51 protein-coding genes (2 of these 51 cut by a window edge) are annotated in these 57,671 nt (G+C 40.0%); 41 read left to right on the top strand and 10 right to left on the bottom strand.

Annotation, left to right across the window (positions count from 1 at the left end):
* The 5 genes from QNI15_RS24845 to QNI15_RS24825 all read right to left on the bottom strand — a co-directional run.
* Window positions 1–357 carry the start of an alpha/beta hydrolase gene (locus tag QNI15_RS24845; protein WP_314034252.1) on the bottom strand. 381 nt of this gene lie to the left of the window's left edge, so 357 of the gene's 738 nt are visible here — the first part of the coding sequence; its start codon is at window positions 355–357; its stop codon lies off the left edge, out of view.
* A gap of 1 nt (window position 358) precedes the next feature.
* Entirely contained in the window at window positions 359–1,192 is an 834-nt protein-coding gene (gene ygiD / locus QNI15_RS24840) for a 4,5-DOPA-extradiol-dioxygenase (protein ID WP_313995163.1), read from the bottom strand.
* Window positions 1,193–1,274: 82 nt separating this feature from the next.
* Complete coding sequence (locus QNI15_RS24835; RefSeq protein WP_313994406.1) at window positions 1,275–1,937, bottom strand: NADPH-dependent F420 reductase; 663 nt, start codon at window positions 1,935–1,937, stop codon at window positions 1,275–1,277.
* An 85-nt stretch (window positions 1,938–2,022) separates the two neighbouring features.
* Entirely contained in the window at window positions 2,023–2,619 is a 597-nt protein-coding gene (locus QNI15_RS24830; protein ID WP_314034250.1) for a Crp/Fnr family transcriptional regulator, read from the bottom strand.
* Between the two features lie 64 nt (window positions 2,620–2,683).
* Entirely contained in the window at window positions 2,684–3,256 is a 573-nt protein-coding gene (locus tag QNI15_RS24825; RefSeq protein ID WP_313994411.1) for a Crp/Fnr family transcriptional regulator, read from the bottom strand.
* A 176-nt stretch (window positions 3,257–3,432) separates the two neighbouring features.
* Here QNI15_RS24825 and QNI15_RS24820 point away from each other — a divergent pair, with 176 nt between their 5' ends.
* The 5 genes from QNI15_RS24820 to QNI15_RS24800 all read left to right on the top strand — a co-directional run bounded on the left by QNI15_RS24820 (window position 3,433) and on the right by QNI15_RS24800 (window position 8,598).
* Window positions 3,433–4,095 (top strand): NADPH-dependent F420 reductase, encoded by a 663-nt coding sequence (locus QNI15_RS24820; RefSeq protein ID WP_314034248.1) that lies wholly within the window; start codon window positions 3,433–3,435, stop codon window positions 4,093–4,095.
* Window positions 4,096–4,628: 533 nt separating this feature from the next.
* Complete coding sequence (locus tag QNI15_RS24815; protein WP_313994417.1) at window positions 4,629–5,366, top strand: helix-turn-helix domain-containing protein; 738 nt, start codon at window positions 4,629–4,631, stop codon at window positions 5,364–5,366.
* Window positions 5,367–5,416: 50 nt separating this feature from the next.
* On the top strand, window positions 5,417–6,361 hold the full coding sequence (locus QNI15_RS24810) for an NADP-dependent oxidoreductase (protein ID WP_313994420.1): 945 nt from the start codon (window positions 5,417–5,419) through the stop codon (window positions 6,359–6,361).
* Window positions 6,362–6,624: 263 nt separating this feature from the next.
* Complete coding sequence (locus tag QNI15_RS24805) at window positions 6,625–7,512, top strand: SDR family oxidoreductase (protein ID WP_313994423.1); 888 nt, start codon at window positions 6,625–6,627, stop codon at window positions 7,510–7,512.
* A 3-nt stretch (window positions 7,513–7,515) separates the two neighbouring features.
* The gene (locus QNI15_RS24800) at window positions 7,516–8,598 is read left to right on the top strand and encodes an alkene reductase (RefSeq protein WP_313994426.1); all 1,083 of its coding nucleotides are present in this window, start codon (window positions 7,516–7,518) and stop codon (window positions 8,596–8,598) included.
* 382 nt (window positions 8,599–8,980) lie between these two features.
* Here QNI15_RS24800 and QNI15_RS24795 read toward each other — a convergent pair whose 3' ends face one another.
* The 4 genes from QNI15_RS24795 to QNI15_RS24780 all read right to left on the bottom strand — a co-directional run bounded on the left by QNI15_RS24795 (window position 8,981) and on the right by QNI15_RS24780 (window position 13,030).
* Complete coding sequence (locus QNI15_RS24795) at window positions 8,981–10,093, bottom strand: Gfo/Idh/MocA family oxidoreductase (protein WP_313994429.1); 1,113 nt, start codon at window positions 10,091–10,093, stop codon at window positions 8,981–8,983.
* An 85-nt stretch (window positions 10,094–10,178) separates the two neighbouring features.
* The gene (locus QNI15_RS24790) at window positions 10,179–10,991 is read right to left on the bottom strand and encodes a helix-turn-helix domain-containing protein (RefSeq protein WP_313994432.1); all 813 of its coding nucleotides are present in this window, start codon (window positions 10,989–10,991) and stop codon (window positions 10,179–10,181) included.
* Between the two features lie 59 nt (window positions 10,992–11,050).
* The gene (locus QNI15_RS24785; RefSeq protein WP_314034246.1) at window positions 11,051–12,022 is read right to left on the bottom strand and encodes an aldo/keto reductase; all 972 of its coding nucleotides are present in this window, start codon (window positions 12,020–12,022) and stop codon (window positions 11,051–11,053) included.
* 408 nt (window positions 12,023–12,430) lie between these two features.
* On the bottom strand, window positions 12,431–13,030 hold the full coding sequence (locus tag QNI15_RS24780; RefSeq protein ID WP_314034244.1) for a DUF6624 domain-containing protein: 600 nt from the start codon (window positions 13,028–13,030) through the stop codon (window positions 12,431–12,433).
* Window positions 13,031–13,328: 298 nt separating this feature from the next.
* Between QNI15_RS24780 and QNI15_RS24775 the strand changes: the two genes are divergently transcribed.
* The 34 genes from QNI15_RS24775 to QNI15_RS24610 all read left to right on the top strand — a co-directional run bounded on the left by QNI15_RS24775 (window position 13,329) and on the right by QNI15_RS24610 (window position 56,292).
* A complete protein-coding gene (locus QNI15_RS24775; RefSeq protein ID WP_314034242.1) occupies window positions 13,329–13,874 on the top strand; it encodes a hypothetical protein in 546 nt (181 codons plus the stop codon).
* 568 nt (window positions 13,875–14,442) lie between these two features.
* Window positions 14,443–16,260 (top strand): hypothetical protein, encoded by a 1,818-nt coding sequence (locus QNI15_RS24770; RefSeq protein ID WP_314034240.1) that lies wholly within the window; start codon window positions 14,443–14,445, stop codon window positions 16,258–16,260.
* Window positions 16,261–16,649: 389 nt separating this feature from the next.
* A complete protein-coding gene (locus QNI15_RS24765; RefSeq protein ID WP_314034238.1) occupies window positions 16,650–17,174 on the top strand; it encodes a hypothetical protein in 525 nt (174 codons plus the stop codon).
* Between the two features lie 183 nt (window positions 17,175–17,357).
* Entirely contained in the window at window positions 17,358–17,822 is a 465-nt protein-coding gene (locus tag QNI15_RS24760) for a hypothetical protein (protein WP_314034236.1), read from the top strand.
* A gap of 202 nt (window positions 17,823–18,024) precedes the next feature.
* Window positions 18,025–19,353, top strand: a complete 1,329-nt coding sequence (locus QNI15_RS24755; RefSeq protein WP_313994458.1) for a hypothetical protein — start codon at window positions 18,025–18,027, stop codon at window positions 19,351–19,353.
* A gap of 29 nt (window positions 19,354–19,382) precedes the next feature.
* Window positions 19,383–19,781 (top strand): DUF3806 domain-containing protein, encoded by a 399-nt coding sequence (locus QNI15_RS24750; protein WP_313994461.1) that lies wholly within the window; start codon window positions 19,383–19,385, stop codon window positions 19,779–19,781.
* A gap of 404 nt (window positions 19,782–20,185) precedes the next feature.
* Window positions 20,186–21,067 (top strand): hypothetical protein, encoded by an 882-nt coding sequence (locus QNI15_RS24745; protein ID WP_313994464.1) that lies wholly within the window; start codon window positions 20,186–20,188, stop codon window positions 21,065–21,067.
* Window positions 21,012–21,332, top strand: a complete 321-nt coding sequence (locus QNI15_RS24740) for a hypothetical protein (protein WP_314034234.1) — start codon at window positions 21,012–21,014, stop codon at window positions 21,330–21,332. The genes QNI15_RS24745 and QNI15_RS24740 overlap by 56 nt, the downstream gene beginning before the upstream one ends.
* An 18-nt stretch (window positions 21,333–21,350) precedes the next feature.
* Window positions 21,351–21,698 carry a hypothetical protein gene (locus tag QNI15_RS24735; protein WP_313994470.1) on the top strand — a complete coding sequence of 116 codons (348 nt, stop codon included), beginning with the start codon at window positions 21,351–21,353 and terminating at the stop codon, window positions 21,696–21,698.
* Window positions 21,699–21,778: 80 nt separating this feature from the next.
* The gene (locus tag QNI15_RS24730; RefSeq protein WP_313994472.1) at window positions 21,779–22,780 is read left to right on the top strand and encodes a hypothetical protein; all 1,002 of its coding nucleotides are present in this window, start codon (window positions 21,779–21,781) and stop codon (window positions 22,778–22,780) included.
* A 46-nt stretch (window positions 22,781–22,826) separates the two neighbouring features.
* Window positions 22,827–23,285, top strand: a complete 459-nt coding sequence (locus QNI15_RS24725; RefSeq protein WP_313994474.1) for a hypothetical protein — start codon at window positions 22,827–22,829, stop codon at window positions 23,283–23,285.
* Between the two features lie 42 nt (window positions 23,286–23,327).
* Window positions 23,328–23,945, top strand: coding sequence for a hypothetical protein (locus QNI15_RS24720; protein WP_313994478.1), 618 nt, complete (start codon window positions 23,328–23,330; stop codon window positions 23,943–23,945).
* A gap of 134 nt (window positions 23,946–24,079) precedes the next feature.
* Window positions 24,080–26,500: a hypothetical protein gene (locus QNI15_RS24715; RefSeq protein ID WP_314034232.1), complete on the top strand. Its 2,421-nt coding sequence runs from the start codon at window positions 24,080–24,082 to the stop codon at window positions 26,498–26,500.
* A gap of 59 nt (window positions 26,501–26,559) precedes the next feature.
* On the top strand, window positions 26,560–27,135 hold the full coding sequence (locus tag QNI15_RS24710) for a hypothetical protein (protein ID WP_314034230.1): 576 nt from the start codon (window positions 26,560–26,562) through the stop codon (window positions 27,133–27,135).
* Window positions 27,136–27,701: 566 nt separating this feature from the next.
* A complete protein-coding gene (locus QNI15_RS24705) occupies window positions 27,702–28,871 on the top strand; it encodes a leucine-rich repeat domain-containing protein (RefSeq protein ID WP_314034228.1) in 1,170 nt (389 codons plus the stop codon).
* A 7-nt stretch (window positions 28,872–28,878) separates the two neighbouring features.
* Complete coding sequence (locus QNI15_RS24700) at window positions 28,879–29,403, top strand: hypothetical protein (RefSeq protein ID WP_314034226.1); 525 nt, start codon at window positions 28,879–28,881, stop codon at window positions 29,401–29,403.
* A 21-nt stretch (window positions 29,404–29,424) separates the two neighbouring features.
* Window positions 29,425–30,102 (top strand): hypothetical protein, encoded by a 678-nt coding sequence (locus tag QNI15_RS24695; RefSeq protein WP_313994491.1) that lies wholly within the window; start codon window positions 29,425–29,427, stop codon window positions 30,100–30,102.
* Window positions 30,103–30,228: 126 nt separating this feature from the next.
* Window positions 30,229–30,834 (top strand): HEAT repeat domain-containing protein, encoded by a 606-nt coding sequence (locus tag QNI15_RS24690; protein ID WP_313994494.1) that lies wholly within the window; start codon window positions 30,229–30,231, stop codon window positions 30,832–30,834.
* A gap of 42 nt (window positions 30,835–30,876) precedes the next feature.
* Entirely contained in the window at window positions 30,877–31,464 is a 588-nt protein-coding gene (locus QNI15_RS24685) for a hypothetical protein (protein WP_313994497.1), read from the top strand.
* 755 nt (window positions 31,465–32,219) lie between these two features.
* A complete protein-coding gene (locus tag QNI15_RS24680; RefSeq protein ID WP_314034224.1) occupies window positions 32,220–33,281 on the top strand; it encodes a hypothetical protein in 1,062 nt (353 codons plus the stop codon).
* 54 nt (window positions 33,282–33,335) lie between these two features.
* The gene (locus QNI15_RS24675; RefSeq protein WP_314034222.1) at window positions 33,336–34,403 is read left to right on the top strand and encodes a hypothetical protein; all 1,068 of its coding nucleotides are present in this window, start codon (window positions 33,336–33,338) and stop codon (window positions 34,401–34,403) included.
* A gap of 489 nt (window positions 34,404–34,892) precedes the next feature.
* Window positions 34,893–36,992, top strand: coding sequence for a leucine-rich repeat domain-containing protein (locus QNI15_RS24670; protein ID WP_314034220.1), 2,100 nt, complete (start codon window positions 34,893–34,895; stop codon window positions 36,990–36,992).
* Between the two features lie 27 nt (window positions 36,993–37,019).
* A complete protein-coding gene (locus tag QNI15_RS24665; protein WP_314034218.1) occupies window positions 37,020–37,739 on the top strand; it encodes a hypothetical protein in 720 nt (239 codons plus the stop codon).
* 46 nt (window positions 37,740–37,785) lie between these two features.
* On the top strand, window positions 37,786–38,547 hold the full coding sequence (locus QNI15_RS24660; protein ID WP_314034216.1) for a hypothetical protein: 762 nt from the start codon (window positions 37,786–37,788) through the stop codon (window positions 38,545–38,547).
* A 59-nt stretch (window positions 38,548–38,606) separates the two neighbouring features.
* Window positions 38,607–39,668, top strand: coding sequence for a hypothetical protein (locus QNI15_RS24655; RefSeq protein ID WP_314034214.1), 1,062 nt, complete (start codon window positions 38,607–38,609; stop codon window positions 39,666–39,668).
* Window positions 39,669–39,720: 52 nt separating this feature from the next.
* A complete protein-coding gene (locus QNI15_RS24650; protein ID WP_314034211.1) occupies window positions 39,721–40,968 on the top strand; it encodes a tetratricopeptide repeat protein in 1,248 nt (415 codons plus the stop codon).
* An 8-nt stretch (window positions 40,969–40,976) separates the two neighbouring features.
* Window positions 40,977–41,681: an SMI1/KNR4 family protein gene (locus QNI15_RS24645; protein ID WP_314034209.1), complete on the top strand. Its 705-nt coding sequence runs from the start codon at window positions 40,977–40,979 to the stop codon at window positions 41,679–41,681.
* Window positions 41,682–41,836: 155 nt separating this feature from the next.
* Window positions 41,837–44,110, top strand: a complete 2,274-nt coding sequence (locus QNI15_RS24640; RefSeq protein ID WP_314034207.1) for a leucine-rich repeat domain-containing protein — start codon at window positions 41,837–41,839, stop codon at window positions 44,108–44,110.
* 88 nt (window positions 44,111–44,198) lie between these two features.
* Entirely contained in the window at window positions 44,199–46,472 is a 2,274-nt protein-coding gene (locus QNI15_RS24635; RefSeq protein ID WP_314034205.1) for a leucine-rich repeat domain-containing protein, read from the top strand.
* A gap of 109 nt (window positions 46,473–46,581) precedes the next feature.
* The gene (locus QNI15_RS24630) at window positions 46,582–47,793 is read left to right on the top strand and encodes a hypothetical protein (protein ID WP_314034203.1); all 1,212 of its coding nucleotides are present in this window, start codon (window positions 46,582–46,584) and stop codon (window positions 47,791–47,793) included.
* A gap of 28 nt (window positions 47,794–47,821) precedes the next feature.
* Window positions 47,822–50,014 (top strand): hypothetical protein, encoded by a 2,193-nt coding sequence (locus QNI15_RS24625; RefSeq protein ID WP_314034201.1) that lies wholly within the window; start codon window positions 47,822–47,824, stop codon window positions 50,012–50,014.
* A 99-nt stretch (window positions 50,015–50,113) separates the two neighbouring features.
* Complete coding sequence (locus QNI15_RS24620; protein ID WP_314034199.1) at window positions 50,114–52,315, top strand: leucine-rich repeat domain-containing protein; 2,202 nt, start codon at window positions 50,114–50,116, stop codon at window positions 52,313–52,315.
* 302 nt (window positions 52,316–52,617) lie between these two features.
* Window positions 52,618–54,063, top strand: coding sequence for a HEAT repeat domain-containing protein (locus QNI15_RS24615; protein ID WP_314034197.1), 1,446 nt, complete (start codon window positions 52,618–52,620; stop codon window positions 54,061–54,063).
* 333 nt (window positions 54,064–54,396) lie between these two features.
* The gene (locus tag QNI15_RS24610) at window positions 54,397–56,292 is read left to right on the top strand and encodes a beta-1,3-glucanase family protein (RefSeq protein WP_314034195.1); all 1,896 of its coding nucleotides are present in this window, start codon (window positions 54,397–54,399) and stop codon (window positions 56,290–56,292) included.
* Between the two features lie 246 nt (window positions 56,293–56,538).
* On the opposite strand, the gene QNI15_RS24605 is transcribed toward QNI15_RS24610, so the two are convergent.
* Window positions 56,539–56,871, bottom strand: a complete 333-nt coding sequence (locus tag QNI15_RS24605; RefSeq protein WP_314034192.1) for a hypothetical protein — start codon at window positions 56,869–56,871, stop codon at window positions 56,539–56,541.
* 368 nt (window positions 56,872–57,239) lie between these two features.
* On the opposite strand from QNI15_RS24605, the gene QNI15_RS24600 reads away from it, so the two are divergent.
* Both QNI15_RS24600 and QNI15_RS24595 read left to right on the top strand, forming a co-directional pair.
* Window positions 57,240–57,536 (top strand): hypothetical protein, encoded by a 297-nt coding sequence (locus QNI15_RS24600; protein ID WP_313994542.1) that lies wholly within the window; start codon window positions 57,240–57,242, stop codon window positions 57,534–57,536.
* Window positions 57,537–57,543: 7 nt separating this feature from the next.
* Window positions 57,544–57,671 carry the 5' portion of a leucine-rich repeat domain-containing protein gene (locus QNI15_RS24595; protein ID WP_313994545.1) on the top strand. 1,132 nt of this gene lie beyond the right edge of the window, so only the first 128 of its 1,260 coding nucleotides appear in the window; the start codon lies at window positions 57,544–57,546; the stop codon falls past the right edge of the window.

The following is a 57,671-nucleotide window of genomic DNA, read 5'->3' as shown; positions in this document are numbered from 1 at the left end:
GGTATTTCGGCTTGATAACTCCTGCTCCACATCAATCACAGGCCTGCCTGTTGAAAAATCAACATTGTACCAGGCAAATCTGCCTCCTCCTAAAGCAAAGGGCCCTCTGGCTGCAATAATATAAAAGTCATCAGGTAACTGACCCGCCAGGCTAAACAAATCCTGCTCATTACTACCTACTCCATGCAAAAGGATGATAGCCTTGTTTTTTTCTGCTTTGACTTTTGGCTCTCTAATAAGATATTGTAAGACAAAGCTATCAGAAGGGTTATTGGATTCGGACACCATTGGATCTATCATAGATGTATTGTTTATAGATAGCATCTGTAACGCAAAAAAGAATACAGACACAAGCATATTATCCAAATTTTACAGAAGTCATGGTGAGTGAACCTCCTACTGCCTTATCATTGAAAAATGATATGTTATCCTTTCCTTCTTTAAGACCTAACGTATACAACAAGGGCAGATAGTGCTCGGGTGTAGGAATAGCCAGCAGAGCTTCTCTGCCCAAGGTTGTATAATTGATCAACGCTTTATGATTCCCTTCCTCAATCAGGCTTTTAAAAGTATCATTCATCTGTGCAGCCCAATCATAGGCGTATTCGGGATCATTTAGTTTATCCCATGCTACCATTCTCAGATTATGCACCATATTGCCACTTCCTATGATCAATACTCCTTTTTTGCGCAGCGCATTAATTTCTCTTGCCAGATCATAATGATATTGTGGCCCTTTGGTAAAATCAATGCTCAACTGTAGTACCGGAATTTTTGCCTCCGGATACATATGGCGTATAATAGTCCAGGTACCGTGATCCAGCCCCCAGTCGTGGTCTAATTCCACATGAGTAGAATGAATCAGACTGGCAGTCTCTTTCGCCAGAGCCGGATTACCGGGTGCCGGATACTGTACAGCAAACAGTTCTTTGGGAAATCCTCCAAAGTCGTGTATCGTCTCTGGAAAGTCCATTGCCGTAATTTTAGTACCTTTGGTAAACCAGTGTGCCGATACAACCAGCACAGCTTGAGGCGTTGGAATCTCTTTTGCCATTTGGGTCCACCGTCGGCTAAACTCTGTATCTTCGATGCCATTCATAGGCGATCCATGCCCAATAAATAGTACGGGCATTAGCTGCTCCTGTTTGGGGAGATTATCTGTAAATGCTTTAAATCCTGATAATGTTGTCATACCTATTGTTCCTGTTAGGATGGTTTTAATAAATTTCTCTCTTTTCATCAGACAAATGATTGATCAATGACAGATGTTGAGTTTAATGATGAAGAACTTTCCAGCCTGCCAGCCAGTCATAGTTACTCTTTATAGTCTCTTGAATAAGCAGTAAAGCCATATTCTCAAGTGTTCTGCTGACAGATAAATCTCCTGCAAGAATAGGATAAAATCCGGCTGCTACTACCAGTTCTGAAGCTGTCTCCAATGCTTCTTCATGATTACCTGCTATAAATGAGTCAACCTGCTTGCCATCAATGACAGGAGTTGAGAAATCTGCCGCAAAAGTTGTGTTAAAGGCTTTTACTACTTTTGAATGGGGAAGCTGTTTTTGTAATTCTTCAGCAGCACTTGTATCTGGTTCTGTTAGCATACCATTGAAAGAAGTATCCAGTGGATTGGAAATACTAACCACAACCTTCTGATTAGCTACCTCTCTGATCTTTTCAGCGATTTCTTTTTCAGTCTGATAAGGCACAGCCAATAGGATAATATCTGCTTCCCAGCTTGCATTGACACTGCAATCTACACTCTCTATATCTGCGACAGCATTACGTTTCCTGATTTCCTCAACCAAAGTTTGAAGTTTAGCCTGATCTTTTGCAAAAAGAAGAAGACGATAATTAGCGTTGGATAATGCCCTGGAGATAGCTGATCCCATATTTCCTGTAGCTCCAATAACGGCAATAGTCTGTTTTGTTTTCATCTCACAATCTGTTTTGATGATACAAAATTACTACTTCCTGCTACCCTCCGCATTGATTTCAGGCAAGAAAAAGTCTTGACAAAAGTCAATGAAATGAAGCATTTTTCTTCTGGTTAAGCATTTTCTTCCGAACACGACTTAAAGTCTCAGGAGAAAGTCCCATATACGAGGCAATCATATGCTGAGGCACCCGCTGTACAATATCGGGATAGGTCTCGACGAAGTTTTTATACCGTTCCTCTATAGGCAAGCTGATGCTGGATGTTAAGCGTTTCTGAAGGGCTATGTATGCATCTGTGATCAGCAATCGCATGTATGTCTCATATTTAGGCTGGGTTTGCAGTAGTTCTTCATGTGAACTTTTGGAGATAAGCACCAATTCGGAATCTTCCAGGGCATCAATCGTATAAACAGCAGGCTCACCAGTCAAAAAACTAAACAAATCAGCCACTGTCCAACCTTCCAGAGCAAACAAAATAATATGTTCTGTCCCACCTTCGACCGAGTATTCTCTCAAGGCCCCTTTTTCGACAAAAGCAATATGCTTACACTTATCTCCTTCCTGGAGTAAATATTGCCTTTTGCGTATTTTTTTCGGAATGAGATAAGTTTTAATCTGTATTTCCTCTTCCGGAGATAGATCTACTCGTTCTCTGAATTTCTTAAAAAAAAGATCGTACATGAATAAACCAATCTATTGGTATCAACTGAGAGTTCTTAAGCTAAGTTATAGTAAATTAACCTGATTAGCTGCGTTCGTTTCGAATTTCGCTTAAATACTGGGGCGTAATTCCCAAATAAGAAGCAATCTGTGTATTGGGCAAGCGCAGAGCAAGTTTTGGGTATTGTTCCAGAAATGCCGCATAGCGTTCCTGCGCAGTAGAACTGATATTTTGTAGAACCTGATTTTGTAACTCAACAAATTTATTCTCTATAATGACTTTAAAGATACGATCAAGCTTCGGAATGGATTGATACAAAAAGTAAAGGTCTTGTTGCTCAATCTGCAAAATAAGAGACGGCTCAATGGCTTCGATAAACAGTTTACTTGACTTATTGGAATGAAAACTGCCAATATCTGCAATCCAGTCGTTCTCAGCAGCAAATTGGATATTATGTTGATTGCCTTTCTGATCAACGCCATACATTTTAAAACACCCTTCCACTACAAAACTATAATGCTTACAGGGGAAGCCTTCCTGCAATATATGTTGCCTGCGTTTGATCTTACGTTGTGTTACCCGCCCTTCCAGCAATTGCATTTCGCTTTCTTTTAAGGGGAGATAACTTTCAAAATGAGCAATGAGAGGTTCAAGCATCTGGTTATAGAGAATCTGTTTTTTGTTTCAAAGCTAACACAAAAACTATTTTTCCTTCTAAATAATGGCATTACATCCCCATCATTAAACTAGTTGAATGGTATTTCTTCAGAAACCTGAAAGGTTGCTTTCCTGAAGAGTTCTGAACTTTGCCTCATCATTTAAACCATAAGACCATGTCAAAAACATCAAAATCAAAAGTTGCTATCATCGGATTAGGGAATATTGGCCAAGTAGTAGCCACTAATTTGACAAAGGGCAATCGTCCCGTTATTCTGGCCTCCCGCGACTATTCACAGGCAAAAAGCCTTGCAGAAAAGGTAGGAAACCTCGCCCAGCCAATGGAAATCAGTGCCGCTCTTCAGGAAGCAGATATTATTATTTTGGCTATCTGGTTTTCTTCTATCAAAGAATTTCTGAATCAATATGCGAAACAGTTAGAAGGTAAAATCATTATTGATCCTTCGAATCCTATTGCTCCTGATGGAAAGGGCGGTTTTATCAAAACGATTGATGCAACGAACTCTGCCGGTCAAATCAATAAGTCATTACTACCTAAGGGAGCCAGGCTGGCAAAAGCTTTAGGTACACTCGGAGCAGCTTCACTTGCTAATGCTTCTGGTCAAAAGCCTAAACCAGCCGTTTTATTCTATGCAACTGATGATCAAAGCATTAATACTAAAATTGAAGAACTGATCTGGGATACAGGTTTTGAACCACTATATGTGGGTAATTTAGATCAATCCATTCGAATCGAAGTGTTTGGAGAGTTACATGAGTTCGGTGCATTAGGAAAAACCGTAACAGCAGACGAAATACGTCGTTCTGTAGCTGTCTAGTTAATAAGCATGAGTCATCCCGAATTTTGAGGGAAGTACTTTACATTGGAAGCATTATCCGATAGTAAAATAATAAGCTACAAAGTGAGTGAAGATGCCTTCAATCGGGAATGGTAGTGTAGGTGCGTAGGCAATCTTTTCTCCGCGAGGTTGGCCTTTGGCCTGCGGGCGGAAGGATCGGAGAAAAGTGCCCTTTTTTGCTTCGTTTTTTGGGCAAGCAAAAAATGAAGAAGCTTGTGAAAGAATGATGTAAGAGACTATAAACTAATATAGGAAAAGAGAGGTCTTAACAATCAATCAGCGCCTATACTCTTCTAAAAAAGCATAGGCGCTGATTTTGTAAAAAAAACTCTCATCTAAAAGTACATACTGCATAGGATCAAGATCTTTTCCTGAATTAGGTCTCTATATTTGATTGCTATATATCAAACACACTGAAGCTGAACGAATACATTTTTTGTGATACAGATTGCCTCTGTTGTGAATTGCTACATTTATCTATATTTTGAGCTGCTTTTCAGGAAAACACTCAAATGAAAAATCAACTAAGCAATCCATTTATCCTTGCTCTTACAGCCCACAATCTTACCGTAGAGATCCACAAACATTCAGCGTATCAGATTGTTTTAACCAATGACACACCGTTTACCTCAACGATTAACGGGCAGTTGTGTAAAAATATCTATGGCTTTTTGATCAAACCACAGGTTACCCATTTGTGTGTAGCTGAAAAAGGAACATTGAATGTTTTCAATATAGAGCCATATTCTACTATTGGTTTGGAACTTGCCAACAGATTCGCTGCTGATCAGGACTATATTGTTTTTCATTCCGAAAACGAAATGGAAGCTTTCTTTCAAACCGGAACGAATCGTTTTGACATTGACACCCTCATTACCGCATTGGTGTCACAACTACCTGCTACACACTATGATGAAAGGGTGACAAAAATGGTTGATTATATCCGAACCAACTTCTTTGAACGGGATATTAACCCACAAACCTTTGCGGACATCGTTTTCCTTTCTCCTTCTCGTTTAGCTTCACTGTTTAAAGAACAAACGGGTAGTAGCTTGTCTAAATACTTATTGTGGACACGAATACGTCAGGCTGTTTACCTTACTCTTTCTGACAAAGACAAGAGCCTTACTGACATAGCCTATGATACGGGCTTTTATGATCTTCCCCAACTCAACAAATATATGTATGAAATGTTTGGTATGCCACCCAAGGCTTTAAAGCATAATAGTGATCTGATACAAGTCTATTAGACGTGCACACCCGATCTTTGTAGCATCAATCATTTAAACAAAAACAAAAAATGAAAACGATCGCTTACAACATGTTTGGTGGCACTGAAGTGTTACAAACCCTAGATGAATCAACACCTTCGATCCAGACAGATCAGGTCTTGGTAAAAATAAAAGCAGTTTCTGTTAATCCGTTGGATTGGAAAATTAGAAAAGGAGAAATGAAACTGATGTCAGGTTCGAAATTTCCTAAGCATACAGGTACTGACTTTGCGGGTGTTATTGAAGAGGTTGGATCATCAGTAACTACCTTCAAAAAAGGAGATGAAGTCTTTGGTATAGTAAAAAACAATATGAAAGAGGGAGCCTTAGGCGAGTATGTTGCGGTGCCTGCTAAATCTGTCTGGAAAAAACCTGCAGCTATCAGTTTTGCTCAGGCAGCTTCCATTCCTACGGTTGGCGGTGCGGCTGTTGCAGCATTTCAGAAAATGGGAAAGATCAATTCCCAATCTCACATTTTGGTCAATGGAGCAACAGGAGGTTTCGGTATGTTCTTGTTACAACTCCTGAAACCTACCGGAGCAAACGTAACAGCCGTTACAAGTACCAATGGAGTGGTCTATGCAAAAGAATGGGGAGCCACTTCGGTAGTGGATTACAAAAAAGAAAATATACTTTCCCGTAAAGCCACCTATGACGTTGTCATTGATCTATCAGGCAAGATGGGGTATAAAAACGCCAAACAGATAATGAAACCTCAGGCGCTGTTTTTAAATCCGGTTCCCCAGCCTATTGATATTCCAACCACACTGATTCAAAATCTATTCAGAAGTAAAAAGCATATTGCCCTGATAACCGCTCCTTCTGAAAAAAGCATCAATTTATTGTTACAGAGTATCGATAAGGGACTAGCCATTGAGGTAGGCAAAGTATTTCCCTTTACTCAAACTCAGGAAGCCTATCAGTATGCCGAGAAAGGTGGATACATTGGCAAGGTAGTCATAGAGCTCGCCTGAACATTCTCAGCCAGATACATCCATGAGGATGTGTTAGTAAGGCAGCATACTGTTAATCCATAAACATACTCTAATTCAGTGCCTTAGATCAACTAGTTTGTGATCTATGTGGTAGCATCTTGTCTTTACTTTCAGGTTTACTATACAATCCAATCTCCAACGACAGATAGCAACTCAACTACAGTGATCTGATACAAGTTTATCCTTGTTCAGCAAAGTAATTTTACATCATCATTCATCACTAACATTTAACATATACACATATGATTTTGGTAACAGGAGCAAACGGGCACCTTGGGAAAGCTATTATCCATTCCCTACTAAACAAAGGTGTTAACCCTAATACTATTATTGGCTTGGTTAGAGAAACCGCCAAAGCAGAAGATTTACAAGCAAAAGGCATCACACTACGAGTAGGTGACTATGACTGGTATCCTACATTGGTTAAAGCTTTTACAGGGATTGACAAGTTAATCCTGGTAGCAGGCAGAGATCTGACCAGCAGAGCTGAACAACACGATAGTGTAATCACTGCAGCAAAAGAAGCTGGAGTAAAACACCTGCTATACACAAGCTTTTTTGAGGAAAATGCGGTTAAAAATTCTCCATTTGATTTTGTCTCTTCCTCTATCAAGACCACAGATACAACGATTAGAGAAAGTGGGATTCCATATACTATTTTTAAAGACAATCTGTATACAGAATTATTGCCTCTGCTTTTAGGCGATAAGGTAATGGAAAACGGCATTTATTTACCAGCTGGTGAAGGTAAGGCTGCCTATGTGACTCGTACCGACATAGCAGAGGCCATAGCGAATGTCTGTCTGCAGGAAGGTCATTATAATAAAGAATACAATATCAGTAATACGGAAAATGTGTCTCTGGCTGAAATCGCTGACATTCTAAGCACGCAAGGCGGAGTGGATATACAGTACACCAGTCCTTCTAAAATAGAGTATATGGCTACTATGGAAAAAGCTGGTCTGCCACCTCAATCCATCAAAATATTTTCTGCTCTGTCAGAAGCCATTAGCTTAGGTGAGTTTCAATCTTCTTCAACAGATCTGGAATTGCTTCTGGGCAGAAAACCTTTGTCCGCAAAGCAATTTTTAACACAAACATATTTTACAACTACCACTAACATAATTTAAAAAATGAAACTGTTTGATCAAGTCCAGTTAGGGAAACTAACATTGAAAAATAGAATGGCGATGTCTGCCATGACCCGAAGTCGTGCCGATATAAACGGAGTAGTAGGTGATTTAACCATTGAGTATTATACACAAAGAGTAAGTGCAGGACTACTCTTTACAGAAGCCATTACTATTAGTGAACAAGCCATAGGAAGCCCTTTTACCCCTGGCATTTTTACACCCGAACAGATTGAAGCCTGGAAGAAAGTTACGAAAGCGGTTCATGACAGAGGGGGTATCATTATTGCCCAGCTTTGGCATACCGGAAGGGCTGGTCATTCGGTTGATCGCAAAGGTGTATTACCTGTTGCACCGTCAGCGGTTGCCATTACCGGAATGAAACATTTTACCTCTCAGGGTCTCAAAGACTACGAAATACCAAGGGCACTAACAGTTGATGAAATTAAACAAATCATACAGGATTACGGTCAGGCAGCCAGAAATGCAATGGCCGCAGGGTTTGATGGTGTAGAACTGCATGCAGCGAATGGGTATCTGCCCAATCAGTTTTTAGCAGAAAGCGCTAACAAACGCACAGATGAGTATGGTGGAAGTATTGAAAATAAAACTCGTTTTATTCTGGAAGTAATGCAGGAGCTGATCCGTGTTGTCGGAGGGGATAGAGTAGGGATAAAAATATCACCTTTTCATCCCTATGGAGATATGTTACTGGACAACCCGGTTGCCACCTATACCCATTTGATTGAAGAACTCAACAGACTGGAGGTTGCTTATGTAGAGTTAATGAAGCGTAGTCCACTATTTCCGGCTGTGTCGGGATATCCCGAAGACGATGAAATTGAGTTGTTTGGCAGAATGATAAAACATACCCTTATAGCCAATACAGGCTACGACAAAACGTCTGCAGAAGCAGAACTTGAAAAAGGCATTGCCAAAATCATTTCTTTTGGAACATTATTTTTAGCAAATCCTGACCTTCCGAAACGATTCGAAAAAGATGCCCCTCTTAACCAACCTGACAGAGCTACTATGTTTGGAGGCGGCGCACAAGGATATATTGACTACCCATTTCTAAATGCCTAAGGTAACTGTTTTAGCTTTTCAGCTGGAGTCTACATCAGGACGAAACTGATTGCCTTATCCTATCCCATAACTTTTTCAATTTTGCAGGTTTTAGGGGACAATCTCTTTTTTGTGCCCTAAAACCCTTTTTTTGTCCTCCTGTAAGGATCTCGTGGCAAGACCGGTGGCCTTTGGATTCTGAATAAATCTTTTTCTCTCATACACCAAGCATAGCTCTATTTGTCAGGAGATCCTTTCAGGAAGACAGGGAGAGTACTTTTTCTTTAGTTACAAACCATGATTTCAGAAAAGTTATGAAACAAGATAAAAACTAATTGCTTGCTATATAGCGTCTGGGCTAGGAAGAAGTTGTCCGGGGTTTGGGTCTGTTTTGCTGATTTGTTTATAAAGTAATTGTCCTTCCTTCCTCAGCACTTTCTTTGATCCTATCCAGCAGTTTGTGCATACACACCCCCTGAGCAAAATCAGGAACAGTATGAGTATTATTTTGAATATCATTCCAAACTGCTTTGTATGCATAGTATAATCCATATACAGGCTGATGGAGAGATTCAGGCACATGTGTTACATAGGTATTTGGAATTTCAAGTGACTGTAACTTCTCTCCACTTGCCGCATATTGTACTGTAACAGGTGTAAGTTGATAGTGTCCCAGTTGCCCGGAAACAAGAATGTCCCCTTTAGTACCATTTATTTCCCAGAGAAAGTTGGTTCCTGTTGATACCCCACTTCTATAGTGGATGTTAGAAACAATCCCTGCTTTAAGGATGCCCGAAACAACAATCTGATCATTGGTCAGCTGTGGAACTTTTGTACCGTTTGTCAATAAGGTTACTTCCGTTCTTCTGCGTGCCAACGTAGTATTCACTGATTGATAGTTACCCAGAACTGCAAGATAGGCAGCAAGTGTATGGGCAAAAGGAATTTCTAACATAGTAGCACCATTTGCCGGGTCATACATATAAATGTTTCCTTCCGATCGGATATCAGCCCACATCCCTCCCGAACCTAGTATGTTGGAAGAAAGTACTTCTCCAATCAGTCCATCTGCAATAACCTTTTTCAGGTAAATCGTTTCTGGCAGGGATAACGCCTGCAATCCGGTAAAGGTACGTAATCCCTTGTCATTAGCCAGGGTTGCCATTTCTTCTGCTTCTCTGGTACCATTACCAAGCGGCCATTCACAATAAACCATTTTACCTGCATCAATTGCTGCTTTGACCAGTTGATAATGATAAGGCACCTTAACTGCTATCACAACAAGATCTACATCCGGACAGTTAACCAGATTGGACTCATTATCAAAAGCATGCTTTACTCCGAACTTTTCTGCTGCTTGTTGGGCTGAACTCATCTTTGTAGTGCTTACAGCTGTGAGTTCAAATCCAGGGAGTAACTTTAATGCTGGAATGTGCGATCGCGATGCCCAGTTTGTAGTGTTAGCGCCAATAATCCCTACTCTGATTTTATTTGTGCTTGCTGATATATTTTTCACGATGTATTTTCAATTTTTAAGATATAAATGGTTTGCTGCTTGGCTGGCTGCAATGATCCTTTCCATACTAAGGATCAACTACATATCAGTATAACCACTCGGTAGGAGCCTTGCCGAATTTTTTCTTAAACGAATGGGAAAAATGAGAAAGGCTTTCAAATCCCAGTTCGAGATAGATTGCAGAAGGTTTTTTCTGTCTGTCTTCGATCAAATGACGGGCCTCAGCCAGCCTTTTTTCCTGCAACCAATGCCTGGGAGCCATGCCAAACACTTTTTGGAAGTCCCGTTTAAACCCTGCCAGACTTCTTCCGGTAAGTTGGGCAAACTTCTCAACAGGAACATTAAAATGAAAATTGCTAAGCATGAACTTTTCCAGATCTATTTTATACGGCTCGGAAAAATCGAATAGAAACTCCTTAAGGTCGGGCATGGTATACAGTAGCAGATGAACAGCCTCTCTCACCTTTAACATACCCAGGTCCCTGGTTATTTTTTCTTCCGGATAACGAGTATAAGGTATTGCCGATTGAAAAAATCCCTTCAGAAAATCGTTCTGGGGAATAAGGATATTGGGTGGACCAGCATATTTTTTCTCTATCTCAATTTTCTCTTCCAGAGCAAATTGCCTGAGCAGATCTTCCTTTAGACTGATCACAAGAGTTTGGTAGTCTTCTCCCTCCAGAGGCATCTTTGTGAGTTCTCCCAACTGATTTTTACGGATTAGCAACATCTGGCCTTGTTTCATTGAGATTTTTTCACTGGCTGTTTCCATCATAAAATGGCCACTGACCTGTAGTACCAGCGTACTGTGTTCGAAAAAACCTACTTTATCCTTTCGCTGTTTGGATAGATACGAGTAAAAGATGACTCCCGGAAGTATTTCAGTTGGACTTTGCATAAATGTAAAGATATAAAATAGGTAGGTTTTATCTACCCTACCTGTTTTAAGGGTAAATTCTATCGTTGCAGATAGGTACTACCAAGCATAGCACCCACCGAAAAATGCGAATTAAGGGTATGTATCTCATCATCCGTCAAGGCAATGTCCATAGCCTGTAGGTTTTCAGGAAGGCGTGATCTGCGGCTCATGCTTACCAGAGGCATAATATGCTCACCCTGTGCATTTACCCAGGCAATAGCCAGTTGAGTAGGGCTGTATCCTTTTTCCTTTGCCATTGTCTTTAAGACTTCCACTTTTTCCAGGTTCTTTATCAGATTCTCTCCCTGGAAACGTGAGAAATGGTTTCGGTAGTCGTTGTTCTGAAGAGGAGCTTTCAGTTCGCCTGTAAGCAATCCTTCTGCTGTGTTGGCGAAGGCCACTACCCCAATACCCAATTCCTTCGCTGTAGGAAGCAGATCTTTTTCAATTTGGCGGTCAGCTAGAGAATACCCTATTTCCAGCGCTGATACAGGATGTACACTATGCGCCTTACGTAACTGCTCAGCTGTGATTTCTGAAACGCCCAGGTGACGTACTTTTCCTTCTTTGATCAGATCAGCGATAGTTCCAATCACATCTTCTACAGGCACACTATTATCCAGTCGGCATGGTTGATACAGATCAATTGTATCAATACCCAACCTCACCAACGAATAGTTGATAAAGTTCTTGATAGCTACAGGTCGCAGGTCTAAACCAATCAACTGTCCATTGTAAAAGATAGCCCCAAACTTCACACTTATAAATGCATCTTCTCTTCTGTTCTTAATCGCTTTGCCTACAAGTAGCTCATTATGACCCGCTCCATAAAAATCTCCGGTATTCAGAAAGTTAATGCCATTATCCAGTGCCATCTGAATAGTAGCAATGCTTTCATTTTCATCAGTAATAGGTCCTCCCCAGGTAGATGACATACGCATACATCCTAATCCGAGTTTAGATACAAGTGGACCATTTTTGCCAAGGGCAATTTTTGTTATTGTTGTCATTGCAGTTCTTTTAAATGAATTAACAAGACAAAGGTCTACATTATATCCGTTGGCGTATTTCTCTTACGGCTCAATTTACTTGTCCGTATGGCTCATTTGTTATTTTACCATTGAATAACAATTGTAGGTGCTTTCAGTTAAAACTGCGTGGAAAAAAGGAGGGGAAAACAGGCAAGGATCAAATGGATATTGATAAAAAGCTCTGTTATCAATAATGCCTTAGATAACTTCTTTATAGTCTGAAAAGCACTTGTGTTAACTCATCTGAAATGTCTTTTCCAGTATCCTCAGATTAAAATACCGGTTCAATTAAATAAGATGGTATAGTAAGAATATCACTATACTCTCAGAGTAATTTTTATTCTCTACATTAATGATACCTGTGGAAAGCACTTATTAGCAGATATTTTATTTTGTCCAACCTACTCTCTTTCTCCACTCATCCATTTCCCGTTTCCTCTTCTCAAAATCTTTTGGTGGTGATTGATTTTCTTCCTTTGCCTGCCTTCGTATGATAAGAGTTTGTTCCTCCACTGTATTCAGTCCAATAGATTTTCGTCTTTGGTTTACCTGAATTAAGTCATCAAAAGGGTTAGGACTTAGTTCTCCATGTTCGTCCCAGTCAAATTGAGTTCCATACAACTGGGGCTTGCCTTCCAATACTGCTATTCGGTCAGTCAGATAAGCTAATGCTTGTTGGCTTGCCTTATTATCACTCACAGCATCTTCAAGCAGATCTCTACACTTCTTCATAAATTCGGGCTGTCCAATGGAATGTTGTATGACCAACCAGGCAGCTTTACTGGCTTCTTTCCCTACCTTATCTATTGTTGGATAGCCAATACTATCTATTAGCTGATCTATTATCTGAGCATTCTGGTTATGCAATTCCTCCATTTCTTTGTTATATCCTTCTGAAAGCTGTCCCTTTTGAACAAGTATTTGTCTAAGCTTCAGATCTGCATCTCTGAGGCTAATGATTTTTTCGGCAATATGTGTATAGTCCATTTTGATACATAGATCTTTTAGATGAGAATGTTATTAGTATGTGTTGGTTTGCCTGTCCACTGAACTGGGCTCTGACTTTTGGAAACTATTTCTGAAACAAACGAATTGCAACAGTGCCAGTATCTTTAGTGAGATTCAATATACCAGAGAAAAATTTCAGTAAAATATACATATTAGTGCTATAATGAGTATTTTGAACCAATTATACATCGAGCCGTGCATTTATCAGGTTTACTTTCAACTTATACCCTAGAAATATCAAATCACTTGTAATAATTTATTTCAACGAAAATCTTATATGAGAAATAGACCATTTGGTTTAGGAAGATTAAAGCTTGTTGGAGTAACAGGCTGTTATCTAATAATAGCTATTTTACTAATTTCTACCAAATCTGTAAATGAAGATGAAAACATTAGTAGATACTATAAAGATATCAGAGATTATGGCCTACAAGATTTTATAAACATGGATCTGGGGCTTCTCAGTTATTTACCTAAAAAAGAACATTGGAAAGCTATTTCGGCAAATAGTAGATTAGTGCCAATTGATTCCTTACGATATATAGATTCCTTAGATGTCCGTACCCTGAAAGACACTTTGTATGTGAGTATTTATTCCCAAAACTATGCTTATCAGAGTAAGAACGTTTATAAAATTGCTAAAAATACGAATAAGTTATCGGACACCTTAATGATATTTACTATTGGTGTCAATTTAAAATTAAAGGAGGAAGTTGCCGATGTAGAAACATTTAGAACTCAAGACTTTAGTGTACATTATAAAACAAGGCAACCCGTAAGTAATAGATTCCAGAGGATAGTATTTAGTAAAAGCTACCGCTAATACTGATTTTGGAATAGAATGGCATTGGAAGGAAAACCCCACATTCAGAGAACGCAAGGTTTTCACCACAGTTTGAATAATTCAACCACTCAACTGAGAGTGGCAATAAATATGCGACAAAAATAATGCCCAGTCAATAGTTAACCAACTATATTTCAGTGTTTTATTTTCATTATTGATCCTGTGTCAATAAATTCAAAGAGCTATAAAAAAGCGTCCGGTTTTGTTCTGTCAGAAGGCAGTTGTAATTCTGCCACGTTGACCTTAATACAAGATAATTGTTAATAGTATTTTCATAAGAAGAATGTCTTCCTCTAAAACACCTGCTAAAAACTTATTGGCTTAGAACTCTTTTTCTTTTACCTTCCTGTCTGTACCCAACCCTTGTCCACAAAAGTCTGATATTTGTGAACGAAATCTCTATACCGAAAAAGATATACTTACAGTGGTAGATCTTTTTTCGGCTCTATCTACAAGTATCTTCTTACCTGTATGAAAGATACATTCTATTTACTTCATCAGTTTTTTCCATACTTTTGTTTGTTACCTGATAATTTTTAGTCTTTATATGCGCGTTTATTTGTCAATTGTATTTTTTGGGGTATTTATTTCAACAGCATTTTCCAAAGATCGTTATCCAACCCAAACTCAGATTCAAGCTCAGCTGGATAAAATCACCTCTGATACAGCTAAAATTTCGTATCTCCATAACACAGCCAAGCAATATCAGATGGAGCTGGATACCAAAGAAGATAAGGAAACAATCTCATTTATGGCTCTTAAGGCAATGGAGTTAAGTGAGAACACCTACTCTGCCAGATATAAGTATTTGGCACTGAGTCTTATGCAACAGAGTATGATCACTTATCAACGGTATAAAAAGGCTCAGGAATATGGATTAAAAATACTGGAGTTTACCAAACAAGTGAAAGATGCAGATTTACAAGCAGAGATGTATAATGCAGTGGCAACTGGCTATTTTTATTCGAACGACTGGAAGAACTATTTTTCCTATCAGTTGAAAGCCTTGCGTTTGTATGAATCACTTGGACAGGAGGCAAATGTGGCAAGTGCCTATTCCTCATTAGGCAAAGCATCATACTATACAAACGAACCTAAAGAGGGAGTGATTTACATTCATAAAGCCCTTACCTATTATGAATCTGTAGCAGACAACGATAAGGTGGCTGATCTCTGCAATGACATGGGTACTCTCTTCATGAGTCAGGAAGGTGATACTGATTCGGCTGAATTCTACTTGAACAAGTCAATCCTATATGCCAAAAAGGGAACAAGTGAAAATCTGTTAACTACTCCTCAGTTTAATCTGGCTGGAATTTATGTAGGGCAGAAAAAATACACTCAGGCGCTGGAATTGGTAGAAAGTGCCCTGAAAACTGCCAAAAATGCCGAGAACATGAATTCATTCACCTTGTATTCTGTGGGTTTAAGCTATGTATATACGGAAATGAAAAAATACAAGGAAGCAGAATCCGTATTGCAGAATGCGTTGAAAGATAGTCAGATTGAAGGTACACCCTATTTAAAAATCCAGATATATAAGGCATTAAACGAATTATATACCCAGACAGGTGATGCAACACACAATGTAGAGATCCTTCAGAAATATATAGCCTTAAGGGATTCAGTATTCAATGAAGAAAAAGCAGAGGCTGTAACACAAATGAAGGTCGAGTATGACACTGAAAAAAAAGAACAGCAGATTGTTGTACTTGAAGACAGGGTACACACCCGAAACTGGTTGATTGGTATCTCCTCACTGGCAGGAATACTGGCATTAGGGCTGCTATGGATATACAGACGGGCTTTTCGCTTACAGAAACAGTTGACGCAACAACAACAACAGGCATTTGAACAGCAGGAGAAAACCATGAAACTGGAACAGCAGACGTTACAGGCTCAGAAAGAATTAGCTGAACAGAAAAGCCTGACATTGCAAACAGAAATGGAAAGTAAACAACGTGAACTGACTGCTGCTACCATGTTCATTCAACAAAAAAACGAATTGCTTGAATCCTTGCAACAACAAATCAAAGAAGTATCTGTAAGCGAAGTCAATCAAAAGCAGATACATCAGATTAGCCAGACTATTCGGCGCAATATGAACTTTGATGATGACTGGGATAAAATAAAAATTCACTTTGAAGGAGTACACCCAGACTTTTTTGATAAACTCTCAACCACCGGACTTACCGATCACGAACTCCGTCATTGTGCTTATATAAAGATGAAGTTCAATCCCAAAGAAATTGCCAGTCTTCTCAATATAGATGTCAACAGTGTTCGGGTATCCCGTTACCGGATTAAGAAAAAGCTTGGACTGGAAGCGGAACAGGACCTGCCCGACTATATCGGCTCTATCTGAAAAGCTATAGTCTATTAATTGATAATCCCGTAATAGTACAATCTATTGCGGGATTATTTTTTAGTGGATGTGTGCCTTTTTCGGAGTATTAGACCTTTATTGACTCTACTGTTTTTTTGAAAAAAGGCTCCTGTATTTTTTTCGATATAGGATGTCTATGATGATAAATTAAGAATAAATAAGCCTCTGATAGATATACCCGGAATCAGATTTTTTTAAGCTCAATTGCATTTTGCCTGTTTGTTCTTGTTCAAAAGAAAGAAAAACAGTGCCTGTATATACTTTGTAACGGGGTATATGATACAGATGTAAGAGTTGGGAGAATACATTCGCAACACAATCAGCAACCATCGCTGAGTAAATTTTCAACCAACTTAAACTGTTTAATTATGCGAGTAGTAGTTATTGCAATTGTTTCATTGTTTGCCTGTACACACTCTTTTGCCCAACTGGGTGGTGCCTTAAAAAAAGCCAAAGATAAGGCTACCAGCGAAGCCACATCCATAGATGGAAAAGGCGTTCAACCTGATGCTTGTATCAGCAATGTGGAAGGACGTTTGAAATCAGTCAATGAGACATATTATCCCAAGTTTCAGAAAGATGCCAAAGGATATCTGGGTAGCCCAAGTGCTTTATGGTTTGCCCGCAAGGATTTTGAAGCCGCTCGTTATTTTTATACAGGTGGCAAACAAGGATATGGCAGACCCGGTGCAGTCACATGTGATCAGGGACCTGCTACAATTGATCCTCGTTACAAAGCTTTGAAGGACAAAATGGATGCAGCTGAAGCCAAAGTGAAAGAAATGGAAAAAGCTAAGGGCTATGAATTTATTGGTGTGAAAGACAATAATATCCTTTACAAAGACATCAAAACAGGGAAAGAACTCTCTGCGGATGAATCGGGCAATATCTGATCCTACAGTTATCACAAATCAGGCAACTCCTTCTCGTGTTTCGCACCCAATATAAAATCTGAGAAGGCAGTCTTCTACCTGTTATCATTTTGATAGAGAGTTCCAAACAGGATATTGAATGATTTTTATATTCAGTATCCTGTTTTAGTAACTGGCAACTAGTCTACTACAACAACTTTAACCATGGATGCTTTATTGACTTTTTTTACAAATCTGATCCAATCGATTTTTGGGAAATCCGGAGATACTATACATAAACTGGATGTAACGCTGGAAAATGCACGTAAACGTCTTAAAACGGTTCAGGAGACCTATTATGTTAAATTTAAGAAAGATCCTGATTCTTTTTTGTCACAAACAGGTGCATTATGGTTTGCCCGTAAAGATCTTGAAGCTGCCCGCTATTATGCCACAGGCGGTAAAGAAGGCTATGCAGTTTCTGACAAAGCAGATGCAGTCAGTGCACTGACAAAACTTGATCCCCGTTTTTCTTCCTTGTTGCAAGATATTCAGGAGACAGAAATACAAATGCAGGAAATGGAAAATGCAAAGGGTTTTTTCTTTGCAGGAATTAAGGATAATTCCATCTTTTATAAAGATATCCGAACAAGAAGAGAACTTTCTGCCAGAGAATCGTCTGAAGTCTGAGATGCTGTCTTAAAATATCATGAAAGCAGATTAGAGACCTCAGACATAGTATCCTTCACAGAACAAAACCTCATTTGTTACCCGTCTTCCAATAAGTCTGTGTTTAAATTTTGTTTTGAAAACTGGTTTTAAAAATGTTTTAAATCAGTCTCTCAAAAGAATGAATCGTTTAGATAATATGTAACGAAATATAAGTAACAACATGTCTGTCCTTCTTTCTTTTCATATTCTCACCAAACAGGATAACTTAATGGAAGTAGGTATACACATAGAACATCCAGATATTCATTACCTGTATGATTGCCCAAATGTGGCGTTGCAGATACTCCTTGAGGCATCAGAAGAGGGAAGGCTTATTGCACCTGATAAAATAAAATATTTTGAGCATCTTTTTGAGCTACAGAGTCCTACTGTAACCGTTACATCCCAGGAATATGATCGTATAACATGGATCTACCAAGGAAAGAAGATCGCATGGAAGGAGAAATATAGCTACAAGATTGGCTTGGAACCTGAACATGAAGCTTTCTGTGAGGAGGCGGAAGCACTTATTAGTTCAGTAGAACTGATAAGCCATAAAAACTATCCATTCTGGCGTGACAGTTATGATGCGTGGTTGAGCTGTTTGCAATTTAGCAGCCTCGAAAAATGGCAAGAAATTGTTGCAACTCATGATCAAGATGCATATCCTGTTTATACATTACGAATATGTGTCCAAGAAGCGGACATGTTAGCACATATAGTGGAAGGCCGTCACTGGCTGTCCGCGGCATATAATCACGAATGTTACCTGCCTTTTACATGGAAACCCCTAAGGTTCAATAGAAAGTTATTGATTGAACCTGTTGAAGTACCAGTTCCAGATAAGTTACAATCCTGGTGGGAGGAACTACCTCATGAGTGGAAACAGATTTTAAAGATCAATCTGTACCTGAACTATTATGAGTTGCCATTTCGCATGATGGAAAATTATCAGGGGCATAACATCCTCCAGCTTTTTAAAACCCAATATGGTGACCAACCGTTACCAGAGCCTGACCTGAAGGATTTGGAAAATATGTGTCGTATGAAAGCGCTGCTGGCTTCTAACGCACAACTTACTTCTCTTGAGCCCTTGTACTACCTAAGTGGGTTGGTAATCCTTGACATCTCCGAAAATCATATCAAGGATGCATCACCACTGAAAGCACTAAGTCAACTCCGGTACCTGAATGCTCAGGATGTTACTGATATTTCACCCATCACCACACTACACCAGCTGGAGTATCTGGACTTCGATCCACAGACTCAGAATGACTTTGATGTCGTACTCAATCTTACTCACTTGAAGCAGTTAAGTTTTTGGTTCATGAATGATCTTCTGAATGTACAGTCACTGACCGCATTGCCTGAGTTAAGAAAGATAAAAGCAATAGGCGGGTTCTCACCAGAGAATTTGACCTTGCTTCAGGATTTGTGCAGAAGAGGATTACAGATTGATTGGGAATGGGATGACGACAATGGGAAGGTACACAGACTGAAAGATTTTTAAATGAAGAATGATAAACCAGACTAATCAATATGAAAATCTCAGAACTTACTGAAGAGCAAATGGAACTGATCAACAGTAATCTTCAAGAAGCCAGGGAGCATTATCATGCAGCATTTGTCATTGAAGATGTAGATTTTATTGATTGTGATGAAGTGTGTGGTCTTTACACAGATATGATGTATGGTTTAAAAAGTGGTGAAATAGAAAGTTATGAGATCACTCGTCTGGTAGGCACAGCCTTCGGACACCTGTTTGTGACCAATAAAGGCTTTTGCTGGGTGGAAGTGGAAATTGATGAGGATAATGTAGACATGGCAGTTCATAATAGTCAGACAGGAGAGACAGTGTATCCTTTTAATGCTGTTCATAAACGAGTGGTGAACCAGGAGTCTGATGCTTTTATATGCTCCTTGTATACAACATTTTAAGATAGTCCGTCTAGTAAAAGGAAGAATAGAAAGAATTCTGGTTAGATAATTTTTTAGTTTGCTAATCAATACTTAACCTTTGGAGAAAGAAAACATGATTCACTTATTATGTTTCGGACAACAAGCCAATATTCTCTTAGGTTTGAAAGTGACTGAGAGAGTTGCAACAAAGATTGATACATTTTATTTTTTGTACATAGGGTTATGAAAAATTGCCTGGTCGAAAAAATATGATCTGGATGGAACCCAGTTTGATTGTTATGACAATGAGAAACAGGTTTTGTTGCTGTCAATGAAGTGAGGAAATGGTTTAATGAAACATTGGTGTAAATCGGGTACTATCCAAAATGGATGAAGAATAGTATAAATAGCAATACCAATACTTTTTAAGTTAAAACATCTATATGGAAATTACACCTGTCACTGAGCAGTTACATCTGCAAATACAACAAGCAGAAGCTGCACAGCAATATCTGTCTCTGACTTCCTACATTACAGAGCTTCAGAAACAACCTGTTCTTTCTCCGGAAGATATGGTGAATCTGAATGCGCTACAACAGCAGCTGGCATTTTCTCCACCGGAACAAAGATATATCTGGTTGTATCTCGGAAAATATTTTACGGGAAAAGATAACATTTATGCTGAAACACTTTTGAAGAAGTCGGCAGCTGCAACTATACAGACATTTGGTGAAAAAAGCTTTGACACTGGCATCCGTATTATTGATCTGGCAGAGTTTTATGCAAAAGTACAGATGCTCCCCGAAGCTATCCGAGCCTATCGGGGAGGTATTAGCATTCTTCAGGATACAAACGCCTATGGTGTAAGTGACTACAGTATTCCTGCACATAGCATGCAACTGGCTCAGCTATATCTGCAAACAGGAGAGTTGACAAATTATGAAACAACGCTGAAATCTGTTATCCACTGGTTTGAGCAGTTATTGGTAAAAGAACCAGGTACAGCCACTGTTATAAAAGAACGTATGGCAGAAGCTCAACTCAAGCTAGCCGATTATCATCTGGAATACACACAGGCAACCGAACCTGCATTGACTCTTTACCAACAGTTGAAAGCCGGATACCTGGAACGGGAAGGAGACACTATTCTACAGCCCATGTGTGATAACCGCATGGGCATTGTCTGTGAAAAGGCGCAGCAATGGGAACAAGCTGTGGCTCATTACCAGAAGGCAAGGAAGGCATTGGTCAGACTTTTTGGCGAATCACATGGGGACATTGCCTGGGTGGATGAACGCATTGCCCATTGTCAGCAAAATCAATAAGGACTCCATGGCACAAACCCGTGATGAACGTATGGCTGCTATTCATGTATTTACACAAGAATGGTTTGTTACAAATCATCCACAAAGTACAGAAGAAGCTTTTCAAAAGCTTAGTACACTGATACACCAGCATTTCTATGAGAATTATAGTTCATGGGATACTGAGTATGACCTGGTTGAAAGAGTGATTTGGAAAGCAATAACCTCTAATCCAAACTCCTGTAAAGGATACTTTTATAAAAGATTCTATTGTTTACTTACCTGAATGTACATTGATCAACTTATGATGACTTTAGAAGACAAAGATAATTTATTTGCTGCTTTTGATATTGTGAAATGGGAAGCAGAGCCTTATCTGGAAGGAGCCATTTCTTTTTTTAATTCCCAGCATCAATCTGTTGCCAGAGGAAAATACAGGCGTATTCTTGCCTTTCATGCACCTGAAGATATTACGCTGGTTCCGGGAATTGCCGCTGCTGCCGTTATCTCCGGAATGCCCGACAAGTTGAATGGAGATGAGGCCCGTGCTGTTCATTTTGCTTCTGTTATCGCAGATCGCTTACAACTGGACTTACTGGTAAAAGTAGACAATGATTACCTGGGAGTTACTGAATTTACAGTAGTCCAATAGACTTTTGAAAGAGAGGTTCAATAAGAGTCATCAACCGCTAATTTACTGTCAATCAAGGTTAATATTAATACTAGTGCAATATGGATACATTAACCATTCGTTCATCCTCTCCCAATATATGGGAACAAGTAAAAACAGCACCTCCCGGAAGTCTTTATCTTCAGTGCGAAGATGCATCACATGATTTACTATCGGCCATTGTAACCTGTTTGACTGATTTTGGTGCATCTGTTCAGAAGCTGGACCTTTCCCTGTATTTTCCTCAGGACCCTGTTTATCATGATATGGTGTTTTTTGACTTTGTCGCATCATGTCCAAATCTGGAACAACTTACATTGAAATACTGTGAGGTTGGTGCATCATTGTTACTACATCCAAAACTTAAAAGTTTACATCTTGAAAACTGCAGGTTGCGCACTGACGACCTGGTTGAAATTGGAGTAGCTTCGACATCAGTGTTAGAAGAAATGGCCCTTTATGATACCAATTGGTGTAACAACGATGAAAAAAATGTTAAAAAATTAACCATTGGCTCACGATCTTCTCTAAAGACTCTAAATTACTCACTGGATGAGGACTCAGTTGAGACCTATCCGGATGACATTGAAATAAATGGCTGTCCTTTACTTGAAAACATTCGTATTGATATTGATGCAACCTGGAGAGTAACACTAAAAGGCAATCTTCCAAAGCTTGTAACGCATAGATTTAGTAGCGGGCGTTTTGGTAATCATGAACTTGATTTTTCACAGATAGGTGATGGAAGTGCGAGTGATCTAATCCGTATTCGCGATGGAGAAGGTTCACTTAAAGGTACGGTTTATGTATTTCTGGGAGAAAATGGCCACTTCCAGTTGGATAAAGCGAAGCATATTGTACAGGTGTATGGAGGAAGTTGGAAAGACAGTATTGATGAACAGGTTACACACGCTGTACTATTAGGACAAGCCAGTGATGAATGGGATTCGGAAGATCTCATGGATGAAGATTTGCTGAAGCTGAGAGATGTGCTGGATGAAGGAAACGACATAGAACTTATTATGGAAAATGAGGCTGTCGAGCATTTTGAAGATTGGTATTAGTATACCTGTTTGGACTTAACTACATCACATTAAAATTTGAATGAATATGATGACAATAGAAGATCGCAATGCCATGTTAGAGGTGTTGAAAATTTACCGATGGAGTTTGATGCCCGTTGAGAAAGGGATCATTTCATTTATTACGAAAGAGAATAAAAAAGTGGCAGAAGGGAACTACGAAATCATCCTTTCACATGGTCCTGAAGAAGAGTTTACAATGGGCTATGGCATTAGTATCTATACATCCATGAATGCGCCTGTTATTAAACCACTTCCTGACTGCCCTATTGTGCAGCCAGGGAGTCTGGCCGATGCCGAAGCATTTGCGTTTAAAGTGGGGGAACAATTACACAAAGATTTTGTGCTGGATGTCATGCATGTGTATGTGGGTGTGTCAAACTTCCAGCTAACAGAGCCTATTGATGTAGAAGCTTTAAATATCAGTAAAAGTCTCAGTCAGATGCTCCGGGATCTTTCACGCATCAGAAAAGAACAACAGAATTGATTTGATCATGCGTAACAGTAAAACTTTATTTGAAACAAAAAGATGAGTTATAAATTCAGAAAACATCTGTGTATCAGCGGGAGTGCTACAGAAGCCCAGGGATGGATAAATGCATCTGTTCTGGAATCAAAAGACAAAGCTGTGCTGAGCCGCTTTGTCCAGCGCTTTCCCGACCTGTCTTTTTATAAAGAAACTGAAGAGAGCTTAAATAACCTGGAAGCCTCTCAAAAAATAAAGTTCCCCCACTGGTTGCGCAACCTGCTTACTACCGTTGGTTTTATTGCTCAGGATCAGCTTGAGTTCCGGGTTTCTGGCTTTGATGAGGACTATCGGTTTGGAAAGGATCGTTTGACTGGATTTTGGTTTCTTCCCTGGTTTGTGTATGGAGAAGAACAGGAAAGAAACTGGTTGCAACCGCTTTCCTTTTACCCGATCGCCCATGAAACAGAACGCCATACCTCCCGGCTTATCGTCTCACTTAGGGAAGAGGATCAGGCCGTATATGATTATTATTACATGGATATGATGGATGCAGAACTGGATGAAGAACCGATAGAGGATTGTATACAGCTGGCATTTACTTCCTATATCTCTCTGTTTGATCATGTTACAGAAGTGAAACTGGAGAATGGGACTATTATCATTGCCAGAGCAATATAAAAGCAGGCTATTTTGATTCCTGTGGACCCCCTTTTTTCTATAGTTGTCAGACAAGAAGATGGCAAACAAATAAAGTTATTGTAACCTCTATAATCGATACCTGTTATATCAAGGACGTTATTTAACATTTATACATGTATTTTAAGAAACTAGCACAACTAGATCTAGGACTCAAACGCTTATCGGATGCTATCCGGATAGACAATACACTGTACCTGAGAGATGATGATCAGATAACCTGTATCACGGCTGAACCAGACTTTACCCATGTATGGACAAAAAAGCTGGATTTAGGGCGTCCAAGTGGTAACCGTAATTTCTTTCAGTGCCTCAGAGGTTCGTCACAGGCAATCGTGACAACCAAAGAAAAAGACCGGGATGCTAATGTAAGTCTGCTGGCATTGAACCCTATAGATGGGCGCTTGTTGTGGGAAGTGCCTGTTTCTCCCAAAAAGCTGGCCGACAAGGGAGCTCCGGTGGTATGGGAAAACCGGGTGTGCATTGCTATTCAGCAAGACAAACATGTTCAGTATGTTGTCTACCATATCTACACGGGTGAACAGCTTGCAGAGTTAAACCTGCCAGAATCGTCTGTTTCTGCTTTGGGTATATGGACCTTGCAATGTGGTTCATGGATTTATGGAAAAGAATGGGGGTATGAAAAAAGCACCTGCTTGGTACGATTCAATCTTGCAGATGAAAGTCCGGTGTTGGAGCAGGTATCCACGCTGCCCATGTCTGATCTTCAGACAAATGGAACTGATCTCTACGCCTTTGCTTCTGATCCTTTCCGGATTGTGTGGTATGATGGACAGACAGCTTTGTTGAAGGGGGAATGCATACCGGTTAACTTTACATCTGATACTATAGAGATCTTTTTGCCATATCCCCCTCATGCACAGTTTGTATTGGTGTATTCTAAAGAAGAGCGGGCTATATGTTGTCTGAACCTGCTGGAAGGTACTCTGCAATGGCGCAAAGATTTTGAAGAAGATTGGGATGAAATCTATTCTGACAAGAGTACATTCAACGGATGGTATCTGACTATCCAATACAAAGGAACAGCGTTTAAACGAGCCTGCTTCTTTTTTCATCTGGATACGGGAGAAATGGAAGAAGCACCTGAGAAAATACACTCCAGAAGCGGACTTGAGCCCTTGGTATTGACAGATAAGTACTCCACGTACGACTTTTATTTGCCTGTGGCAGAAAAGCCTGCTGTTGAAGGGCGTGTTCGTTTGATGAAATGGGAAGAGTTTGGCAAAGAGGCAGAAAAGGTTGCTCTCCAGAAAACACCGCTGGAAATGCAGGTTGAAAATATTCAGCAGATGCTGGCAACAGTCCATAGCGAGGCTGAATATGAGGCTATCTTTGCGGCTGTTGAAACATTGTTTGGTGTAACGCTTGCTCCTGAAGTGAAGGAATTTATCCGAATGAATGAATCTATCCGTGGCTATTATCACATAAAGTCATTTTCTGAAACGTTATTGTCTGTTTATACATGTGGTGAGTTAGTTGGATACAATGATTTTCCTTTTGCAGAAAGTGTGTTTCCTGGAATTCTGATTGGAGGCACTCCATATGGTGAAGATTTCTGGTTGGATCTGGAATGGGGTAGTGTCATTTCATTAAATCACGATGCCACTTTTTACGAAGTAGCTTATGAAATAATAAAAGAAAGCAAACCTACCACAGCGTCTGGATTTACCTTAGACTTTTCCATGAAAGGAAGCGGGTTCTGGCTTTCTGAGTTGCTGGCATTCACTTCGACTGCCCGACATTTGAACCCTTATTCATCTGTAGAATCTGACAAAGAACCATTTGAATTGGTAAAATGGGTCTGGAAAGCAAAGCGTTGGTCAATAAATGCCTTACCCAACCATCGTTTTGCCCGAGGCGATATGTTTCTTTGGACTATTACCACAGATGCTTTATGTAGCAAAGACTGTAAAGAGAGAGTACTTGAGTTATACAATGCTGACTGTGAGGCTTTACTCACATGGCTAAATCAAGAGAATGAAAGCCTTGATCCTGCACAGGCAATTACCACAGCACCTTTGTATTTGACGGACAAGTTTGTCGTTTGTGACCCTCAACGAACGGAGGACTTGTATTTTCCCTGGAACAACACCAGTATCCCTATCACTCCAGGTCAGTATGCTGCCACTATTTACAAGCAGAATGGCCTGGCTCATTCTATTGTCATCTGGTTTGAAAAAGGGAAAATTGCTTCATTGAAGGAGTATGGTAATTTCTCCTCCATTGGCTTTAATGGATTCAACTTTTTTACAAAATATGTGGCCATCTTCGATCAAACGCTGGTTAGTAACAGGTTGCTAACCACATTGCCTGCGGAAAAATGGTCTTTGTTAGAAGAAGATACTACTGATTGGATACGTTATGATGTGCCACAGGAAAACACAGATACAGAGCCTAAAAATATGCTTGTGTTTAAAGTGAGTCCGGATACAGGCTTCTGTGATTCCTACTGGGGTTATGGAGAAGATGGGAATCTGCTTTGTTATGTACTCAATTTCAGAAAAGTACAGCCATAGCTGCAAAAGTAAATAGATAGGAATGAGTAGGTTTTACTTTAAATACATGTATCATCTCGATGAAAACCTGTTTTGTTGCCCTTATCTTCCTGAATAGTCATTTTCAGGAAAGTTTTATCCGGGATGCTATTCGGAAAACAGAAGCGACTTTTCCCATTGCACATCCCTTTAAGCGGGAAGTGTATACCAAAGTGGTTCTGTCTGCAACTATGTCTGTGGTATTTTATGAGATAGAGCAGACCCATGAACAGAAATCCAACTGTGATGTGGCTATTGAATTTTTCAGAGAAGATAACTTTCTTTCCATTTTACAAAAAAGTGCCCGTGAGAAAAGTTCTTCGTTTGCCTTTTATGCCTGTATGTATGACCCAGAGGCTAACTTTCTCATCACGAGTAAATATACGGAACAGGGTTTTGATGAAAGGCAATGCATTCGGGGAGATGTGACCCGAATCTTTACGCAGGCAGACGGATCAGTTACGATGGAAGACCATGACGCACCAGATCCGGTAACTGTACGGTTTCAGTTGGTCGAAAACTACCTGAATGACGAGATAGGTGTGACCCTTAATGAGTTGACTGCTGCCTGGCAAAAACGGCAAACAGCAGGAACAGTGCTTTGGGAGTGGAAATAGCTTGATGCTGCAAACGTAAAAGAAGAGATGGCTTTTCTGGTTTTGGTAGAGTCAATGTTTATCGACTGATCGAAACTCGGGTCATACCGCTTGGTGACCGGCAGTATGGTCACTTTACAGATTGACCATACTGCCGGTCAAAGTAAAAAGTGAACAGAGTTCGGATATTTTTGGAAAGTGACTGGTATTCGAATATTTCTGGAAAGTGACCAGAGTTCCAGTCAAACCACAAAGCGACCGGAAGTATGGTCAAAAACAAAAGCGAACAGAGTTCCGGTCAATTTCAAAAGTGATTCGATTTCTGTTCACTTTCCTTGTCGAATGTTTTCCTCTTCATTCGACCCTTAATGACCATTTTGACCGGAACTCGGATATTTCTTCTGTATGACCAGAATTCCGGTCATAGAACAGGACAAGATCAACTGTAACAAGGTCACTTTTATAACAATTGTTGAATAAAAACAGGACATCAATTAGCATAAGAGGATCATAGATAAAGATCCGAGAGAAGTTAAAATGTCAGTTGCCTGATAAACAAATGCTTCAATTTTAAGCTCAACATTCCAATGTCAGAAAGTAAATTACGGGTTACTTCTATTGCTGAAGGACTCAAAAATCCGGAAGAAGTAAAAATACTGGATCTGAAAGACCAGAAAATTACCAATCTGGATCTGGAAATCATTATGTTCAGCAATCTGGAAGAACTGATTCTGGACAACAACCCTACATTGTATTCCCTTCCAGATGAAATTGAATACCTGCCTTCCTTGCAGCGGCTTAGCATCAATCAGTGTAGTATCTATTTACTTACTCAGCTTAAAAAGATTCCAACTCTCCGAAAACTTAGTTGCCGAAAGATGAAAGAGGATATTCTGGAAGAAAAGGATAAGATATATGCCTTGACCAATTTACAGGAACTCGATATATCAGAAAATGAATGGAGAATAGAGCCTTCTTTTGGTAATCTGGCCAATCTGGAAGTATTTATCGCTGAGGGGTGTGGGATTAGCGCTATCGCTGATGACATAGCCAACCTGACTAAACTGCGAAAACTTAGTCTGCGCAATAATCGTCTGCATACATTACCAGATAAGGTCTTTGAACTGCCTCATTTACAAACGTTGCTGGTTACAGGAAAAGACAATCATCTCAAAAGTATTGGCAGTCGGTTACAAAAACTCAGGCAGGAACGATCTGACTTTGAAACCGACTATGTTTTTGAAGATTTCTCTACCTCTGAAGTAAGTTTGTCCGCAACCGTAATTGAGCAGTTGGAACGATTAGCGATTCCGCATCTCAGTAAAAAATCAAAAGAGCATTTTATCACTTCAAAGGAAGTAGAATATCAGGTTCCTTCTGCTATTGTTCAGTTTTTATGGGAATTTGATTGGAATGTGAGCGGCTTATCATTGCAATGGAATGAGGTTGGTTTAAAAAATATGCTGGCATCTGAATCAGATGGAATTTCCGAACAAAATAAGCAAGAATGGAATGTAGATATTTCAGCTACCCAAGCCAATCATCTGGAGGTATTTAATGAGACTACCTATCTGCTGATGTTTGGAAGCTGGACAGATACCGCATTGCATCAGCATTATCTGGTCTTTGATATGAATGAGAGGGAGGCTGATCCTGTGGTATATTCTATTGACTTTGAAGGAGAATACGAAAGCCAGGGAAAACTAAGTGAGTTTTTGAATCTACTGGATAACACGGCTTCTACCACAAAACGCTGAAAATAGGATGACAGCCCCCAAATACCTGATAACCGGATTACTATTCCTCTGTCACACAATACTTTCGTGTGCCCAAAGCGAAACATTCACCTCGCTGAAACGAGTATTCAGTGATAATAGCGAATGGGCACTTGCCACTTCCAATGGAGATATTTCCATCAAGAGAGTTTTTTCTGACAATTCACAATGGCGGGTAAAGTGGTACAATGAAGAATACCTGATTGAACGTATTTTTCAGGATGGTTCCGAATGGCGCATGCGTACACCAGAGGGCGTGTATCTGTTAAAGAAAACTGTTTCAGATGGTGCATCCTGGTCACTGTCGGGTGACTATGACGATTACACCATTCAGCGAACGTTTCAGGATGGCTCTGACTGGACTGGGAGCGGTTCCAAAGGGAACTTGTCTGTGCATCGTACGTTTTCAGATGGTTCTCACTGGGACCTGAGTGATTCACTAAAGGATACTCCGGCCTTTGCCAAAATATTTATCTCTTTTGTGGCTATTGTTTCTCAATCAACTAGAAAGTAATCAGCTAAATCTGGAAATTGGATGAATGATCGTGAGCTTGATCCAACCTATATTGTATGGCATCCGTGTGTAGGGAGAAATTCAACTGATAAAACTATAGTCACTGTCAATGTTACACCACTGGGCTTTGACAAAATACCCAATGGGCCTGCTTCCTTTTTTGATGCATTATTAGCAGATATTGGACTGACTTATAAGGCAAGTAGCTGGTCTATACTTCCTTATCGATCAAACTATCATGCAGACAAAGAGACAAATAAACATTGGCAGGAACGTTGGCTTTACAATTGGCGAATCGCAATTATGATTTTGGAAGAGTTGACAGGACAACGGTTGTTTGATGATGAATACTTTGAAACATATGCTTATTCATTTGATTTTCTTCTTCCTGAACAAGAAATAAACTGTATCATTATTTCTGATTTTAGAAGTTTTCAGGATCGGGACAATGCACATGATTCAATTCTTCAATCTGAGACAATTAAAAGCATAAGGCAGGTTTTAGCTGTCTCAGAACCTGAATTTTACTATGTCGATATTGGAAGGGATTTCTTTCAGTTGCAGATAGATTTGGGTGTGTTTGCAGAATCTTTCTTTCAAACCGACTTTCCATATGCCACAATGGTAGAAAAAATCTGCGAGTCTTGTGGTGGAATAACATCCTTTGATCAACGGGCAAATGTATGGGGAGAACTATGATTACTCCTGGTACATACTAAAACAAAGAGGAATAAACAGATATAAATATCTCATCCCTCTCTGTCTTTTTTCACGATGTAGAATGTTGTAAAGCGTTAAATTTTCAAATAATAAACACATCAGAAAATGGGTCTGTTAAAATCTACTGATAAGTATGAAATCATGCTTATCAAGAATGCCACCAGAAAAGATGTTATAAACACTTTTCAGCGTGACGAATATGATTGGTTTATCTGGGATGAAATACAACGTACTGAAAAACAGCCATACGAGATTGTATGGGCTGCAGATGATGAGGGCAAGACATTGGTGTCCTATATCCAGGACTTTATTGTAAATATGGATTATCTCTTGGTACGTGGTGAAAATGTGTTGGAAATTGCCCCAGAAGTTCGTTCACTTTTTCAGCAACGTATTTTTACAAAAGAAGAGATTCTGCATTTGTGGTCACAGGCACAAACGCAGAATGAGAAAATCAAATCCATCTATCAGATTGGCGTAAGTGCCTCCTCCACATTTGATCCGGATATCTATGCGATATTTGAGACACTCGTCAATGAGAGTGACAACGAAGTACGACTGGCCGCTGTCTGGAGTATGAGTTACATTGCCTGGCCTCAAATACAAGAGTTGGTTACCCAATATGCCATGTCTGATTCTGATAGTGAAGTCAGAGATGTAGCTCAAGCATTGTTACAAACTTATGAGACAGGCATAGGTTTGGGATTCTAATTATAGATGTTGAAAGGGCTTATACAACCCTCAGAAAGAAATATGATCGATTTTGAACCATTCGCTCAGGTATTTGGCACTCCTTTATCTGGCACAGGTGTAGATCTGGCTTCTTTAAAGTTGAGTCATTCTGTCGAACTTCTGGAATTTGTTACAACAATAGGAAGTGGTTGTTTTTCAAATGGCCTGGTCTCAATCGCTTCGCAGCGAGAACAGGTTTCTGATTTAGGAGGTTGGGAACATTGGTTACCTCCGTCCACCTATTTATTTGGAAGCACTTGTTTTGGTTTCTTATTCTGCACAAGTGGCAATGATCTGTGGCTTATTGATACACACTATGGAGAAATTATAGAATCAGATTTCTCCATAACTGATTTTATCAATGATTTAGCTCAGACAGATGTACAAGGGGATATATTAAAGCGTTCTTTTTTTCGATCCTGGTTTACGTTATCTGGAAGATCGGTTTTAGATGTAGTGCTTTCTCCAACTCCCGCTATACCTCTTGGAGGAAGTTGGGATATTTCTACCTTATCACCTATGCCTATGTCTTTGTATCTGCCTTTTACAGGGCAGATGTTCTCTCCAGAAAGCGGGATGCCTGCAACTGTTCATAGATTACAGCAATAATAGCTGACTCGTATACGCTTCCTTGGTTTTAAGCATGGATATGTATGCACAAGAGTTAGTGAGGAAAGATTCAATTTATACCTAACATGCGACCTCCCGAATTTTGAGTAAAAATGGCATTGAGAAAGTAAGAACAAACGTTACAAAGAGAGCAAAGACAACTTCAATCGCGAATGACAGTGTAGGTGCGTTGGCAATCCTTTTCCCGCGAGGTTGGCCTTTGGCCTTGCGGGTTGGAGGATCGGGAAAAGGTGCCCTTTTTTGCACACACACAAATCTGGCTCACCAAACTCTCGTTTGGTGCCCTGTTTTTTGGCAAGCAAAAAATGAAGGAGCTACAAGAAGAGTGTTGTAAGTGACAATAAACAAATGACAATAGATTAATTCTCAAAAAAGAACCCAAGCCCACACTTATAAAAGGAATAGATTTGGGTTTTACTCTCATCCAATATTCGGGATGACTCATGTTTTTATTTCTGGGGGTATAGCTAACCCTAAAATTTGCCCAGAACACACATGTTACTTTTGTCCTGATTGTCAGTCACATCCTTTTGTTCCTTAAAAAAAGTAATCTCTTGTATATGCTTTGTATACGGTGCTTTTTCGGTGTTTCCCTCTGTCAATCCTACTTTTGATGCCAGTCTGTTACCTTATCTGATGTACCTGCACAATGTCATTCCGATGTGATGCAGTCACTTTATGAAGTCAGAATATCAGGTGACAATCATTACACTTTTAAAACTTTAAAAACAGTTATGAGAAACATTTTTTTAGTAGCCCTCACTTTTATTGTATTTCTATTTACAGCCTGCAATGACGATGACAGTCCGGTACCTGCTGCGCCAGGAGTGTATGTAGTAGGGTATGAAAATCTCGATGATGAATATCACTCTCAGGCCAAATTCTGGAAAGATGGCGTAGTTTCTAATCTTACTTCCACCGCTGACTATGGTACAGCTAACGATGTATTTGTCAGTGGTCAGGATGTTTACGTGGTAGGTTCTGTAGGTAGTCCATCCCCCTTGCAGCCCACTATTTGGAAAAATGGAAAATCAGCTAAACTAGGTGTAACTAATACAGGTATTGGAGGATCGGCCACTCATATTGTTACTTCTGGTAAGGATGTTTACGCTATCGGATTTATTTATGATGCTAACTATGGTCAACATGCTACGCTTTGGAAAAATGGAGAGGTGAGTCTGATGCAGGAAAAAACAAACATATATTTTGAAGGGTTGGCGGTCTCGGGTTCAGATGTATACGTAGGTGGAACAGAGTATGTGAACTCAAAAGGTGTTGCCACAATCTGGAAAAATGGTGTTGCCTCACGTATTGGCCCTGTTGAAGGTAGTACCTACACTGGCATTCATGATATTACTATTGCAGGTGCAGATGTGTATGTGGTGGGTGTGAGGACTCAGGGTGGAAGTGGTTCGGAGGCTGTGGTTTGGAAAAATGGAGTCGTAACAGGTGTGTTGGCTACAGGTACTCAGCAACTGGATCTTAATGATATCTATGTTTCAGGAACAGATGTTTATGTGGCAGGATTCGTGGATGATGGGAAACACGGTAGCGGTGTAGTTTGGAAAAATGGAGTTGCTACAGAGCTTACTGATCCTTCTACTCATTCTTCTGCAAGTTCTGTATGTGTTGTGGGAGACGATGTTTATGTAGGCGGATTTATCAGCCAGTATTATTTGGAGAATGGATCTGGTCGTATTTATAGAAGTGCCAAAGTATGGAAAAATGGTGTCTTGACTAATCTCACCAATAGTACATATAATTCTGAAGTACTAAGCATCTTCGTTGTAAAGTGAGATAAACAAGTCTGAGAAAAATTCTAATGCAAAAAACACAATCGAAAAACAATCATGAAAAATATAATCTTATTAACCCTCATTTTTACAGTTTTCCTATTTACAGCTTGTAGCAAAGATGACAGTCCGGCACCTGCTGCACCGGGAGTATATGTGGTGGGCTATGAGAATCTCGATGATCAATATCACGGACAGGCTAAATTGTGGAAAGATGGTGTGGCTTCTAACCTTTCCTCCCCTGCTGACTATGCTTCAGCTGAGGACGTCTTTGTCAGTGGCCAGGATGTTTATGTGGCAGGTTCTGTGGGTAGTTTGACAAAATCACAACCTACCATTTGGAAAAATGGAAATGCAACTCAACTGGAGTTAACAAGTTCTTTCATAGGAGGCTTAGCCACTCGGATTGTTGTTGTTGGTAAGGATGTTTACGCTATCGGATATGTTTCTGATTCTAATTATAAGAAATATGCCACTTTTTGGAAAAATGGAAAAATTAGCATCATTGAGCAAAAATCAGGTCAAATATACTTCAATGGTCTGGCGGTCTCGGGTTCAGATGTGTACATAGGCGGCATAGAGTATGTAAATTCAGAAGGTGTTGCCACAATCTGGAAAAATGGTGTTGCCTCACGTATTGGCCCTGTTGAAGGTAGTACCTACACTGGTATCGATGATATTACTATTGCAGGTGCAGATGTGTATGCTCTTGGGCTTAGACAAAAAGAAGGAGCTGATTTGGAAGTGGTGGTATGGAAAAACGGTGTGGCTGGTGTAATTGCAACAAATACAGAAGGTATTGAGCTAGAAGATATTCATGTTTCCGGAGGGGATGTATATGCTGCTGGATTCATGTATAAACAAAGGAAAGGGAGAGGCGTCATTTGGAAAAATGGAGTTGCTACGGAGCTTACCGATGGAACTATCTTTTCTGCTGCCAAATCCATTTTTGCAATAGATGGAGATATTTATGTGACAGGATTTATCAATGTAGATTACTCCGGAAATGGAAGCTCCGGCTCTTATAGAAGTGCAAAGTTATGGAAAAATGGGGTAGTAACAGATCTCTCTACCAATGGTAGCAAGTTTGATTCTGAGGCACTAGGCATCTTTGTTGTAAAGTAAGATAAACAAGTCTGAGAAAAATTCTAATGCAAAAAACACATTGAAAAACAGTAGTAGGGTATGATTGTCCTTACTGAAGGAATGACCGATGCATACATGTATGGCATCTGTGTAAAATAACACAAAATATTTACAAATGGAGGCGCCACCAGTTGGCGCTTTCTTACCATGTAGACAATGATGAAAGCGATACTAAATACAGCTTTAGTCTTCAAGACGTCTAATTCTACCTATACCTGAGCCCTTCTTCTGAGTGGCTTTATTTCTGCATAAATATCTTCTACAGAGACGGCTATTCTCAACTAACAACCTTGATACTTATATCCTCATTATCAGTTCCATCCTTTTATTGCTATAAAAAAACAATGCCTTGTATATACTTTGTATACGGTGCTTTTTCGGTGTTTTCTTTTACCAAGCCTACTTTTGACATGAGTTTGTTCCAACAACAAACTACCTCACTAATAGTCATTTTTTCAATTCGCTTCTATGAAAACAGAAAACCATTCTGAGAAAATCTACAATCCTGAAAATGCATTTGAGCAACCCGAGTTGGTCGGCGTGATCAAAATAAGCCAGACCATTCCTGAACAGATCCAGACACTCCCTCAGGTACATACACTGATTCTGAACAACATTCAATCTTCTTTCCTGCCCGACTGGCTGGGGCAGTTGAGTACTGTGCAGAAAATAAAATTTGATAGAGGTACCATGCACCTGCTTACAGCACACAATATGCAGGTGCTTTCACAAATGAAAAGCTTACAGCATATCGAGATACTTCGTGGTCCTTTACCAGTTGAAATAGTCTATCTCAAACAGGTAAAAAAGCTGCACATCCATCAATGGCAATGGGAAGAAGATCTGCATATCCCTGCTCAGATCTGCGAATCACTGGCTCAGATGAACAGTCTGGAATATTTGCAGATTGATTCAGGTTTTCTGCCTGTTCAGGTTAAATTACTTACCCGGTTGACCTATCTGGATATGAGTAGCCAACCAACAGCAACGGTGGATGCTATTCTGGAGCTCAATCAGCTGAAATCTCTTCATTTGCTTAAATGCCCTTTATCTGCTGACCAAGTAGAAAAGCTGAGCTTGTTTGCTGGTTTACAGGAACTGACTTTGGCAAAGTGTGGTTTGACCCAGTTTCCTCAACCACTACTTTCGCTGGATTCGCTTCACTATCTGGATTTGAGAGAAAACAAGCTGGTTTCTCTTCCTACGCAACGCCAGTTCGATACTTTCAGTGAGTTGAAGTATTTAGATTTACAGAATTGTGAACTGGAAGGTTTTCCGTTAGGTATTCTGAGTTTGCACAAACTGGAAAAGTTGGATCTGTCAGAAAACCCACAGATTCAGACTTTACCCTTTGCCATCAATGCATTGAATCAGCTTCAAATACTAAATCTGCAAAAAACAGGCTTGCGAGAAGTTCCGAACTCAATAGAAAGTTTGACTCAACTTGAAGAATTGAAGTTGTCAGATAATTCACTGGAGTCAGTACCCAATTTGAAAGTGTTACCTAATCTGAAGCGAACAGAGTTGTATCGTGCATTTGTGAAAGAATATGACAGAGACTTTAGGGAGAAAATTTATGCACTATTAACTGATTGTCCGGGACTTATTTTGCTTGATGAATGGATGTCTGAAAGCGAGAGAGTCTTGTCAGTTCAGGTTGAGCAAATACAGGATATTTTGAACCAGATTGGAGAAGAACCTCGGTTAGACCGGTATTTTGTTGGGTTTGAGTACATGGTAGATGAAATTTATATAAAGGCAGAGTCCGATGTTCTGCTTCCATTATTGAACGCAGCAAGGGAAGCAGAATCTAGTGATTCATCAATACCGTCAAATTGGTGGACGCTACCCGAGAAACAAAAGATGTTTTTGGGTGAACATAAGGTGTGTTCTTTCATTGATGTTATGAAGGATTCTATGAGCTTTGAAACCCTAAATGATAATAGTTCTCTTGTATATTTAAATCAATGCTTTGATTTGGCTCCATGGGCTAATTTTCTTTTTGGATGGGAAGCGGCTCCTCCTAACCATGAGTATGCTTTTGGGGTTTTTGAGATTAAAAAAGAGGATAAGGATGAATGGTATGAAACCCAGTTGGTAGCGCAGATTGATGCAATTATGAAGATTGCCAGTGAACTTGAAAAAGAGGGTGTGACAGGCCGTCAGTTTGCTTTTGTGATTTACAATAAGGAAGACGATGAAATCCATATCACATGTATGGCTGATACCATAACATCACTGATTGAGAAAATAGCTAAAGAATCAGCTCTTCCAGAAGAAAAACTAACAGCAGAGCAAATAGTATTTGAACTTCCTCAACGACAAAAAGCTTTTCAAACGCCTTTGATTATTTCGTTTTTGCAGCGAATGCAGCTTAGACCCTGGATTTGGGCTTTTCAGGATACTGCTTCCATAGAACGCGTAACCTGGTTTATAACTCACGAGGATTTTAGCGATGAATATTTTCCTGGGATTGATACGGTTGTTAAAAACTATCAGTTTCTCTTTGGCTGGAACCTTTATGGACAGGAAGCCTTTGCTGTGATTGAGATCCTGGAGGCAGAATGATTGAAACACAAACCCATCCGTTTTTGTATGCCCAAATCCTATCCATTACCCACTATCAACGAGATTAACAATCAGATAGATATGTTGCTACAGACACAGCCTGTATTGACTTGCCAGCGGGTAAAAAAAGGAAAATATTTTTATCGCGAACTAGCTGCTGCTTTTCGGAAAGAAGTATCCATCCATCGGCTGGACAGCCTGCTGCAACTCGTTTCGCTGGAATGTGCTGCGGGCGCCTCTGCTTCTCGTTGCAGAGAGTGGTTTGCCTGTATGGGGGCTCTGGCGGCTCAACCCAAAGAGGGAAGTTTATTGCCAGAACAGCCAGTAGAAGCAGTGATCTATTTTGCATTGGCAGGCATATTTGACCAAACGCTGTATGAACACTGGCCGGATGATATTCCTAGTTTGCAAACTGCCGATCGTGTCATCTATGCCTTGATGACAGGGAAACCTGTTTCTATTGAAGAAAGCAACCTGTATGATAGTCCCTACTGGTTGGAATTGTATAAGGCGATCCGTAGTCAATCTGTATCAGCCACTCAAAAAGCTGTTTTACAACTAGCTGATTACTGGGTGCATGAGTATAAACAAACTGATACACTTGATTTTGAGCCTTACCGATATCCTTGTTTTGAACCAGATTGTAATGCGGTTTTAACCCTGATACTTTATCGGGAACGAATGCGGATAGAGCTCCCTGCTGAAAAATATAAACGATTTTATGTGGCCGCCTTGTTGGCTGACTGATTCAACATACCAAATATTATTTTACGTATCAATTCCTGCAAAATCTATGAAACGTACCGAATCCTTTCAAAATCTACTTTTAATTATAGCAGCCGATGGTGTAATTACACCCACCGAAAAAGATGTGGTTGACCAGTTTTCATATTCTCTGGGGATTACTGATGAAGAGTACAGCTATTATGTGCAGAACATCAGAAATCTATCATTTGTGATCCCTGATACCAAAGAAGAAGCTGGCAATGAGTTGTTTTCGATGATACTGGTCTGCCTGGAAAGTGGTGAACTGAATGAACGGGAAGAGACCGCCTTATTGGGATTTGCACTACAGGCAGGCTTTTCTGAAGATGAATTTTATGCTATTGTAAACTATACCATCGACAAACGGAACAAAGAACAACAGCAAACGACTGATGCCAACAAGCAAAGCTATGAATGGGCAGTTGCAGGTACCCGGCAGTCGGGTAAAACGGATGCGGAAATTGCCAATATCCTGGTAGCAAATGTAGTACAGCCGCATAATCTTACGTATCAGTTTTCAGAGGACGAAGAAATCAACCGTGCTTTTTATGGACTGGTGTGGTCGGTATTCCATCGGTATCAGATACTTCGTCATCCAACAGGTATTGTGCTCACTACCATGCGAATGGACCTCATAAAATCAGGAGATTGCACCCTGGACGATTTGCTGGAAGATCTAATAGTGGCAGAGGAAGCAGTGGGAGACGGAAAGTCCTTCAATCTCCAAACAGCACCTCTGGCTGCCCTGATTGAAGACCTAAAGCATAGTTTTCCCTTTAACAACAACTAACTAACTTGACAGACAGGTTGATTGGTGAAAGACCTGTCTGGGTACACGCTCAAAATCCTATGCTTGCCATCACTCAGGAACTTATCCAACAGCTTCAGACGCCTGCTCGCCACGATTACCGTCACATCGAATTTTATTGTGATGTGATTGGAACCTATGGAGACGCTTCAGATGCAGACACATTGGTCACCTTCTTTCTGGAAAAGCCTTTTGCCTATAATCGGGAAAGCGTACTTGTACCCATTGCCACACTTGGAAATGCCTCCATAGCAAAGCGTATAGCCGATGTGTGTCTGGATGGCCTGCAACTCAAAGCAGAGGTAGCGACTGAGGTGCTGCAATGTTTGGGTGCCATGCAGTATGAACCCGCAAAGCCTGTGCTGATGCATTACATCACTAATTCAGATCTGCATTGGGAAGTGCAACAGGCTTGTTTGGGACTCATGTGTTTTGAGGATCTGACACCCTACAAAGAAACTATTGAACAGGAAATCAGCAAGTGTATGGGAAAGAATCTGTTTAGCGAGTTTGTGCCTATGCTGGCTTGCCGTACGGATAATTCTTCATTAAAAGATGCGCTGTATCAGCTTGGAAATACCACCGCCTCTACCGACTGTAATGCCGGAATCATACTGGGTATTGCTTTGTACGAAGACAAACCCCTGTTTAAAAGGATTCTCTGGGACAATCATTGGGAAGCGGCAGGAAGTGGCACAGGTACTATCCAATGGACACTAACTGCGATGCGGTTGCTCTCTGTTTCTTTTTCGGAACTCTTTGCAGATTTGTTGGTCCTCATGGAGAATACCTCCGATGTTATACACAACTGGAAACCCTTTCAGCTATTTCTGGATTTGCTGGAGGCGCATGTGATGCTGAGTTATTCTGCTGCATGGAACTACCAGCCTCACAAAAAAGTAGAAAGCTGTGTATCGATCTGGCAATCTGTTTTTGAATCGGAATCATTCAACCTGTCTGATCTTGCCCGAAAATACATTCGCTACGACCAGGAACTGCAATCGCACTATTTAGATCGGGTACAACACCTGAAGGAAAAAGTAAGTCTGAAAAAACAGTCCGAAGAGTGGGAACGTTGGGTTGTTCTGGTAAAGCTCAAGTAATCAACTGTATATCTATTCTCTAAATTCTAACTAGCTTAAACAAATACATACTATGTTTGTTGAAAATAGTGTTTTGTCTCAAGATGAAGATGCCATTCGGTTTATGAATGCCTTTCTGGAAGCAGAATACCAGCTAACACTTGCACAGATTCAGGAAGACCTGGATGCCGAAGGATTCAAACAGAAAGTAAAAGATCTGGACAGCCACTATTTTTCGGGCAATGTAGCTTCAGGCATACTGCGTTTTAAACAACCCGGAACACCTGGATTTGAAGACATTAAATCTCAGATACAGATCAATGCACCCCGCAGGCTTTTTCTGGTACGGGTATATCAGCACGATTCACTGGGCTTGGTGTATCGTTTTTATACAGGTACAAACCGTAAGAAAGGAATCTCCTACTTTTATTCCTATTATGTCATCCAAGTCGATCAGGCGTTTAAGATTGTAGCCCGGTATATGAGTAGTGATACGTCTACAGGTTGGGAGTGGCACGCCGGCCTCCGTTTTAGCAAAGAAGCACTTACCTTTCTGCGAGTCTATCGCCTGCTTGAGCCTCATGAAAAAAATACGGGCGATTATACCAGTGAGGCTGGAATAGATTATAAACAGGAGGTTATGCTTGACAAACCACAATCACAGATTGTGACTGCCTCCCTTATTCCAGACGCTGAGCCTTTTGAAACAGTTTTTGAAAGAATCCAGATGAAAGCAGAAGACTTGAACAATCTGGCGATTCAAAAAGCAGAAGAAGGTAGGTTGGAAGAAGCACTGGATTATTATAACCAGGCATTGAATCTCTCATCCAATAACGCTGAAATTCTTTACAACCGGGCTATGCTTTTACAGGATATGGGAGAATGGGAAGAGGCTATGGATGACTATGATCTCTCGCTCTTTATCAAGCCGGAGAATGTAGATTGTCTGGTGGCACGTGCCAGTTTAAAAGAAGATTTGGGGCAGCCCGAAAAGGCACTGGAAGATCTGGCAGAGGCATTGAGACTGGAACCGGAAAATACGACAGCCTTAAATAATCGGGGGTATTTGTATCGTAGCCTGGGTCGTTTTAGTGAGTCTTTACAGGATTTGCACAACGCCCACCAAATTGATCCGGAAGATACCCTGGTCATGCAATCACTGGCCGAAACGTATACAGATGCAGGCCAGTACGACACTGCTATTGACTGGCTGGAAAAAGCACTACAAAAGGATCCTGCCTTACAGGAAGAAATCCGGAATAATACCTTGTACGCACCATTACATACTCACAAAAGATATCAGCAGTTATTCAATTTCTAAAACCTGGCATGTCAACAGTTACAATTGCTCAATTGAAAGAGAAATTACACTACTTGTCACAAGTAGACAAAAAGCGGAAAATACACGGAGCAGATTGGTTTGTAAACGAACAACAACACGGGCATGAGTACAAATCTTATCCGGTTTCTGAGGTGGAACTTCTGCAACTGGAACAAACATTCGGTATACAGCTACCTCAGGATTACCGCAATTTTCTTTTACATATCGGCTGGGGTGCTGGACCAGGATATAGGTTACTTAATCCTAAAGAGTTGGTAAGCTACACCAGGCATTTTTCAAATGATCCAGACCGTTGGTTTGGTGATGAATACTTAAATGAAGAGACTGGCTATGGAGAGCTTACTTACTTCCGTGAGTTAACGTCTGAACACATTGCTATTTTCAGAAATAAACTTCTGACAGAAAAACCCAGTGTGCTGTCTCATATTGCTCCTGTTATTTTGTCAATTGAGGGGGCAATCGTGATTAATAAAAATGGGGGTGGGTACTGTCATGCTCTAGTGGTAGAAGGTGAATTGAGGGGAACTATCTGGAATATTGCAGGAGGTAACAGTATTTCTTCGATCCCACAAGGAATGGTGACCCAGAAAGGGGATAATACTTTTGAATATCCCACTAGGCCATTTACATTCTTCCAATGGATAGAAAACTGGCTGGATGAAAGTATAAAGGAAGCAATTCGTAAATACTAAGGCCAAAGATAATATTTACAAAACTCTATCTGCACAACAATCCACTTTCGAGCCAAATGCAGGAGCAAATCAGATATAGGCTGCCACAATGCAAAATCTGGTTTTGACTCATCGTGTTTTAAGCCTTTACCCATTTTTATTTTTCTGTTTTTCCTATGTTTTCCTATTTACTTTCGATTCTGAAAAAAGATAGAGTAACACCACAAGAATTGCAACAAATTACTTGTCTTACATCAGTAACTCTTACCTGTGGTCCAGATCTTACAGATTCTTATTGTGATAGTATTGAAAAGTTGGTTTCTCTCGCATCGTTGAAAGAAATGGAACTTTGGGATTTTAGAGTGAGTGCAGAAACGCTTGATCTCAACAGACGATTGATCCAATTACTCGGTTCAATCCCAACACTGATTTCTTTAAAAATACATATCAACTACCAATTAGAAGACCAGGAACATTTGTTTGATCCACTGGCAGAGTTGAAAAGTTTGAACCAATTAGAATTGATTGTACAGGAAAGTACACCTGTAAAAGAGTGTGCAGAACCTTCATCTCACTTCAAGTATCTGCCCGATTTTATCAATGGTCTGACCAATTTACGCCGGCTTGACATTAAAATAAAGGGAAGTATGTCAATGTCCAAAAAAGCTTTTGTCACTCTCCTGAAACTGGAAGAATTTTTCCTGGAACTTTCCGAACCTCCTGTTTCGAACACCATTCATCTACTGATGCGAAATTTATTTCAGTTGCCTGTAATTAAGACTATTTCTATCCGTAGTGCTTATGAGGGACACAAGAAAGAAACAGAGATTATAAAACCAGAACAATATACCATTATCAGGAGGCTGGTCAGTATACAGAAAATAATACTTCATAATTTAAATTTACGACACTTACCTGCTGCTTTACAAGAATGTGAGAACCTGGAAGTACTGGATATTTCGGATAATGATATTTCAATATTTCCTGGTTATTTGTCAAAACTAAAAAAGCTTACACTAAACGGTAACAGAACAATTGACTTGGACCAAATACTGACTTATCTCAATCCAGGCACACTCCAAGAGTTAACTATCTGTAATTGTAATCTGACTGAACTCCCTGCTCAGATTGGTCGATTTAGACAGTTAAAGTATCTATATCTTTCAGACAATCCCTTGCAAAAATTTCCAATAGAAATAGCCAGATTGGAAAATATTGTGTATATCTACAAAGCCATCAATAACAGTGCAATAAAATTTGGACAACCTGTTTCAGATTTTATTGCATATATGAGAGACCGTTCTTTTTCGGAAGAAGATAAAAAACGAGCCTATGCGTTGTTACTTCTCAATGCATCCAACATGGATGACGCTTCTGCGTTGGATATCATTCCCTTTCTGACAGAAAAAAGACCCGCCCTTGTCAAAAATACCCTTTTTCAACTGGAAAAGAAGGTTGTTGATTCGATTAGTGCGACTGAAAATCCTTCTTCATTGTGTATTTGTTTGTTTGGTATAGTAGAAGGTATGAGTACCAGAGAATTAAAAGAGAAATGTAAAAAGCAGAGCATTCAGCTTGAAAGCACACTGACAGATAAAACCACCCATATTCTCATTGGTAAAGGTATCAGTGAAGAGCAAGTGCAACAAGTTCAGCAATCCAGTTTGCCTCTGGTGACAGGAACACAACTAAAATCCTACCTGGAAAAGCTGGATACTCCTTTCCTGAAAGAATCCGATACACATACACAAACCAATCTGACCCGTTTGCTGATCAGCGTTGAGCCCGCCAATATTCAGTTAGCACTGGAAATGATCAATCAGGGAGGTTTACCAGATTCCGTTTTGTATACACTGGTGTTGGTGGTTTTACAAAAAGAGCTGGATAGCAAAATCAAAAAGAAAGCCATGACTGTGCTGGAAAAGTGTGCTCCTGTTGAGATTACAGCATTAGTCAAACGCATTCGCATGAAGACCGACTATTTGAAAATTATTCAATTGTTGTGGAAATCACCTGAGATAGATAAAACGCTATTGGCGAGAAGCATTCTTCAATTTTACTTTTGGGAAAGCTACTCCATTTGTAGTAAAGAGCACCAGCAAATAATACAGTCTGAAAAAATCTCAAAATACTGCTTGTATTACTTGCTCACTACAAGTGTAGAAGATGCCGATTTTGCTGTAAGGTCGCAAATTACCAGACATGGAATTCTTTTTTGGTCCTGGTTGCCACTGGACAAACTCACTTCCAGCAAGGCAACTTTGGATAAAATAGAAGCGCTAAAAATACACATCAGTGATTTCGCAAAGAAAAAGAATCCATTGAAATCCTTTACAGGGTTGAAAACACTGTATCTGGCTGAAAAGAATGATGAATTACGGGAACAGGCAGAGCCTAACCTGGAAAGGTTGCAACAAGATTTACCACAACTACAGGTATTTTTTAACTGAATTGAGTGAAGACACACTATCCCGGCAGTTGGTTTTGACTCATCGTTTTTAATCCTTCTTTAACCCATTTTGATTTTTTATTCCTCCTATGGCATCCGATTTATTGTCGATTCTGAAAAAAGAAACAATGACTCCAAAGCAACTCAAAGAAGTTTCTAGTATGAGAATTGTAGAACTTTCATGTGATTTGCCTCTGACAGATTCCTTTTGTGATACTTTTGAAAAGTTGATTTCTCTGACTTCCTTGAAAAAACTGGAACTTTGGGATTTTAGAGTGAGTGCAGAAACGCTTGATCTCAACAGACGATTGATCCAAGCAATTGGCTCAATCAAAACACTGACTTTTCTAAAGATAGATATCAACTGCCAGCTGGAGGATCAGGAACATTTGTTTGATCCACTGGTAGAATTACAAAATCTGCAGGAACTCATATTGATTTTGCGTGGAGATATCCCAAGAAACGAGTGGCCCAAACCTGCATCCCGTTTGAAACGTCTACCTGATTTTGTCAATAAGCTGAGTAGTGTACGAGAGCTTTTCATCAGTATGCAGGAGCCAGTCCCTTTGGCTGAAGAATCTTTTGTCTCTCTCCAGCAACTACAAAAATTCACGATGTATATTTCAGACCCTCCTGCTGCTGCTACAGTTCGAACCCTGATGCGAAATTTATTTTTATTACCTGCCCTGAAAAGTTGCTACGTTTTTGGTTACTATAACTATGACAAGCCTCGAAGAGGCAAACCAATTTTTTTTGCAGAAGACAATAGAGAGTTTATGAGTTTACCTCAACTCCGCATAGTGAAGTTTAACGATCTGGATTTGGGACAGTTGCCAACTGGATTAGCCAGATGTGAAAATCTGGAAGAACTGACAATTGGTAAGAATTACATTACGACATTTCCAGAGTGTCTGTGTAAGATAAAAAAATTGGAAATCACCCATAATAAAACATTGGATTTAGGTCAGATACTAACTTGCCTTGATCCGGGTATGATGGAAACACTAATCCTCAATCATTGCAAGCTTAAGGAACTGCCAAGCCAGATTGGTCTTCTGAGAAAGTTGAAAAAAATTGATATTTACAATAATTCTATTAAAAAACTTCCAGTAGAAATCGGTGTGCTGGATAATCTTACCTTCCTTCATACAACATGTCGTGAGATTGAAATACACTCTCATGCTCCTTTTTCTTCCTTTCTTTCTCATTTACGGAATCATTCATTTACTGATGAAGAAAAAAAAGCAGGTGTTGCCATCTATTTTCAGAAAAATGATTACTTGGACTCTGTTCCCGCTTCAACAATTATTCCGTTGCTGCTGATTTCAAAGCCTACTGTTCCCCAAAGTGTTCTGGCAGTTCTGGAAAAGAAGATTCCTGACTCGATTGGGGCTATCCAAGATTCTTCTAACCTGTGTATCTGTCTGTATGGGGTAGTAGAAGGGCTGGGCTTAAAAGAACTGAAAGAAAAATATAAAAAATATGGTATTCGAACTGAAAGCACGCTGACAGATAAAGCCACTCACATTCTCATTGGCAAAGGTATTACCAAAGAACAAATACAACTCGTACTCAAATCCTCTCTTCCTCTGGTAACAAGCGGACACCTCAGAGCCTATCTTGAAAAGCTGGAAAAACCCTTTCTGAAAGAATCTGATCAGACAATAGTAACAAACCTGAAACGGCTGTTGATCAGTGTCGACGACGACAATCTACAACTGGCACTGGAAATGATCAATCAGGGAGGTTTGCCGGATTCCGTTTTGTACACATTGGTGTTGGTGGTTTTGACATTTATAGATAGCAAAATCAAGAAAAGAGCTATGACCCTACTCGAACGGTCTGCGCCTGCTAGTGTGATAGCTGCCATTGTCCGTATTCGGTTAAAAAACGACTATTTGAAAATTATTCATTTGCTCTGGAACGCACCTGATATTTACAAAACGCTGCTTGCCAGAGCAATTCTGGAGATTTGTCTTCCTGAATATTCTGCAATTTGTAGCCGGACACATGAGAAGATGGTAAAAGACGCTTCAATCAGAGAATTTTGTTTGTGTCATCTAATGGATGTCAGTATTGAGGATGCCGATTTTGCCCTACAGGTACAAACTGAAAACAATGTTTTAGATTGGTCATGTTTGCCTCTGGACAAACTTATCGTTGGCAAAGCCAGTCTGGATAAAATAGAAGCGCTAAAAATACACATTAGCGATTTCGCAAAGAAAACAAATCCATTGAAATCATTTACAGGGTTGAAAATACTTTACTTGGCCGGAAGTAATACCGAAAGGCGAAAACAGGCAGAGCCTAACCTGGAAAAGTTGCAACAGGATTTACCTCAAATACAGGTATTTTTCACTTAATAATCCTGCAAATAATCGTAGAGTGAATCAGGTAAGGAGACTGATTAAACCAGACCTAAAAACAAGACACAATAGAACCAAGAAATATAACTAATCTACTCTTAAATCTATGATGGAAGAAGCCATTGCCTTTATTAACGAATTTATTGCCAACGAATATGCTGCCTGGCAAGCCTATTACCTGGAGCAGGATGATGAACTCTTCGAAGAAGTTCGGGATAAGGTTGATCGTATGTATGGGGCTGACTTAATGACTGAGGTGAATTATCGGTCAATATATGAGTCATGGTTTACAGAGGGAGAAGCCAAGCTTGCACAGGTCAAACCACGTATTCTGTTTCAGATCAAAGAATATGAGCATACAGACTATGGATCTCTGTTTCGGTGCTATGTAAGCAGTTATTCTAACTGGAGTGACTCTTATTCTGCCTCCTTTTATATTGCCAAACGCGAAAATTTTCGCACGAAAGAAAAGGAGTGGCGGATTGTGAGCAAATACAATAACGATGTGGGAAACTGGCAGTGGCGGGGTGGCATTCGGGTTGAGCCGCTAGGTAAGTTGCTCTCGGTTCGCCAGTTTCAGCCACCTGCTGATCCTGTAGATCTGGCCGATTATGAAGCCGCACTCAATTCGGTGGTTGCCCCAACGGAGACAAAGACAGCACCCACCCCCGTAAGCTTGGACAGAGAAAAGGGAGAGAATCCACAACGGGATGCTTTTGTTGAAACGTTTGGAGCCATTGAAGAAAAAGTCCTCTGGGGCAAACAATATGCAGGTACTCCTTCCCAGGACCCCAACTGGTCTATTTTCCTGACCTTGTTGGGGGGTAAGTTTTATACCAGTGGCTTTTTCCGACAAGGTGCAGATCCGTTGTCTGATACATTGCCCTGGCCTGCTTTAGGGGAAGCAATCCGTTTTACTCAGGAACTAGCTCAGCTACTGACCGAAGCAGGATGTACAGCACTCAATTCAGAAGGAGACATGGCCTATTTTCCTTTTGTGTATTGTGGAGAGATGATAGATGGCTTGCCTGATTTTATTGCATTAGGTCAGTTTCTGGAAGGAGCAAAACTCAGAATGAAAAGGATACAGAAACGTAATTGCATCTTTTGGGATCAACAGGCCGATGAGGAATACAAGGAATACCTGTCGCCTCAGACCTTTGAGGCTTTTGAACAGGTGAGTCAGAAGATGAAAGCCACGCTCAAAAGCCTGGTAGAAATTTCACTTGTCTATGAGCCTGCATTCCCAGTGGTGATGGGTGGCACCTTTCAGCCAGGCATCTTTGCTGGGCTTGTGACACTGATGATCAGAAGATAGGTTTTAAATTTAGTTTTGATAACACCGTATGAAAAACACTCTTTTTTTCGGCTCATCAAAAGATATCATAAGTCCACAGGAAGCAGAAAAGCTTTCAGGGATTGAGTCGATAGAAATTTTTTATGATTTTGTACATCAGAAAACCTATCCCTTCTGTGATGTGTTTGAGAAGTTACTTAACCTGTCTACTCTTACATCTATCCGGGTAGAGAATTTTGTTTTGAAAGCACAACCTTTGGAGGAGGATATGCGTTTTCTAAAATTGCTCAGTTCTGTTGAAACACTAACCCGATTAGAGATTGGAATCTATTTGGAAAGTGCAGAGAATGAATCTTTGCTAGATATTCTAGGAGGACTTAAAAATCTGAAAGAACTGAAATTAGGGAACCGAAGTCATAGATGTTTTGCTGACCATTTTAAGTTGTTACCCAACTTTATCAATCAGTTAACCAATCTGGAATCACTTGATATTGAAGTAGGTACTCCATGTATTTTTACTGAAGATCTATTTCTTCCACTTCACAAACTTAAAAGATTCCATCTAACTATTTGGGATGAGCCTCAACCTGATTTGGTCCGAATAGTAATTAATAATCTGATATACCTACCGGAGGTGGAAAACATCTGTGTGAAAGGAATGTATAATCAGTCTTTACCAGTTGGCAACCTCATTGTATTTCCCAAAAGTCACAACAGTTCCGTTAAAGGAGCAAATCTGCAGAATGTCACATTTAAAAACCTGAACCTGGGTCAATTACCTGGTTGTTTGCTGAATGTAAAAGAACTTAATCTGGAAGATAATACTGGAATTGATCTGGACCAGGTACTGAGTTGTCTTAATCCAGAAGAATTGGAGTCACTTGAGTTAAGGAATTGTTCTATTTCCGAACTACCTGTCCGTATTGGCCAGTTTCGTAAATTAAAAAAAATGGATCTTGGTGGCAATCCTGTAAAAAAACTTCCGATAGAAATAGGCCTATTGGATAAACTTACAAATCTCTCCGCGGTATATCAAAAGATTCAAATTTATACTAACAGCCCCTTTTCTAACTTTCTTTCTCATTTACGAATCTATTCGTTTACTGACGAAGAAAAAAAAGCAGGTGTTGCCATCTATTTTAAGAAAAACGACTATCTGGACTCTGTTCCCCTTTCAATAATTCTTCCGTTGTTGCTGATTTCACAAAGCACCATTGCCCAGAATGTCCTGGCTCTTCTGGAAAAGAAGATTGCTGATTCGATTGGGGCTACTTCAGACCCTTGTTCATTGTGTATTTGCCTGTTCGGATCAGTAGAAGGAATGAGTACCAGAGAATTAAAAGAGAAATGTAGAAAACACAATATTCAGCTTGAAACCACACTGACAGATAAAACCAGCCACATTCTCATTGGCAAAGGCATTACCGAAGAACAGATCAAACAGATGCAGCAATCCAATCTGCCTCTGGTGACAGGAACACAACTAAAATCCTACCTGGAAAAGCTGGATACTCCTTTCCTGAAAAAATCTGATACACATACACAAACCAATCTGACCCGTTTGCTGATCAGCGTTGATCCAGCCAATGTTCAAGTGGCATTGGAAATGATCAATCAGGGTGGTTTGCCAGAGTCTATTTTGTATACATTGGTGTTGGTGGTTTTGCAGAAAGAGCTGGATAGCAAAGTCAAAAAGAAAGCCATGACTATGTTGGAAAAATATGTATCTGCTGAAATTGTTGCAGTAGTCAAACGCATTCGAATGAAGACTGACTATTTGAAAATCATTCAATTATTGTGGAAATCATCTGAGATTGATAAAACGCTGCTGGCCAGAACTATTCTTCAATTAGAATTATCAGGAAATTTTATGATTTGCAGTGAGGAGTTTCAACAGGTACAATCTGTTGGAATTCCCAAAAACAATCTGTATAGTTTACTTAAAAATAGTGTGGAAGATGCAGATCTGGTTTTACAATCACAAACAGACACAAACGGAATTCTCACTTGGGTATGGTTTCCTCTGGACAAACTCACCAGCAGTAAAGCCAGCCTAGATAAAATAGAAGCGCTAAAAATACACATCAGTGATTTTGCAAAGAAAAAAAAACCGTTGAAATCATTTACGAGCTTGAAAACGCTGTGTCTGACAAATACTAATGCCTCTTTACAGGAACAAGCAAAAGCCAGCCTGGAAAAGTTGCAACAAGATCTTCCATACCTTAAGGTGGTTTTTAGTTAAAAATAGTGCTGAGTAGCACCTTTCAGCCAGGCATTTTTGCCGGGCTTGTGACACTGATGATCAGAAGATAGCTTTTAAATTTAGTTTTGATAACACCCTATGAAAAATAACCGTCATTTAAAAAACTCGCTTTACTTTGGTTCTGAGAAAGAGATAATAAGTCCGCAAGAGGCGGAGAGGCTCTCCGCTATTGAGTCAATAGAAGTTCAATACCGATGGGCTCACCAAAAAACACATCCCTTTTGTGATGTATTTGATAAGCTGGTTTCAAAGCCTTCACTGACCGCCATCAAGGTTGCTGATTTTAATTTCTCGCCTCAAACACTAGCAGCAGACATCCGATTTCTGGAACTATTAAGTTCTGTGAAATCACTAACCCAATTGGATATTTCGGTAACTTTCCAAGTTCCTGAGAGTAACCCACCACTGGATGTGTTTGCTCGGCTAAACCAACTGGAGAATCTGAAAGTACTGGATATTGAAATAAAGCATTCGTCGCCCGTTTCTGAGGATCTGTTTCTGTCACTTCAAAAGCTTACAAAATTCAGTCTGAAAATCTGGGAGTATCCTGAGCCTGAGTTGGTAACGCAAGTGATAAACAATTTGATGCAATTGCCCAACCTGCAACAATGCGAGGTCTCATCCATACATAATTCACCATTGAATCCAGCTAAGGCCATTGCGTTTCCAGAAAATACGGGTGGTTTACCTAAGGCAATTAATCTTCATAAGGTAATCTTTCAAAACCTGAATCTAAGGCAGTTGCCTCCAGCTTTAATACATTGTGAAAACCTGCACACACTCATTTTGGAAAACAACAGTATTGTCCATTTGCCAGGATATTTGCCTCAAGTCAAACATCTTACACTAAACGGCAACAAAACAATCGACCTGGATCAGATACTAACCTGCGTTAATCCGGAGACCTTGCAATCACTGAATATAGGCAGTTGTACAGTTACGCAGCTTCCTGCCCGAATCGGTGATTTTCAGGCATTGGAAAATATCTACCTTGGCCGCACTGCATTACAGAAAATTCCCGTTGAGCTGATTTTTCTGGATAAGCTCACAGGTTTTCATGTAAATATGCCTCAAAGTGAAGTAAAGGACGGGGCCCCTTTGATAAGCCTGCTCAAATATGTAAGGCAAGACACGTACTCGGAGGAAGAAAAAAAGCGAATAGTTGCCGTTTTCTGTATGAATGAAGACTATCTGAACGATGTTTCTGGTTCAGAGTTGCTTCCTTTGCTAAATGTAAAAATCCCTGCTGTAGTCAGAAATACCCTTATTGTACTTGAAAAGAAAATTACCAATCCATTTGAACAATCACAAGTGTTATCCTTGGGTGGTATTTGTTTGTTTGGTACAGTGGATGGCATAAGTACCAAAGAACTGAAAGAAAAATGTAAAAAACACAATATTCAATTAGAAAGCACACTGACAGAGAAAACCACCCACATTCTCATTGGCAAAGGTATTTCTGAAGAACAAGTACAACTCGTACTCCAATCAAAACTGCCTCTGGTGACAGGATCACAACTAAAATCCTATCTGGAAAAGCTGGATATTCCTTTCCTGAAAGAATCCGATGAGAATACTCAAGCCAATCTGACTCGTCTGTTGATTAGTGTTGATCCAGCCAATATTCAATTAGCACTAGAAATGATCAATCAGGGTGGTTTGCCAGAGTCTATTTTGTATACACTGGTGTTGGTGGTTTTGCAGAAAGAGCTGGACAGCAAAGTCAAAAAGAAAGCCATGACTGTGTTGGAAAAATATGCATCTGCTGAAATTGTTGCAGTGGTCAAACGTATTCGAATGAAGACTGACTATCTAAAAATCATTCGATTGTTGTGGAAATCACCCGAAGTTGACAAAACGTTGTTGGCCAGAACCATTCTTCAATTCCATTTTGAAGAATACTATTCCATTTGTAGCAAAGAACACCAAGATATGATACAATCTGAAACGATTTCGAAAGACTGTTTGTATCACTTACTCACCACCAGTATTGAAGATGCCGACTTTGCTTTGCAGTCACAGAGTACGAATACCATTTTGAACTGGTCCTGGTTGCCACTGGATAAACTCACTTCCAGCAAGGCAAGTTTGGAGAAAGTGGAAGGACTAAAAATACAAATAAGCGATTTTGTAAAGAAAAAGAATCCGTTGAAATCATTTACAGGATTGAAAACACTGTATCTAGCTAAAAGTAATGCCTCTTTACAGGAACAGGCAAAAGCCAACCTGGAAAAGTTGCAGCAGGATGTACCTCAACTGCAAGTTGTTTTTGATGAGTAGCCTGAGAGGTACTAAACTCACTAATATATCTGTAAAATGTATGTTTGCATTGCGCATAGTTCACGGCAAACTATTTTCAGGGAAAGGAATCCAGCTTGTCTGATTCATGAAGAGATTGCCTATAACTCCGATCAATTTTGGCTTTGACCTGAATTCCGATCATTTTTTGTTTTGCGCATAACTCACCGCAAAAATAAAATCTGATCGGAATTCACCGCAAGTGTTGGCTTACATAGAATTATGCGCAAGAAAACTTTTGTCGTGAATTCCGATCAGCTATTTTGTTCAACAACCCTTAGTATATGACTAACCAAACTGTTTCATCTGATATTGTTTCATTCATAGAGTCATATATTCAATTGGAATATGAGGCATTGCTGGCCGAATATACTGAAGCCGTTTTCGACAGGTATTGGAAAAAGTCCATACAATTGAAAGTCTATGATTTGGTAACCTTGTATCATATTGGCAACAAGCGGCATTCCCGTATACATCTTCTTTCGGAAGAATGGGTAAAGGACATATCTATTCAACCCCGATCGCTGTACTGCATTCACCACTACCAGTGTACAAAAGTCGGCGATGTATTTGTGTGTTATGTGGGTCCGTTGGGAAAAGAAACCGATCCGTTTGCTTGGTATGTGGCCCGATTTCCGGAAGGGTTTCGTATTGTGTCCGAAAACACTATCGATTCCCGTACTGGGCAATGGGAAAAAGGTCCTGTCAGAGGTATGCAGATTCCCATACAGGAAACTGATGTCCCTGTTGCTGTGTATCGGTTTCAGATACCATCCGATAGTGTAACACTGGAAAAGTATCAGGCATTTGCGGACATTCAACCATCAGTAGAGAATCTTCCCTCCAGAGGTATATTTGAAGAACTGGATGGCTTCTTTACGGATCGCTATTTTTGCAGGGTGCCTGTCTTTGGGTTAGAACACATGGCTACTGGATTGATTGAAGACTTGAACTGGGAAGAAAGTGACGAACTATCTCTGAATCTGGAGTATTCAGGATATGATCTGGTGTATGAGTTGCAAGAGACTGTAAGTAAAGCTATGGAAAAAGAGAGAGTGGATATGGGTTCGTGGGTATATGCCAGGTTATGTTACCTGTCTAAAGCCTTTGCACGTGAGTGGAATAATCGCTGGCTGGGTGGTGATGGTGGAGGAAAAGAATTCTATCTGCTGATTGCTGATAAAGAAACTCAGGCTGTGTTGGGAATTCTGCATTTTGAGATGCAGCCGGGATATCTCAGTATAGACATAAGCGAACGGTCTAATCAATTGTCCCGAAGCGATTTTTATCGGGATTTTAGAACTACGTTACTGAATGAGCCGCTTTTACTAGCTTGTTGCAGCCTGATTGTAAGTGATTACGAACAAAATAGGTTTCCCTGGGAATATGGATGGGATGGAAAGTGCCTGTGGGGTGAAAATCATTCACAGTTGAGTGAGTTATTGCCAGTATGCATAGCTATACATACTGGGTTTTCAGTTGAAGAACGGTTAAAGGCACTGGAAACCATCTGGAATATACGCTCTACCCATTTATGGGAGTTTTTAACCCGGTTTCTGAAAGACCAAGCTCCACAGATGCGACAGGCTGCCGCTACCTATCTGGTACAACTTCGGGATAGACGGGCTATTCCGGCTTTAGAGCAATTACTGGAAATAGAAACAGTTGAATCCGTCAGACTGGCTGCATTGTCCGCACTTTTGGTAGTAACCAATTTACCAGCTGAATAACATGTGGGTTTATGTGGGTATACAACAGACTTTCTTTTCATTTTTGTCATGAGTAACCACCTAAGTGTGTGTCTTTCTATGCTCATCCGTAAAAACAAGACGGCTTTTACTGACAGCAAATTCATAAAAGAAGATAATACTTGTTTTTTCACCAGCAGTTTTATCAGAAGTAGCCATTTCAGATGTTGCCAGGATATCCTCTTTAAGTTGTATTATACATGCTTTTTATTTTCTGGATAGGTAGTACCATAATCAGTTACATTTGGTTATTTTTATAGCGTTACATTTTTTTTATTTTTTAACGCTACCTGGTAGCAAAATCCCTCCAACAGTATGAAAAAGAACGATTTTTTCGATACTGCTCTTATAGCATTAAGAGTGGTAACACTTTTTGCGGCTCTTTTAGTATTTCCTTCACAAGCCTGGAGCCAGACCACAGTACCTTTTACGCTTGCGAATAATTCTACGTATGCTGATGCCAATGTGTATGTGGCAGTTGTAGGAATTGTGAATGGCAATCATTCCTGGATTGATTGCAAAACCAGTACTATACACACAATGAGTACGGCTGATAACACTGTACAGGGGCCAATCCCAAACGGAGATGCGGGTCCTGGAGGCAATGGTAAATATGCCAACTGTTTTGCAAAACTGAGCGAAATTCCGAATAAAACTATTACTATTCCGGGCATTGCCGGGTGTCGCATTTTAATTTCTTTTCAATCACAGTTATATCTTTATTTTTTTGGAGCGAGTTCTGGCTATGCAGCGCCCAATCTTGCCAACCCCAACGACCCCAATCAGGGCATTCGGTATGAAGTGATAGAGCTAACCAATGCTTCCAATGGATTGTGGGCTAATACCACCCGTGTTGATTCCTATCAATACCCCATGGGACTGGAAGTATGGGGAAATAGTAATTTTTATAAAAAAGTGGGAGAACAAAAGACACATAGTCAGATTATTTCTCAGTGGCAAACTCAGGCACCGTCTGAATTTCAGGGATGTTTGGATGTGACCAAAGGCATCATCCATTTTCCTTCTAAAACGTCTGCATTTCAGACAGGTGGCGCTCAGGCAAACTTTTTCAAAACGTATATTGATGCAATCTGGGCAAAATATGCCACTGCAGATCTGGTTTTTAATGCCGGAGATGCCGGAACTTGGCGCGGCCGTGTGTCTGGGTCTGCGTTTGTATTTACACGAACTTCGGATGGACAAGTGGCTACAATCGCTCAAAAACCTACGACAATTGAAACTATGGAGGGAAGTGGTGCGCTGGCGTCTGGTGGTCAGTGGGATAAAGTGGTACAAGCTCAGATTTGTGCTGCCATTAACCGACATGCTATCAATCTGAATCTGGCAAGTGGTGCTACACAGGATTTTTCTTCGGAGTCGTTGTATTATGTCACCTCTCCTTATAACTGGTACTGTAAATTCTGGCACCAAACAGATATCAGTTACAATGGACGGACTTATGCATTTTGTTATGATGATGTGTTTGATAAATCTTCCACTATTAATGCATCCTCACCAATAAGTGCAAAAATTACCATTGGAGGATTTGCCAATACGAGTTCGTTCTCATCCAAAATAGAAGCAGAAAACTATGGATATATGTCAGGTATTAGTACAGAAACCACAACAGATGCAGGAGGAGGATTGAATGTCGGTTGGATTGATGCGGGTGATTGGATGTCTTATAGTGTTACTATTCCTGCTACAGGCTCATACACTGTAAGTTATAGAGTAGCAAGTCCTAATTCCAATACTACACTCCGATTAGAAAAAGATGCAGGAGCAACACAGTTAGGAAGTGTAACTATTCCCAATACAGGGGGGTGGCAAAACTGGTCAACTGTTTCTCATACAATAACTTTACCTGCAGGTAGTTATTCAATTGGAATTGCAACAACCACAGGTGGTTTTAATCTCAATTATCTGACTATTACAGGACAGTCCTCTGCTCGAATAGCAAATCTGGAGAGTGTAGTCAATGATCGGGTACAGCTGGTACTTTCTCCCAACCCAGCTACAGAGCAGTTTCAGATTGCAGGGCTAGATAGAATCAAACGTGTTAAGGTTTATGATCTTCAGGGCAAAGAAGTTCTTGCAGTTGAGAACCCAGGGAATACCATAAATATTCAGTCACTTTCACCAGGATTACATATTGCTATTATAGAAGGAGATAACACCAGAATATACCGACAAAAATTAGTTAAAAAATAAAGAGAATCAGCTTACAGAAACAGGCAGAATATTAATATTCTGCCTGTTTCTGTAATATCAGGTGCCACAGATGTAACAGGCTGCCATATTGTATCTGACACGAATTCGGGATAAACAGGCAATACAGGCTTTAGAGCAATTGCTGGCAAAAAACCGTTGAATCAGTCGACTGGCTGCTTTGTCAGCAATTGTTCAATTGACCAATTTATCATCCAAATAGTATTTAGGTTTTCAGGGCAACACAACCTATTCTCTGGAAATATGAAACTTCAGAGCGGATGAAGACAATTCTCCATTCAGATCAAAGGATGCATCAAAATAACCTACCTCCTCTGATCCATACCAGAGCGTTAGGGTTACCTCGATTTCAGTCTGATGGGATTCCTGAATAAAACATAATTTCCAGGAGAGGTTTACGATCTCCAAAAAATCCAGATCTGCTTTGGTCCATCCGTTCAGTGGTTGCGCAGTTGATAGCATATCTGGCAGAGCTTGTCGGGCTTTGCCAAACAAGTCAAGTTCATATACCAGTGATGAGAGTTGTGATGCAAATGCTGTTGTCTGTTGCCAGGGGTTCATATCAGGTTAGGGGGTCAGGATTTTGTTCCGAATATTCTTCCAAAATTGGTATCAATACAAAAAACGCAAACGATCAAATAGTAACAAACATAGATTGAATAAATATATGACAGTTGTAGAGGAGCTACTTTTACATAATTAACACAAGTTAGTCTATGAGTTATCACGAATAAAATATAGAATTTTCATACCTGTATATGCTTTGTAACGCCTCTTCGTAGGGTGATAAAATGGCTGATGTGTATTTTTGAAACACCTGAATTCAGGTGTTTTCTGGTTTATAACCAGTAGCATTTTTGCAAATACAAAACCCTTCCGGTGTTCAGCAAGGGAACTTGTATGTATAAACTTTCGGCCAATTCATAGCTATGTCTCCAGACGTTATCGAAAAAGAAAACATCATCCGGTTGCTGCTTTCCGGGCAGAAATCCAGCATTGCTTTGGGTTTGCAACTAGCCGAGTCGCTGGAAGTTGATTTGGAGGATTTCAGACACACAATCAATCTGGTTTGTAAATGCCTCCAACACTACGAATTTTACTCTTTTGAGCGCAGATTAGAAAAAATAGGCCAAAGCCTTCCTCTTACACTTGAAAACAATCTTCTTTCCGACTCAGAGAAAGAACGAATCAAATCATTACTGCCCAATCGTAAAATAACTTTTTGATTTGTATATGCCCCCCCAACTCAGAAATAAAGAAAACATCATCCGCCTGTTATTATCCGGTCAGGAGAATAATATCACACTTGGATTACAATTAGCAGAGTCACAGAAAATAGATTTAACTGATTTTACAGAAGA

The sequence above is a fragment of the Xanthocytophaga flava genome, from assembly GCF_030068545.1.
In the GTDB taxonomy this organism is placed as follows: Bacteria; Bacteroidota; Bacteroidia; order Cytophagales; family 172606-1; genus Xanthocytophaga; species Xanthocytophaga flava.
Note: the sequence above shows the minus strand (reverse complement) of the source record. Positions and strands in the feature narration are given on the sequence as shown.

Bases quoted from the DNA above. Each gene is read 5' to 3' on its own strand.
- ygiD (WP_313995163.1), bottom strand. From the start codon at position 1,192: ATGACAACATTATCAGGATTTAAAGCATTTACAGATAATCTCCCCAAA.
- QNI15_RS24835 (WP_313994406.1), bottom strand. From the start codon at position 1,937: ATGAAAACAAAACAGACTATTGCCGTTATTGGAGCTACAGGAAATATG.
- QNI15_RS24830 (WP_314034250.1), bottom strand. From the start codon at position 2,619: ATGTACGATCTTTTTTTTAAGAAATTCAGAGAACGAGTAGATCTATCT.
- QNI15_RS24825 (WP_313994411.1), bottom strand. From the start codon at position 3,256: ATGCTTGAACCTCTCATTGCTCATTTTGAAAGTTATCTCCCCTTAAAA.
- QNI15_RS24820 (WP_314034248.1), top strand. From the start codon at position 3,433: ATGTCAAAAACATCAAAATCAAAAGTTGCTATCATCGGATTAGGGAAT.
- QNI15_RS24815 (WP_313994417.1), top strand. From the start codon at position 4,629: ATGAAAAATCAACTAAGCAATCCATTTATCCTTGCTCTTACAGCCCAC.
- QNI15_RS24810 (WP_313994420.1), top strand. From the start codon at position 5,417: ATGAAAACGATCGCTTACAACATGTTTGGTGGCACTGAAGTGTTACAA.
- QNI15_RS24805 (WP_313994423.1), top strand. From the start codon at position 6,625: ATGATTTTGGTAACAGGAGCAAACGGGCACCTTGGGAAAGCTATTATC.
- QNI15_RS24800 (WP_313994426.1), top strand. From the start codon at position 7,516: ATGAAACTGTTTGATCAAGTCCAGTTAGGGAAACTAACATTGAAAAAT.
- QNI15_RS24790 (WP_313994432.1), bottom strand. From the start codon at position 10,991: ATGCAAAGTCCAACTGAAATACTTCCGGGAGTCATCTTTTACTCGTAT.
- QNI15_RS24785 (WP_314034246.1), bottom strand. From the start codon at position 12,022: ATGACAACAATAACAAAAATTGCCCTTGGCAAAAATGGTCCACTTGTA.
- QNI15_RS24780 (WP_314034244.1), bottom strand. From the start codon at position 13,030: ATGGACTATACACATATTGCCGAAAAAATCATTAGCCTCAGAGATGCA.
- QNI15_RS24775 (WP_314034242.1), top strand. From the start codon at position 13,329: ATGAGAAATAGACCATTTGGTTTAGGAAGATTAAAGCTTGTTGGAGTA.
- QNI15_RS24770 (WP_314034240.1), top strand. From the start codon at position 14,443: ATGCGCGTTTATTTGTCAATTGTATTTTTTGGGGTATTTATTTCAACA.
- QNI15_RS24765 (WP_314034238.1), top strand. From the start codon at position 16,650: ATGCGAGTAGTAGTTATTGCAATTGTTTCATTGTTTGCCTGTACACAC.
- QNI15_RS24760 (WP_314034236.1), top strand. From the start codon at position 17,358: ATGGATGCTTTATTGACTTTTTTTACAAATCTGATCCAATCGATTTTT.
- QNI15_RS24755 (WP_313994458.1), top strand. From the start codon at position 18,025: ATGTCTGTCCTTCTTTCTTTTCATATTCTCACCAAACAGGATAACTTA.
- QNI15_RS24750 (WP_313994461.1), top strand. From the start codon at position 19,383: ATGAAAATCTCAGAACTTACTGAAGAGCAAATGGAACTGATCAACAGT.
- QNI15_RS24745 (WP_313994464.1), top strand. From the start codon at position 20,186: ATGGAAATTACACCTGTCACTGAGCAGTTACATCTGCAAATACAACAA.
- QNI15_RS24740 (WP_314034234.1), top strand. From the start codon at position 21,012: ATGGGGACATTGCCTGGGTGGATGAACGCATTGCCCATTGTCAGCAAA.
- QNI15_RS24735 (WP_313994470.1), top strand. From the start codon at position 21,351: ATGATGACTTTAGAAGACAAAGATAATTTATTTGCTGCTTTTGATATT.
- QNI15_RS24730 (WP_313994472.1), top strand. From the start codon at position 21,779: ATGGATACATTAACCATTCGTTCATCCTCTCCCAATATATGGGAACAA.
- QNI15_RS24725 (WP_313994474.1), top strand. From the start codon at position 22,827: ATGATGACAATAGAAGATCGCAATGCCATGTTAGAGGTGTTGAAAATT.
- QNI15_RS24720 (WP_313994478.1), top strand. From the start codon at position 23,328: ATGAGTTATAAATTCAGAAAACATCTGTGTATCAGCGGGAGTGCTACA.
- QNI15_RS24715 (WP_314034232.1), top strand. From the start codon at position 24,080: ATGTATTTTAAGAAACTAGCACAACTAGATCTAGGACTCAAACGCTTA.
- QNI15_RS24710 (WP_314034230.1), top strand. From the start codon at position 26,560: ATGAAAACCTGTTTTGTTGCCCTTATCTTCCTGAATAGTCATTTTCAG.
- QNI15_RS24705 (WP_314034228.1), top strand. From the start codon at position 27,702: ATGTCAGAAAGTAAATTACGGGTTACTTCTATTGCTGAAGGACTCAAA.
- QNI15_RS24700 (WP_314034226.1), top strand. From the start codon at position 28,879: ATGACAGCCCCCAAATACCTGATAACCGGATTACTATTCCTCTGTCAC.
- QNI15_RS24695 (WP_313994491.1), top strand. From the start codon at position 29,425: ATGAATGATCGTGAGCTTGATCCAACCTATATTGTATGGCATCCGTGT.
- QNI15_RS24690 (WP_313994494.1), top strand. From the start codon at position 30,229: ATGGGTCTGTTAAAATCTACTGATAAGTATGAAATCATGCTTATCAAG.
- QNI15_RS24685 (WP_313994497.1), top strand. From the start codon at position 30,877: ATGATCGATTTTGAACCATTCGCTCAGGTATTTGGCACTCCTTTATCT.
- QNI15_RS24680 (WP_314034224.1), top strand. From the start codon at position 32,220: ATGAGAAACATTTTTTTAGTAGCCCTCACTTTTATTGTATTTCTATTT.
- QNI15_RS24675 (WP_314034222.1), top strand. From the start codon at position 33,336: ATGAAAAATATAATCTTATTAACCCTCATTTTTACAGTTTTCCTATTT.
- QNI15_RS24670 (WP_314034220.1), top strand. From the start codon at position 34,893: ATGAAAACAGAAAACCATTCTGAGAAAATCTACAATCCTGAAAATGCA.
- QNI15_RS24665 (WP_314034218.1), top strand. From the start codon at position 37,020: ATGCCCAAATCCTATCCATTACCCACTATCAACGAGATTAACAATCAG.
- QNI15_RS24660 (WP_314034216.1), top strand. From the start codon at position 37,786: ATGAAACGTACCGAATCCTTTCAAAATCTACTTTTAATTATAGCAGCC.
- QNI15_RS24655 (WP_314034214.1), top strand. From the start codon at position 38,607: ATGCTTGCCATCACTCAGGAACTTATCCAACAGCTTCAGACGCCTGCT.
- QNI15_RS24650 (WP_314034211.1), top strand. From the start codon at position 39,721: ATGTTTGTTGAAAATAGTGTTTTGTCTCAAGATGAAGATGCCATTCGG.
- QNI15_RS24645 (WP_314034209.1), top strand. From the start codon at position 40,977: ATGTCAACAGTTACAATTGCTCAATTGAAAGAGAAATTACACTACTTG.
- QNI15_RS24640 (WP_314034207.1), top strand. From the start codon at position 41,837: ATGTTTTCCTATTTACTTTCGATTCTGAAAAAAGATAGAGTAACACCA.
- QNI15_RS24635 (WP_314034205.1), top strand. From the start codon at position 44,199: ATGGCATCCGATTTATTGTCGATTCTGAAAAAAGAAACAATGACTCCA.
- QNI15_RS24630 (WP_314034203.1), top strand. From the start codon at position 46,582: ATGATGGAAGAAGCCATTGCCTTTATTAACGAATTTATTGCCAACGAA.
- QNI15_RS24625 (WP_314034201.1), top strand. From the start codon at position 47,822: ATGAAAAACACTCTTTTTTTCGGCTCATCAAAAGATATCATAAGTCCA.
- QNI15_RS24620 (WP_314034199.1), top strand. From the start codon at position 50,114: ATGAAAAATAACCGTCATTTAAAAAACTCGCTTTACTTTGGTTCTGAG.
- QNI15_RS24615 (WP_314034197.1), top strand. From the start codon at position 52,618: ATGACTAACCAAACTGTTTCATCTGATATTGTTTCATTCATAGAGTCA.
- QNI15_RS24610 (WP_314034195.1), top strand. From the start codon at position 54,397: ATGAAAAAGAACGATTTTTTCGATACTGCTCTTATAGCATTAAGAGTG.
- QNI15_RS24605 (WP_314034192.1), bottom strand. From the start codon at position 56,871: ATGAACCCCTGGCAACAGACAACAGCATTTGCATCACAACTCTCATCA.
- QNI15_RS24600 (WP_313994542.1), top strand. From the start codon at position 57,240: ATGTCTCCAGACGTTATCGAAAAAGAAAACATCATCCGGTTGCTGCTT.